Genomic DNA, 54,899 nt, shown 5'->3' with positions numbered 1-54,899 from the left:
CGTGGCGATGGTCCCGGCGACGAACGAGCCGATCGCCGCGGTGGCCAGGGCCTGCGCGGCGCGGCCGGACCGGGCCATCTTGTTGCCCTCGATGGCGGTGACCACCGAGGCGCTCTCACCCGGGGTGTTCAACAGGATCGACGTCGTGGACCCGCCGTACATGCCGCCGTAGTAGATGCCGGCGAACATGATGAGCGCGGTGGTGACGTCCAGGCCGCGGGTCAGCGGCAGCAGCAGTGCCACCGCCATGGCCGGGCCGATGCCGGGCAGGACGCCGATCGCGGTGCCCAGCAGCACACCCAGCAGCGCGAACGCCAGGTTGGTCGGCGTCAGGGCGGTGCCGAAGCCCTCCATGAGGGAGCCGAACGCGTCCATCAGAGGATCCCCCTCAGGATGCCGGGGGGCAGCACGATGCCGAGCCCGAGGGCGAACAGGTAGAACGAGCCGATCGACAGCGCGAAGGCGATCACGGCGTCGCGCACGTAGTGCCGGCTGCCGAGGGCGAACGCCGATCCCCAGAACAGGACCGCGCCCGAGAACACCCAGCCGAGGGTCTCGATCAGCAGCGCGTTGGCCAGGAACGCGGCGGCGAGCATCGCGATCGTCGTCCAGTCGGTGCCGCCGGTGAGCTCGACGTCCTCGCCGCCCTCGGGCTCCCCGCGGCCGCCGCGCTTCACGTCGATGGCCAGGACGACCCCCACGATGACCAGCAGGCCGCCCACGACGAGGGGGACGACGGCGGGCCCGACCGGCCCGCGGACGATCCGGCTCTCCGGCAGGAGGAGGGCCTGCACGATGACGAGGAGGCCGAGCGCCGCCAGGAACAGGGCCACTCCGTACTCGGAGCGGCCCTGTTCCTGGGCGCTGCCCCTGGGGGCAGAGGTCACGTCAGGCCCAGCTCGCTCAGCACGCCCTCGACGCGCTGGCTCTCCTCGTCGAGGAAGGAGCCGAACTCGTCGCCGGTGATGAAGGAGTCGGTCCAGCCCTGGTTCTCCAGCTCCTGCTGCCAGGCCTCGCTGTCGTGGACCTGGGTGATCAGGTCGACGTGCCGCTGGGCCTCCTCGGGGGTGATGTCCGGGGCCGCCACGATGCCGCGCCAGTTGGTGAAGGTCAGGTCCACGCCGGACTCGGTGAGGGTCGGCGCGTCGACGCCCTCGACCGGCGCCTCGCTGGTGACCGCGAGGATGCGGACGTCACCGGAGGCGGCGGGCTCGGTGACCTCGCCGATGCCGGTCGCGGCGAAGGCCACGTCGCCGCCGAGGATGCCGGCGAGCAGCTCGCCGCCGCCGTCGTAGGCGACGTAGTTGACCGAGGTCGGCGCCACGCCGACCTCCTGCGCCAGCAGCATCGGGGTCAGGTGGTCCGGGCCGCCGGGGTTGGACGCGCCGCCGACGGGCGTGTTGCCCGGGTCGGCCTTCCAGGCGGCGACCAGGTCGTCGATGGTCTGGAACGGCGAGTCGGCCGGGACGACGATCGCCTCGGCCTCCTCGATCAGCCGCGCGATCGGCGTCGTCTGCTCGAGGGTGGCCTCGGACTGGTTGCTGTACTGCGCGCCCACCACGCCCAGGCCCATCTGCATGAGCATGTCGGCGTTGCCGGTCTCGTTGACCAGGCGCTGCAGGCCGACGGTGCCGCCGGCGCCCTCGAGGTTGAACACCTCGATCGTCTCGGCCAGCTCCTCCTCCTCGGCGACCTGGGCCAAGGCGCGGGCGGTGGTGTCGTAGCCGCTGCCGGGCGAGTTCGGGACCAGCACCCGCAGGCCGGTGACCGGGCCCTCCTGGGTGCCGCCGCCGGAGGCGGAGCCGCCCTCGGCGGTGGTGCCGCACCCGGTCAGCAGCAGCCCGGCGGCCACGGTGCCTACGGTGAGCTTCCTCAGGGAAGCGTTGCGCATGGGTTCCTCCTGTGTGTCCGGCGGACGTCCGCCGCTCGCAAGGACGGTCGCAACACGCGTGGTGCGTGTCACGCTTGCGTGCGCATTGGGCGTTGTGGTCGTTGTGTGCACGGCGTCGTGTTGCGTCGCCGGACCCGGCCCGGGTCCGATGACGTGCCGCGTCCCCGACCAGTCAGGAGGGCTCGTGACCGAGCTCGCGAGGTCACGCGTGGGCGCAGCACCCCGGGGCACGGGGCCGACGAGCGCCGGCGAGGAGGGCCCGTGACCGAGCTCGCGAGGTCACGCGTGGGCGCAGCACCCCGGGGCACGGGGCCGACGAGCGCCGGCGAGGAGGACCCGTGACCCGGCGGCTCTCGCTCGCCGGCCAGCTGCTCGCGTTGCAGGTGGTCATCGTCTGCGTGGTCCTCGTCGGCGTCGCCGCGGTGACCGTGGCCCAGTCCACCCAGCGCGCCGAGCAGACCGAGAGCGCCCGGGCGCTGGAGGTCGCCGAGACGCTGTCCAACAGCCGCGCCACCCGCGTGGCCCTGGAGCGCAACCAGCTCGCCTTCCTGCGCATCGCGGCCGAGAACAGCCGCGGCTACTCCGGCTCGCAGGACGTCGTCGTCGCCCGGGCGGACCGGACCGTGCTGGCCAGCGCCGACCCCGGGCGGCTGGGGAAGGCCCTCGACCTGGGCGGCAGCAGCGCGCTGGAGGGGCGGTCCTGGACCGGCGACGTCGAGGTGCGCGGCGGCCAGGCCGCGATGGCGATGAGCCCGGTGTACGCCCCGGACGGAGGTGACGTGCTCGGCCTGGTCGCCGTCCAGCGGCCCTACCCGGGGATCGCCGAGGGGCTCTCGGCCGCCGCGCCGAACCTGCTCACCTACCTGGGGCTGGCCAGCGTCATCGGCTTCGGCGGCTCGCTGCTGGTGGCCCGTCGGGTCAAGCGGCAGACCCTCGGGCTGGAGCCCGCGGAGATCACCGGTCTGGTGGAGCACCGCGACGCCATGCTGCACGGCATCCGGGAGGGCGTCGTGGGGCTGGACCTGCACGGCCGCGTGACGTTGGTGAACGACGAGGCCATCCGGCTGCTGCGGATCCCCGGGGACGCGCTCGGCCGCCCGCTCGAGGAGCTGGGGGTCGCCGAGGAGGTGGCCGAGGCGCTGCTCACCACGGGCGTCGAGCGGGACCGGGCCGTGGGCACCGCCGGCCGGGTGCTCGTGGTGAACCGGCTGCCGCTGACCAGCCGCGGCCGGTCCATCGGGTCGGTGGCCACGCTGCGCGACCGCACCGAGCTGCTCGAGCTGCGCCGCGAGCTCGACCTGAACCGGCACGTCACCGACACGCTGCGGGCCCAGGCGCACGAGTTCGACAACCGGCTGCACACCATCGCGGGGCTCATCGAGCTGGGGGAGGCGGAGGAGGCGGTGCGGTTCGTGCACCGGATCAGCACCAGCCGGTCGGAGTTCAGCAGCGCGGTCACCGCCGCCGTGCACGACCCGGCGATCGCCGCGCTGCTCGTCGCCAAGGCCAGCCAGGCGGCCGAGCTGGGCGTCGACCTGCGCATCGCTCCGGACTCCGCGCTGCCCGTGCTCGCCCCCGAGCTGAGCACGGACGTCGCCACCGTGGTGGGCAACCTCGTCGACAACGCCATGGACGCCGCCTCGGATGCGGCGCAGCGCTGGGTCGAGGTGGGCCTGGGGCTCGTCGACGGTGAGGTCGACGTCGTGGTCCGCGACTCCGGTCCCGGCGTCCCGGCGGGGATGGAGGCCGAGGTGTTCCGGCGCGGCGTCTCCACGAAGGGCTCCGCCTCCCAGGACGCAGCCGTCCCGGGCGGCCGGGGGATCGGGCTGTCCCTGGTGCACCTGGTGTGCGCCCGCCGCGGCGGGAACGTGACCGCCAGCTCCGCGGACGGCTCGGTGTTCACCGCCCGGCTCCCGGCCGGCCCCGCGCTGGTGGACGCATGACCCGGGTGCTGATCGTGGACGACGACTTCATGGTCGCCAAGGTCCACGCCGGGTTCGTCGCGGCCCTCGACGGGTTCGAGGTGGCGGGCACCGCGTCCAGCGGCGCGGAGGCGCTCGCCGAGGTCGCCCGGCTGCAGCCGGACCTCGTGCTGCTGGACGTGTACCTGCCGGACATGACCGGGCTGGAGGTGCTGCGCCGGCTGCGCGCGGACGCCGTGCCGGTCGACGTCGTCGTCATCAGTGCCGCGCGGGACGCCGAGAGCATCCGCAGCGCACTGCACGGCGGCGTCCTGTACTACCTGGTCAAGCCGTTCGACCGGCAGACCTTCGAGGCCCGGCTGCGGGAGTACGCCGCGGTGCGCAGCGAGCTCGCCGTGCTGCAGGAGGCCGGGCAGGCCGACGTCGACCGGCTGTTCGCCGGCGCGCGCAGCGGATCGCGCCCGGCGGCCCCCACGCCGAAGGGGATCGCGCCGGAGACGCTCCAGCTGGTCCGCGAGGCGCTGCGGGACGCGGGGGAGGAGGGGCTGTCGGCCACCCAGTGCAGCGAGCGCACCGGCCTGGCGCGGGTCAGCGCCCGCCGGTACCTGGAGCAGCTGGTGACCCTGGAGGAGGCCGACGTCCGGCAGCGCTACGGCACCGCGGGCCGGCCGGAGCGGCGGTTCACCCTGCGCTCCCCGCAGCGTCCCGGGTGAGTCCCGGCCGGGCACACAACGACCGCAACGACCGCTACGGGCGCAACGCGGCGGTACCCGTTGCGGCTGCCTAGGCTCCGGCCATGACCATCGTCGTGGGCTACGTCCCCACCCCCGAGGGCGAGGCCGCCCTCGCCGCCGCCATCGCCGAGGCGTCGCTGCGCGACCAGCCGCTGCACGTCGTCAACAGCGCGCGCGGCGACGTCCTGGCCGACCCCCGGTTCGCCTCCGAGCGGGTGCTGGAGCAGGTCCGGGAGAAGCTCGACGCGACCGGGGTGGTCTACGAGATCGACCAGCGGGTGGCCGGCCACGACGCCGCGGACGAGGTCGTGGAGGCCGCCGAGCGCGTCAAGGCCAGCCTGATCGTCATCGGTATGCGCCGTCGCACGCCCACCGGGAAGCTCATCACCGGCAGCCAGGCGCAGCGGATCCTGCTCGACGCGCACTGCCCGGTGCTGGCGGTCAAGGCCAGCTACTGAAGGATCCCGTCCTCCCACCCTCGGGAGCCCAGAGCGGAACCCGGGACGGGGCCGCTGCGGGATCTGCAGCGGGTCCGCTCTCACCCCAGCAGGTCGACGCCCTCGCCGGGGCCGTGAGCCAGGTTGCGGAAGATCGTCTCCAGGCTCCGCGCCAGGTGCCCGACGAGGGCGGTCGCCGCACCGTCGGCGTCCCCGGCGAGCAGGGCGTCGCAGACCGCGAGGTGCTCGCCGACGGACACCTGGACCCGCTGCGGGTCCAGGTGCGAGAGGTTGCGCAGCCGCGCGGTGTGCGGCCGCAGCTCGGCGATGGTGCGGCGCAGGTGATCGTTGCGGGTCGCCCCGATGACCGCCCAGTCGAAGCGGTCGGCCAGCTCGTAGAACGACCGCGACCGCGCCGTCGACGGGTCGCGCTCCAGGACGCCGGCGATCGCCTCGCGCAACTCGGCGAAGGCCCGGTGCAGCGCGGGGTCGGTGGCCGCGGCCTCGGTCGCCTGCCGGACGGCGGCCGGCTCCAGCAGCGAGCGGAACTCGAACAGGTCGCGGACGCTGCGGGCCGACACCCGGGAGACGCGGGCGCCCTGCCGGGGGACCAGGTCGACCAGCCCCTCGGCGGCCAGCCGGCGCAGCGCCTCGCGCACCGGCGTCCGCGAGGCGCCGGTGCGCCCGACCAGCGAGAGCTCCGACAGCGGCGTCCCCGGTGCCAGCTCACCGAGCTCGATCTCGGTCCGCAGCTGCCGGTGGACCTGGTCGGCCTTGCTGAGGTCGGTGGTGGGGCCTGCGTCGTCGGACGCGGCGGCGGTCACCGGGACCCCGCTGCGGGGAACGGCACGCCGGCCTCTGCTCCGAGTGCACGGAGGTCGGTCAGCGACTGCTCGGCGAGGACGACGCCTCCGGCGGCGAGGTTCGCCGCCTCGGCTCGGTCCTCGACCTCCCCGGGGTAGAAGACCTCGTCGAAGCCCTGGGCCAGCGGGACGGTCTTCACCTCGTCGACGAGTCGCCGCACGCGGTCCTCGTATCCGGCGCGGTCGCCGAAGGCCTCAGGATCCAGCGCGAGGAAGAGATGGCCGCAGCCGCTGCGTCGATCGGCCTCGTACGGGCCGCCGACCCCTGTGCCGACGGCGCTGCCCGTCAGGGCCCCGGAGAGGACGTCCATCAGGAACGTGATCGCGTATCCCTTGTGGCCGGCCATCGGCAGGATCACGCCGAGCACTCCTTCCGCGGGGTCGGTCGTCGGCGCGCCGTCCGCGGTCAGGGCCCAGGTCGCCGGGATGGGCTCGCCCCGGTTCTTGGACAGGTAGATCTTGCCCCGGGCCACTGCCGTGTTGGCGATGTCGACGGCGACCACTCTCCCATCGGGACCGGGCGCCGCGATCGACCAGGGGTTGGTGCCCAGCCGCTTCTCCCGTCCACCCCATGGCGCCATCGCCGGACTCGCGTTGGTGGTGAGGACGGCGACGCACCCGTCCTGCGCGGCCCGGCGGGTGAACCACATCGCCGTGCCGAAGTGGTTGGAGTTCCGGACGCCGACGACGCCGACGCCGTGGGCGCGGGCCCGCTCCACGGCCAGCCGCCGGGCCCGTTCGGTGAGCACCTGGCCGATGCCGTCCCGGCCGTCGAGCAGCACCAGCGGGCCGGTGTCGGAGAGCACCGCCGGGTCGGGGACCGCGCGCATCGCCCCGGAGCGGAGGCGGGCGGCGTACCAGGGCAGCCGCAGCAGACCGTGCGACTGGTGGCCCCACAGGTCGGCCTGGACGAGGGAGTCGGCGACCAGCGCCGCGTCCTCGCCGGGCACACCGAGCGCCGTCAGGACCCCGGTGCCGAAGGCCCTGAGGGACTCCGGCTCGATCCGTTCCTCCGTCACGCTTGCCTCCCGGACGTGTTGTGTGCTGACCTGTATACAGTCTTGCACACACAACGCAGGAGGTTGAGAGTGTTCAGCCTGGTGGTCCAGATGGAGGTGCGGCCCGACCGGCGCGAGGAGTTCCTCGCCGGCATGGCCGCCAACGCCGAGGCATCGGTGCGGGACGAACCGGGGTGCCTGCGGTTCGACGTCTGCTCGGTCGACGCCGACGCGCACCGCTTCGTCCTCTACGAGCTCTACGCCGACGCGGCGGCCTTCGCCGCGCACAAGGCGTCCCCGCACTTCGCCGCCTGGCGAGCGATCGCCGAGGAGGTCCTCGTCGGCCAGGTCAACACGCCCGGCCGGCTGCTGGTCACCCACACCGCCGAGGAGTCCGCATGAGCACCCAACCCGTCCCGCCGTCGATGGTCCTGCGCCCGGAGGAGATCGAGCGCTTCGACCGCGGCAACGGTGTCGTCACCATCCCGTTCGTCGGCAAGTGGAACTGCGAGGGCAACCGGGTCACCACCGGGATGACCGTCTTCTCGCCCGGCACCGGGATCCCGCTGCACTCGCACAACGTCGAGGAGTCGGTGCTGGTCTTCGAGGGGGAGGCCACCGCGGTCGTCGGCGACGACGAGGTCGACCTGGTCCCGGGGCAGGCCACCTGGGTCCCGGCCGGCGTCCCGCACTGCTTCCGCAACCGCGGCGAGGGCACCATGACCATCTACTGGGTCTACGGCGGACGCGACGTCACCCGTACCATCACCGCCACGGGTGAGACCTTCGAGCACCTGTCCGACAGCGACCGTGGCGCTGGACCCGCGCGCCAGGGCGACAGCGCGAGCCGGGCATGAGCGCCGTCGTCACGGTCAACCCGGCGACGGGAGAGCGGCTGGCCGAGTACCCCGCCTTCTCCGACGCCGACGTCGACACCGCGCTGGACCGAGCTTCGCTCGCACAGGCCTGCTGGACGGCGTGGCCCGTCCCCGACCGGGCGGCCGTGCTCCGTCGGGCCGGCGAGGTCCTGCGCGCCGAGGCCGACGGCCTCGCCCTCCTGGTCACCCGGGAGATGGGCAAGCCGCTGGCCGAAGCGCGCGCGGAGGTCGAGAAGTGCGCCACGGCCTGCGACTACTACGCCGAGCACGCTGCGACGTTCCTCGCCGACGAGCCGGTCGACACCGCCGCCGACCGCAGCTGGATCGGCTACGAGCCGGTCGGTGTGGTGCTGGCGGTCATGCCGTGGAACTTCCCGCTCTGGCAGGTGCTCCGCTTCGCCGCACCGGCGCTCATGGCGGGCAACGCCGCGCTGCTCAAGCACTCGCCCAACACGACCGGCTGCGCGCTCGCGGTGCAGCGGGTGCTCGCGACGGCCGGTGCTCCCGAGGGGTTGTTCACCGCGCTGGTCGTCGCCGAGCCCGACGTGCCGGCGGTGACGTCGCGGCTGATCGGCGACCCGCGCATCAGCGCGGTCACCATCACCGGGAGCGAGCGGGCCGGCCGGGCGGTGGGCGCGGCCGCGGGCGACGCGATCAAGAAGTCGGTCCTGGAACTGGGCGGCTCGGACCCCTTCGTGGTCCTGGCCGACGCCGACCTGCCGCGGGTCGCCGCCCTGGCCGCCCGGGGGCGCCTGCTGAACGCCGGGCAGAGCTGCATCTCGCCGAAGCGACTGGTCGTCGACGCCTCGGTCGCCGAAGAGTTCACCCGCCTCCTGGTCGCCGAGGTGGAGCGCCTCACCGTGGGCGACCCGGAGGCGCCGGGCACCGACGTCGGCCCGATGGCGCGGGAGGACCTGCTCGAGGGCGTGCACCGCCAGGTCGAGGCATCCGTCGCGGCCGGTGCCCGGCTGCTCACCGGCGGCTCCCGGCTCGAGGGGCCGGGCACCTTCTACGCGCCCACGGTCCTGGCCGGCGTCCGGCCCGGGACACCGGCCTACGACGAGGAGGTCTTCGGCCCGGTCGCCGCGGTCGTCGCGGTGGACGGCGACGACGAGGCCGTGCGGGTCGCGAACGACACCGGGTTCGGGCTCGGTGCCAGCGTCTGGACCGCCGACCCCGAGCGCGGGGTCTCCGTCGCCCGCCGGATCCGGTCCGGCGCGGCGTTCGTCAACGCGGTCGTCGCCTCCGACGTCCGCATGCCGTTCGGCGGCACCGGCGCCAGCGGCTACGGCCGCGAGCTGGCCGCCGCCGGCATCCGTGAGTTCGTCAACGTCCGCACGTGGTGGGTGCTCGACGAGCCCGCCGCGACGGCCCCCGCATCGGAGTGACCACCATGAGGAAGACCCACTATCGCCTCGGCGTCCTGCTCGGCGACGGCATCGGTCCCGAGATCGTCCCGGCGTCGGTGCGGGTCGTCGACGCGGCGCTGGCCGCCGCCGGCGCCGATCCGGTCGAGTGGCAGGAGCTGCCGCTGGGCGCCGCGGCCATCGAGGAGCACGGCAGCGCGATCCCGTCCGCCACCCTGGCGGCGCTCACCGGGACGGACGGCTGGCTGCTCGGCCCGCACGACAGCGTCGCGTACCCGGAGCCGTTCCGGTCGCAGCTGAACCCGAGCGGCACGCTGCGCAAGCACTTCGACCTCTACGCGAACATCCGCCCGGCCCGCGCCTTCGAGGGCGGGCGCGCGATCGCCCCCGAGACCGACCTCGTCATCGTGCGGGAGAACACCGAGGGCTTCTACGCCGACCGCAACACCTTCGCCGGCACCGGGGAGTTCATGCCGTCGCCGGATGTCGCGGTGGCGATGGGCGTCTTCACCCGCCGTGCGGTCGAGCGCATCGCGCGGGCCGCGTTCGAGCTGGCCCGGCGCCGACGCCGGAAGCTCACGATCGTGCACAAGGCGAACGTGCTGCAGCTGAGCTCGGGCCTGTTCAAGCGGGTCTGCCTCGAGGTGGCCGAGCACTACCCCGACGTGGCGGTCGACGACTTCCACATCGACGCGATGACGGTGCACCTGCTGCGCCGTGCGTCCGCCTTCGACGTCGTGGTCGCGGAGAACATGTTCGGCGACATCCTCTCGGACATGGCCGGCGAACTGGCCGGCTCGCTCGGTATCGCGCCGTCGGTCAACGCCTCGGACGAGCGGGCCATGGCGCAGGCCGCGCACGGGTCCGCGCCCGACATCGCCGGGAAGGGGCTGGCCAACCCGATCGCGATGATCCTGTCCGCGGGCATGCTGCTCGACTGGCTCGGCACCCGGCACGGCAACCGCCGCCTCGCCGACGCCGCCGCCCGGGTCGAGGACGGCGTCCGGTCGGCCGTGCGCGCCGGCGTGAGCACCCGCGACCTGGGCGGCACGGCATCGACCCGCGAGTTCACCGACGCCGTCGTCGAGTCCGCGGCGACCGGGGGCGGAAGGGCGTGGTGAGCAGTCCTCGCGCTGCCTCCCCGCCTCGTCAGGCCCTAGCCTCCGCGGCATGAGCGAACCGCGGGTGCCCGCCACCACCGACCTCTGCGACGCCCACCCGGAGGCGCAGGTGTGCGAGCCGGTGTTCCAGGCCTTCGGCGGCCGCGCCGCATTCTGCGGGCCGATCACCACGCTCAAGGTGTTCGAGGACAACACCCTGGTCAAGCAGGCGGTCGAGGGGCCCGGGGAGGGCCGGGTGCTCGTCGTCGACGGCGGCGGATCGAGGCGCTGCGGGCTGGTCGGCGGGAACCTGGCCGTCTCCGCGGCGACCAACGGCTGGGCGGGGATCGTCGTGTACGGCTGCATCCGGGACGCCGACGAGCTGGCCGAGCAGCCGATCGGGGTCCGCGCGCTGGCGGCGCACCCGCGCAGGAGCGAGCGCGGGATGCACTCCGGACAGGCCGGCCGGCCGGTCGTCTTCGCGGGTGTGGTGTTCCGCGAGGGGGAGTGGCTGTGCGCCGACCGGGACGGCGTCGTCGTCCTGCCCGCCGCGCCGGAGGGCTGACGGTCAGCGGCGGCGCAGCACCCGGGCGAGCCGGTGCCCGCGCGACGCCTGCGACCGGGGCAGCTCCTGGTCCGGCGACGGCCTGGGCCGTCGCATCAGGCGTCCCGGCGCACCCGGTAGGTCGTCTGCACCATCCCGCCGGGGAAGGTCCGCGTGCGGACGTGCTCGAGCAGCACGTCGGCCGGCAACGGCCCGAACGGCGTGTGCCCCTCCCCGATGAGCACCGGCACCCGGGAGAGCGTCAGGTCGCCGATCAGCCCGGCGGCGAGGAAGTCGTGCACCGTCCGGCCCCCGTCGACGTAGACGCGGCGGTACCCGGCCGCGGTCAGCGCGGCGACGGCCTCGTCGGAGGAGCGGTGCAGGGTGATCCGGGGATCGGGCTCCAGCGTCGTGCTGATCACGTGCACCGGCTTGCCCTCGTACGGCCACTGGTCCATCGGCGCGATCACCTCGTAGGTGCCGCGGCCCATGACCAGCGCGTCGATACCGGCGACGAACTCGGCGAAGCCGAAGTCGCCGCCCTCGCCGTCGTCCGGCGCGCCGCCGGCCTCGTCCCCGCCGGTGAGCCACGCGAGGTCGCCGTCGGACCGGGCGATGAACCCGTCGACGCTCATGCCGAGGAACACCGAACCGGTGAAGGGTGCGTCCATGCCGGCAGGCTGCCCGACGGTGCCGACGAGCGGGAGGACCTCGGACCCGTATCAGCCGGAACTGTCAGTCCTCCGGTGTGGCATGGACGTCGTCCTCCCCGCGTTGTAGCAGAACGCGGGGGATCGCCAGGAGGCCACCATGTCCCAGGCCATCACGAGAAGGGCGCCGGTCGCCGACCGCTCCCCGGTACGGCAACCGGCTCCTGTCGCACACTTGCCGCACTGGACCCGGCCCGACTTCGCCGGGGACGTCCTCGCCGCCGCGTGGGCGCCTGGCACGGCACCGCCCCGCGAGATCCGGGTCCGGCCGGAACTCCACGACCGCCTGCTCGCCGAGCTGGACCCGGCCGCGCGGGCAGCGCTGGCCGAGCACGGCGTCCTCGGGGAGCCGGCCGGGGTGCCGGTCGTCGTCGACCCGGCGCTGCCCCAGTTCCCCGGCTTCGAGGTGCGGCGGGTCCGGCCGGGCGGTCCGGTCCGGGCGCGCGGCGCGGCCTGAGCAGCTCAGCTCGCGAGCGCGGGCACCGGCGTCCCCAGCCGGACGACGGTGTCGCCGCGCTGCTCGACGGTGTCGTCGTGGGTCACGCAGACCACGACCCGCCCGGCGAGCGCGGCGCGCAGGTCGTGCAGCAGCGCCGCAGCGGTGGGCGGGTCCAGGTGCGCGGTCGGCTCGTCGAGCAGCACGACGTCCCGGTCGGCCAGCAACGCCCGGGCCGCGGCCAGCCGGCGCCGCTCCCCGCCGGACAGCGCGGTGCCGCCCGCGCCGACCGGGGTGTCGAGGCCCTCGGGCAGCCCGGCGAGCAGCCCGCCCAGGCCGGCGGCCGCCGGCGCCGCGCGCATCCGGGCCTCGCCGTCCCGTCCGGCCAGCTCGCCCCGCGGCGCGGCCAGGGCCAGGTTGGCGCGGATGCTCGAGGCGAACACGTGCGCCTCCTGCGGCAGCCACGCGATCCGGGAACGGACGCCCTCCCCGGTCAGCCGCAGCGTCGGGACGCCGCCCAGCGCGTACCCGCCCGCCCGCGGCCGCAGCGCCGCGAGCAGCACCGCCAGGAACGTCGACTTGCCGGAGCCCGAGGGCCCGCGCACGACCAGCCAGCCGCCGTCCGCGTCGACGTGCGTGGTCAGGCCGGGGAGCACGTCCGGGCCGCCGGGCCAGCCGGCGACCAGGCCGTCGGTGGTGAGGTCGCGCACCGGCGCGGGGACGGGAAGCGGGTCGGCGGGGTCGGCCGGCCTGCTGCTGCTGGTCCCGACCGCGCTGCTGCTCCCCGCGTTCCAGATCGGTCACCTCGACGCCAGAGCGCCCGACGTCTCCCGCTCGGAATTGATCATGGGGTTGGTGCGGTCCCCGACGGCGTGTCGGCGCGTGTCGCCCGCAGCAATCCCATGATCAACGGCGTGCGGCGTGCGGCGTGCGGCGTGCGGCGTGCGGGTCGCCGGGGCGGCGGCGCTGGAGCAGGCTGGCGGACGTGGCCGGGACCGACGTGACCCCGTTCCGCGTCGACATCCCCCAGGCGGAGCTCGACGACCTCGCCGAGCGGTTGCGGCGCACCCGCTGGCCGGTCGGGCAGGACCTCGCCGGGAACCGCGGCATCCCGGTCGAGCGGGTCAGTGCCCTCGCCGAGCGGTGGGCGTCGGCCTGGGACTGGCGAACGCAGGAGGCGGCGCTCAACGCCTGGCCCCAGGTCACGACGACGGTCGACGGCACCCGCCTGCACGCCCTGCACGTGCGGTCCCCGGAGCCGGACGCCGTCCCGCTGGTCCTGCTGCACGGCTGGCCCGGCTCGGTGGTCGAGTTCCTCCGCGTGCTCGGGCCGCTCAGCGACCCCGGGGCGCACGGCGGCGACCCGGACGACGCCGTCCATCTCGTCGTCCCCTCGCTGCCCGGGTACGGCTTCTCCGGGCCGACGCCCGACGGCGGGTGGACGCCGGCGCGGATGGCCCGCGCGGTCGCCGAGCTGGTCGCCCGGCTCGGATACGACCGCTACGTCGTCCACGGCGGCGACTGGGGCTCGCACGTCGGGCGCGACCTCGCCGCGGCCGACGCAGCGCACGTCGCCGGGCTGCACGTGACGATGACGCCCGGGCCGGCTGCGGACGGCGACCCGGCCGCGGCGGAGAAGGTGGCGCACTACGCCCGAGAGCTGTCCGGCTACGCCAAGCTGCAGGGCACCCGGCCGCTGGCGCTGGCCCCCGCGCTCACCGACTCGCCGGCCGGGCTGCTGGCCTGGATCGCCGAGCGGTTCGCCGAGTGGACCGACCCGGCGAGCGAGGTCGACGACGACCAGCTGCTGACCAACGTCGCCGTGTACTGGTTCACCCGCACCGGCCCCTCGTCGGCGCAGCTGTACTGGGAGCGCGCGCACACGCCGGCGCCGGGGTGGTCGCGGGAGGTGCCGACCGGGGTGGCGGTGCTCCCGCACGACCTCTTCCGGCCGCCGCGGGCGGCGGTGGAGGAGGCGGTCGACCTGGTCTCGTGGACCGAGTTCGACCGCGGCGGTCACTTCGCGGCGATGGAGGTCCCCGACCTGCTGGTCGAGGAGCTCCGCCGGTTCGTCAGGGCCGTGGCGCGGTGAGCGCGATCGGGCGGCCCGGGCCTCCTCGTGCTACCGGCGTCCTGACACCTGCCGGCGCTCCGGCCGTGGCGCGACGGCCGGCGCCAGGAGCGCGTACCCCGCCGCGACCGCTCCGCTGATGACCGCCGCCCTCCGGTGTGGCGCCGAGCGCGCCAGCGGCACCATGCTCGCCGCGTGCAGCAGGTCCACCACCGAGCCGCCGCGGACCACACGCGGCGTCGGCACGGCCAGGACGGTGGCGTGCTGGACGACCAGCCGGGCGCCCAGCAGCGGCACCGCCCAGCGCCGGGACCCGGGCAGCTCGGGGCACAGGGCGTCGACGACCCGCCCCGGCGCGGCGAGCAGGGTGAGCCCCGCAGCGGCTCCGGCACCGCTGAGCAGTCGGGTGAGCCGGCGGCGCCGGTCGTCCACGATCACGCGTGCCTCCGCTCCTCCGAGGTGGTCGGGTCGAGGGGTCGGGTTCTGCCCACCAGTGTGGGCAGAACCCGACCCCCGCGGGGGAGGGGGGATCCGGTCAGGCGGCCGGGACGGCGGCGCGGCGGCCCGAGGGGACGGCGGTGGTCGCGCCGCCGTTGCCCGGCAGCGGCGCGAACCGGCGCAGCCGCAGGCTGTTGGTCACCACGAACACCGAGCTGAACGCCATCGCGGCGCCGGCGATCATCGGGTTGAGCAGCCCGGCCATGGCCAGCGGGATGGCCGCGACGTTGTAGGCGAAGGCCCAGAACAGGTTGCCCTTGATGACGGCGAGGGTCCGGCGGGCCAGCCGGATGGCGTCGGCCGCGGCCCGCAGGTCGCCGCGCACCAGGGTGAGGTCGGAGGCCTGGATCGCCACGTCGGTGCCGGTGCCCATCGCGAGCCCCAGGTCGGCCTGCGCCAGTGCCGCGGCGTCGTTGACCCCGTCGCCGACCATCGCGACGACCCGGCCCTCGGCCTGCAGCCGTCGGACGGCCTCGACCTTGTCCTGCGGCAGCACCTCGGCGACCACCTCGTCGATGCCGACCTCGGCGGCGACCGCGCGGGCCACGGTGGCGTTGTCGCCGGTGAGCAGCACCGGGTGCAGGCCGAGGTCGCGCAGCTGGCGGACCGCCTCGGCCGAGGTCTCCTTGACCGCGTCGGCGACGGCGAGCACCCCGCGGGCGACGCCGTCCGCGGCGACGAGCACGGCGGTCCGGCCGTCCGCCTCGGCGGCGGCCTGCGCGCGCTCGAGCTCGGCCGGCACCGGCACGCCCTCGCGCGCCAGCAGCCCGGCCCGGCCGACGAGCACCGCCGTCCCGTCGACGACGCCGCGCACACCCAGGCCGGCCTCGTTGGCGAAGCCCGCGACCGGCCGCAGCGGGCCGGTGCGCTCGGCGGCCGCCTCGGCGACGGCCCGGGCGATCGGGTGCTCGGAGCCGTGCTCCAGCGCGCCGGCCAGGGCGAGCAGGTGGTCGGCGTCCTCCCCGGTCACGGGGACGACGTCCTGCAGGGTCATGCGGCCGGTGGTGACCGTGCCGGTCTTGTCCAGCACCACGGTGTCGACGGCGCGGGTGGACTCCAGCACCTCGGGGCCCTTGATGAGGATGCCGAGCTGGGCGCCCCGGCCGGTGCCGACCATGAGCGCGGTCGGCGTGGCCAGCCCCAGCGCGCACGGGCAGGCGATGATCAGCACCGCGACCGCCGCGGTGAACGCCGCGGGCAGGCCGGCCGACGCGCCGATCCAGAAGCCGAGCGTCGCGACGGCGAGCGCGAGCACGACCGGCACGAAGACGCCGGAGACCCGGTCGGCCAGGCGCTGCACCTCGGCCTTGCCGTTCTGCGCCTCCTCGACCAGCCGCGCCATCTGCGCCAGCTGCGTCTCCGCGCCCACCCGCGTGGCCCGCACGACCAGCCGGCCGCCGGCGTTGACGGTGGCGCCGACGACCGCGTCGCCGGGGCCGACCTCCACCGGCACGGACTCGCCGGTGAGCATGGAGGCGTCGACGGCCGACGCGCCCTCGGTCACCACGCCGTCCGCGGCGATCTTCTCCCCGGGCCGGACGACGAACTCCTCGCCGACCGCGAGCCGGTCGACCGGCACCCGGGTCTCGGTGCCGCCGCGCAGCACCGTGACCTCCTTGGCGCCGAGCTCCAGCAGCGCCCGGAGCGCCGCCCCGGCCCGCCGCTTGGAGCGGGCCTCGACGTACCGCCCGGCCAGCAGGAACGTGGTCACGCCCGCCGCGGCCTCGAGGTAGATGTTGGCGCTGCCGTCGGTGCGGGCGATGGTGAGCTCGAACGGGTGCGTCATGCCCGGCTCGCCGGCCGCCCCCAGGAACAGCGCGTACAGCGACCAGAGGAACGCCGCGCCGGTGCCGAGCGAGACCAGGGTGTCCATGGTGGCCGCGCCGTGCCGCAGGTTGGTCCACGCGGCGCGGTGGAAGGGCAGCCCGCCCCACACGACGACCGGGGCGGCCAGGGTCAGCGAGAGCCACTGCCAGTACTGGAACTGCAGCGACGGGACCATCGCCATCGCGACCACGGGCACGGTGAGCAGGGTGGACACCACCAACCGCTGCCTCAAGGGGCGCGTCGGGTCGTCGTCCACCGGCTCGGCGTCCGGCGCGGGTGGCTCCGGTAGCGCGGCGGAGTACCCGGTCTTCTCGACGGTGGCGATCAGGTCGTCGGGCGTCACGTCCCCGGCGAAGCTGACCCGCGCCTTCTCGGTGGCGTAGTTGACCGTGGCGGTCACGCCGTCCATCCGGTTGAGCTTCTTCTCGACGCGGGCGGCGCAGGACGCGCAGGTCATGCCGCCGATCACCAGCTCGACCTCGCCGGTCCGGACGTCCGGGGTGCTCATCGTGGGCCTCCTCAGCCGCCGTGCCCGTGGCCGGCCGGCTCGTCGGGTGCCGCGCTCCCGTGAGTGGGGACGGTGAACGCGGCGGTGTGCACGGCGTCGCCGTGCCGGAAGTCGAGGAACAGCCGGTACGTGCCGGTGGACGGCGCGGTCGCGGCGAACTCCACGTGCGGCCCGGGGGCGGGGGCGACGGCGTCGTCCACGACGGGGTGCACGTGCAGGTACTCCAGGTCGCCGTCGCGCAGCGCGACCAGGTGCCCGTACGCGCCCAGGTACGGCTGCAGATCGGTCACCTGGACGCCGTCCCGGCTGACGCCGAAGGTCAACTCCGACTCCGCGCCGGGGGTCAGGTCGCCGGTCAGCACGACGGTGTAGCCGTCGACCTCGGCGACCGCGGACGGCCCGGGCAGCGGCTGGGGGTCGAAGCTGCCGGCCACCTGCAGGTCGCCGGTCAGTGCGAGGTCCGTCCCGGAGGCCGCCGGGGTCGTGTCGGCGACCAGCCGCCAGCTGCCCGGGGTGAGGGTCAGCGGCGCCCGCCACGTGCCGTCGTCCCCGCGGTCGGGGTGCACGTGCTGGTATCCGGTCAGGTCGCTGCGGACGGCGACCAAGTGCAGGTCCTCGCCGTGGTCCTCGGTGTACTCCGTCACCGGGGCGCCGTCGGGGCCCAGGACGCGGAACTCCACCGCCGCCGTCCCCGCGGCGGGCCGCTCCTCGAGGACGTCGAGGACGTACCCGGTGCCCGCCGGGGCCTCGTGCGCGCTCGCCGGCGCGGCTGCGGGCGGGTGTGCCTCGGGGGCGCCGATCGGTCCGACCGCCGCGCCGACGCCGACCGCGGCGGCGAAGACGGCACCCAGGCCTCCGGCGACCACGGCGAGCCGGGCCGGCGTCTGCATGACGGGTCCTCTCCTGTACGCCGGCTCAGCCGGCGGCGACCGAGTAGCCGGCCTCCTCGACCGCGGCGCGGACGGCGCCGTCCTCGACGGGCTCGGTGCTGGTGACGGTCAGGCCGCCGCTGGCCAGGTCGACGTCGACGGCGGTGACGCCCGGGACGGCGCTGACCTCCTCGGCCACGGCGTCGACGCAGTGGCCGCAGGTCATGCCGACGACGGTGTAGCTCGCGGTGCTCACGATCGGGTTCCTCTCGGGGTGGGTGGGTCAGGACCGGACGAGGCGGGCGATCGCCTCGGATGCCTCGCGGACCTTCTCGTCGGCCTCGCGACCGCCGGCCTGCGCCGCCTGGACGACGCAGTGCGACAGGTGCTCCTCGACCAGGCCGAGGGCGACCGACTGCAGCGCCTTCGTCATGGCCGAGACCTGGGTGAGGATGTCGATGCAGTACTGCTCGTCCTCGACCATCCGCTGCAGCCCGCGGGCCTGCCCCTCGATGCGGCGCAGCCGCTTGAGGTAGTCGTCCTTGCGGTTGATGTAGCCGTGCTGGCCGGTTCCGGTGCTCTCCAACGGGTGTCCTCCCGACGCGTCGCGGTGGGCGCTCGAGAAGAACCATACCCCCCTAGGGCATGCAGTGGGGTGCGGCGTCCGTCACTCGCGGGCGCCCAGGTCCCGCAGCCGGTCCACCGTGGCCTGCAGTCGCTCGCTGTCGGCCCGGGCGTCGGCCAGTTCGTCCTGCAGGCCGAGGATCACCTCGGCCGATGCCAGCGTGTGGCCCTCGTCCAGCAGGCCGCGCAGCCGGGCGGCCAGGGTGAGCTGGTGGCGGGAGTAGCGGCGGTGCCCGCCGGGGGAACGGTGCGGCTGGAGGACGCCGGCGGTGTCGAGGCTGCGCAGGAAGGCCGCTTGCACGCCGAGCAGCGCGGCGGCCTGGCTCATGGTCAGGACGGGGAAGTCCGGGTCGTCCATGCGCTCGACCCGCCCTCCCGCCGGGTCGCCGTCCCGGGAGCCGGATGCGGTCATGGCGGTCCTCCGGGTCACGGATGGCGCGAGGGCCGGGTCCGCATGGACCCGGCCCTCGGGGAGTTGCCGCCGATCAGCTCTCGACGGACCTGTGCTCGGACGACTCGCCCTCGATGGTGCGCCCCTCGACGGCGGTCGGCGTGTCGGCCCGGGTGACCGTGATCTTGCGGGCCCGTGCCTTCTCGGCGACCGGGATGCTCACGGTCAGCACGCCGTCGTGGTAGTGCGCCTCGAGCCGGTCGGTGTCCAGGCTCCGGCCGAGGACGAGCTGCCGGGTGTAGCTGCCGTAGGGCCGCTCGGCGATCGCCCACTCGGCGTTCTCGATCTGCGGCACCGAGCGCTCCGCGGTGACGGTGAGCGTGGTGCCCTCGACCTGCAGGTCGATGGAGCCGGGGTCGACGCCGGGCAGGTCGAAGTGGGCGACGAAGTTGTCGCCGACGCGGTAGGCGTCCATCGGCATGCCCGACAGCGGACGGGCGGTCAGCCCGCCGGACCGGCCGGCCAGCTGGTCGAGCGCCCGGAAGGCGGCGTTCGTGGCGGCGAACGGGTCGTAGGCGGTCAGCATGGCCATGGCTGTGTCAACCTCCTGTGTCGCGCGTGCTGGTGTGGTCGCTGCCCGAGGTGAACCTCTAGTGGCAGCTAGAGATTACCTCGTGCGCGCACTGGAGTAAACATGCATCGAAAAAGTTGTTCCCGCGTCCGCGGGGGCGGTCGGCGCGGCCGGTCGTCGGCCGGGGACCTCCGCCAGGACCACCGACGGCCGGCCGGGCGGGACGCGGCTGCCCACGCGTGATCTGCGGTCCCCCGGGGCAGGAGACGACCGTGGACGACACCAGCGCCTCCCCGGCACAGGGGGAACCGGAGCGGCAGCGGAACGGCGACGCGGAACCGGAGGTGACCACCGACCTGGACGGCGACGTGGCGACGCTGACCCTGGGCGGCGAGCTGACCGAGGGGGCCCGGCGGCCCCTGGTCCGGACGATGACCGACCTCATGCTCGGTCGACCGGACCTGCGGCGGGTGCGCCTGGACCTCCGCGCGGCCACCTACCTGAACTCCGCCGGCATGGCCGTGCTGGTGCAGCTCCAGAAGCTCGGCCGGCCGCGGGGTGTGGACGTCGTGCTGGTGGCGCCGCCGGTGGCGTTGATCCGGCCGCTGCAGCTGTCCGGCCTGTGGCTGCGCTTCCCGGTCGAGGAGCACCAGGCGGTGGAGGACGACCGCGTCGATCGGGAGGGCGGTCCCGGCTGAGCACCGGTGTCGCGACGGGCGCGCCGCGGGAGAACTCCTAGCCTGGCCAGGTGCCGCCGAGCCACCCCCACAGCCACGGTCCCGACCCGGACGCGCCGCCGCCGACCCCGGAGGTCCTCACCCGGCGACGGCGCGCGGTCTGGCTCATGCTCCTGCTGCTCGTGCCGGTGGGCCTGGCCACGATCGTCGGGCTGGTGGTGCTCTGGCCCGGCGACGAGCCGACCCGTGCCGAGCAGGCGGCCGAGCTGTTCCTCCCGCCGGGCACCACCTACCCCGAGGGACGGGTGTCCGCTGTCGAGCCGTTCGACTGCTCGGTGCCCGGCGGCGAGGGCCAGGTCGCGCAGCAGCTGACCTGCGCCACCGTCGTCGTGGAGGTGCTCGACGGGGACGGCGCGGGGGAGTTCCAGCAACTGACGCTGCCGGCCGAGATCTACGCCGCGGGCATCTCCGAGGGCGACGTCCTGGTGCTCACCCGGGACGCCGCCGCGGAGGGCGGTGCCGGGTACGGGTTCTACGACTACGACCGCGACTTCCCGATGATCGCGCTGACCGTCCTGTTCGCCGTCGTGACCGTGGCCGTGGCCCGGCTGCGCGGACTGGCGGCGCTGTTCGGGCTGGCGTTCGCCTTCTTCGTGATGCTGCAGTTCCTGCTGCCCGGCCTGCTCGGCGACTCCTCGCCGACGCTGATCAGCCTGGTCGGCTCGGCGGCCATCATGTTCGTCGTCCTCTACCTGGCGCACGGCTTCTCCGCGCGGACGACGACGGCGCTGGTGGGCACCCTCTTCGGTCTGGCGCTGGTCGCCGTCCTCGGCGCGGTGTCGGTGGCCACGGCGCGGCTGACCGGTCTGACCAGCGAGGAGACCACGCAGCTGCAGACCTTCGACCCGGCGCTGGACTTCTCCGGCCTGGTGCTCGCCGGCGTCGTCGTCGCGGGGCTCGGCGTGCTCAACGACGTGACGATCACCCAGGCCTCGGCGATCTGGCAGCTGCACGAGGTGGACCCGGGGATGACCTGGCGGGAGCTCTACCGCCGCGGGATGGTCGTCGGCCGCGACCACATCGCCTCGACGGTCTACACGATCGTCTTCGCCTACGCCGGCGCCTCGCTGCCGCTGCTGATGCTCTTCGAGGTCTACGCCCAGCCGTGGGACGTCGTGCTGACCACGTCCAACCTGGCGGAGGAGGTGATCCGCACGCTGGTCGGCTCGATCGCGCTGGTGCTCGCCGTCCCGGTGACGACGGCGGCCGGCGCGTTCTTCGCCAAGGCCGCCGGCACCGCGGCCGGCGCGGCCACCGAGCAGCGGATGACCGCCCTGCGGGCCCGGTTCGCCCGGTGAGCGAGGATCGGCCCCAGGAAGGACCCCCTGCCCCCCACCGCTCGCACGCTCGCGGCGGGCCCCTGCAGGGGGCCGAACGGGACGGGGTCCTTCAACTGCTCGCCGCCGCCCGCGCCGCCCCCGGCTTCATGCCCGACGAGGAGGGGACGGCGCTGTACGAGGCGGCCCGCTCGGTCGCCGTCCCCGGGCCGCTGCTGGAGGTGGGCAGCTGGATGGGCAGGTCGGCGCTGTACCTGGCCGCGGCGGCGCGCGAGACCGGCCGGCAGGTCGTCACCGTCGACCACCACCGCGGGTCCGAGGAGCACCAGCCCGGCTGGGAGTACCACGACCCCTCGCTGGTCGACCCGGCCGTCGGGCTGATCGACACGCTGCCGCGCCTGCGTCGCACCATCGCCGACGCCGGCGCCGAGGACGTCGTGATCGCCGTCGTCGCGCGCTCGGAGGCACTCGCCCCGCTGTGGACGACCCCGCTGGCGCTGCTGTTCCTCGACGGCAGCCACACCGAGGAGTCCGCCCGCCGCGACCAGGACGCCTGGGTGACCAAGCTGGCCGTCGGTGGCACGCTGGCCATCCACGACGTCTTCCCCGACCCGGCCGACGGCGGGCAGGCGCCCTACGGCGTCTACCGGCGGGTGCTGGCGTCCGGGGCGTTCACCGAGCTGCCGGGCACCGGCTCGCTGCGGCTGCTGCGCCGTGAGCGCTGAGGACGCCCTGGAGGCCGAGCGGGCCGCCGTGCTCGCCCAGATCGCCGCGCTCACGCGCGAGTTCGATCAGGTCGTCGACGCGTCGAGGCAGTCCAACGCCGACGACGAGCACGACCCCGAGGGCGCGACGATCGCCTTCGAGCGGCAGCAGGTCGCCGCGCTGCTGGCCGCGGCGCACCGCCGGTTGGCCGACGTCGACGCCGCGCTGGCCCGCCGGGCCGAGGGCGGCTACGGCGTCTGCGAGACCTGCGGCCGGCCGATCGCGGCCGAGCGGCTGGCCGCCCGCCCCGCCGCGCGCACCTGCATCTCCTGCGCGACCTGAAGGCCCGCTCCTCCCCGTCGAGATCGCGCGATCGCGTACGCCGAAAGGCGGGTCCGCGTACGAGATCCCGGGATCTCGACGGAGGGTGGGTCCGCTCAGCTGACGTAGCGGCGGGCGGTGGAGGCACGCTGGACGTGCTCGAGCGCCGCGAAACGGGCCTCCGCGTGCGCGGGCAGCACCCGCCGCTCGCGCAGCACCCACGGCAGCCCGCAGGCCGCGGCCCACAGGCCCTGGGCGGTCACCCGGTCGCGGGGGAGGGTGCGCAGCAGGTGCGCGGTGCGGCGCAGCGCCGGGCGGGCGGGGCGGCGCAGCCACGTCGTCCAGAGGGTGTTGCGGATGCCGTCGCGGCGCCGGCGGTGGGAGTCGCGCGCCGTGGACGCCTGGTGGTGCACCGTCAGCGCGGGCAGGTAGCACAGCTCCCACCCGGCGGCGGCCAGGTCGCCGGCCATCAGCTCCTCCTCGCCGCCCAGCCACAGCCGCTCGTCGAAGCCGCCCACCTCGGTGAACGCCGCCCGGCGCAGCACCGAGGCGCCGGCGAGGAAGGAGCCCAGCGCCGGCCCGGGCAACCAGTCGGCGCCGCGGACGGGGGAGTCGCGCAGCTCGGGCACGATCGGGTCCTCACGGCCGCCCGGCTCCACGAGGATGCGCGCGGTCACCACCGCCAGGCGGGGGTGCGCGTCGAGGACGTCGGCCGCGGTGCGCAGCGACCCCGGGTCCCACCAGGTGTCGTCGTCGCAGAAGGCGACGTAGGGGGTGTCGACCCGGGCCACGCCCACGTTGCGGCCGATCGCGCCGAGGTTCTCCGGGCTGGCGACCAGCTCCACCTGCGGGAACCGCTCGGTGATCGCCGCCGCCGTCCCGTCGGTCGAGCCGTTGTCGACGACGACGACGTGCGGCTGCTCGGGCAGCGCGACCAGCCGCGAGAGGGCCAGCAGCACCTCGTCGCGGCGCTGGTGGGTGATGACGACGACCGACACCCGCGGGTCATGCCGGCCCTCCCGCAGGTGGAAGGATCCCGTCCTCCCCACCCCTCGCAGGCTCGGGGCGGGACCTGGCACGGGGCCGCGGCGGTGAGGGGCAGGGGGGTCCTCTGTCACGCCGCCTCCGCCAGCACACGGAGGTCGGCGCGGACGTGCTCCGGGACCACCCATCGGCGGCGCAGCGCGGCCGGCACCTCGCGCAGCGCCCGCAGCAGCCCGCGGCGCTCGGGCGCTCCGCTGCGCAGCGCCTGCAGCACCAGGCCGGCCACCTCCGGCCACGGGCGGCGCATCACCGCGGTGAGCAGCCGGCTGCGCCAGATCGCCGTCCGCCGCCGCTCGGGCGCGTGCCGCTTGGTCGACGGGTGGTGGTGCACGGTCACCGCGTCGACGTAGGCGATGCCCCAGCCGGCCGCGGCCAGGTCCAGCGACAGCCGCTCCTCCTCGCCGGGGAAGCGGACGACGGGGTCGAACCCGCCGACGGCGAGGAACGCCTCGGTGCGCACCATCGCGCCGCAGGCGATGAACCCCAGCAGCGCCGGGCCGGGCAGGTCGTCGGGCGTGCCCAGCGGGCTGCGCGCCAGCTCGGTGCAGAAGGAGTCGAGCCGCTCCTCGGGGCCGACCAGGATCCGCGCGTTGAGCACCGCCAGCCGGGGGTGCGCGCGCATGACCCCCACGGCGCGCGCGAGGTCGCCGGGCGCCCACCACGAGTCGTCGTCGGCGAAGGCCACGAACTCCGTGCCGGCGCGCTCCACGCCGAGGCTGCGCGCGTAGCTGCCGACGTTGCGCTCCAGCGGGACGACGGTCACCTCCGGCAGGGCCGCTCGCACCGCCTCGACGGTGCCGTCGGTGGAGGCGTTGTCGACCAGCACGACCGGCGCCTCGTGGCGGGGCAGCGTGCGCAGGAGGTCCTCGCGGCGGTTCTGGCTCATGACGACGACGGCGACGTCGCCGGGGCGGGCGGAGCTGCTCACGGCCTCCCCCTGCCCGCGCCGCCGGGCAGCCAACCGGCGGACTCCCGTGGTGCCTCCGTCCCGGCTGCCGGCAGCGCACCCGGGTCGGTGAACGCCCCGGAGGCTGCGGTGGCGCCGGAGAGCGCGTCGGCGGCGAGGACGACGGCGGCCGCGGTCCACGTCGTCCGCTCGACCGGCCAGCGGGCGTCGTCGGGGTAGACGTAGCCGGTCCAGTACGACCCGTCGTCCGCCCGCAGGTGCTGCATGGCGGCCACCTGCTCCAGCGCGGCGTCCGGCCGTCCGGCGGCGGCCAGCGCGAGCGCCAGCTCGCAGGTCTCCGCGCCGGTGACCCAGGGCCGGTCGGCCACGCAGCGTGCGCCCAGCCCGGGGACGACGAAGCGGTTCCAGCCGGCGGCCAGCCGGGCGTCGGCCGCGGCACCGGTGACCGCGCCGCCGAGCACCGGGTAGTACCAGTCCATCGAGTAGCGGGACCGGTCAGCGAACGCCTCGGGCCGGGTGCGCAGCGCGTCGCCGAGGTCGGCGGCGGCGAGCTCCCAGTCCGGCTGCGGCTCGCCGGCCAGGGCGGCCAGGGCGACGCCGCAGCGCAGCGCCTGGAACAGGCTGGCGTTGCCGGTGAGCAGCGCGGTGTCGTCGGCGGTGCCGTCAGGGCGCAGCGCCCAGCCGACCGCGCCACCGGGGAGCTGCATGCGGGTGACCAGGTCCAGGCCGCGGCGCACGGCTGGCCACGCCCCGGCGACCAGCTCCTGGTCGCCGGTGAGCAGCCAGCTGTGCCAGACCCCCACCGCCAGGTAGCCGGCGTGGTTGCTCTCCGCGGCGGGGGAGACCTCCGCGCCGTCCCGGTATTCCGCGGCCCAGGACCCGTCCGGCCGCTGCCGGCGGGCCAGCCACCGGTAGGCCGCCCGCGCCCGGTCGTGCTCGCCGCCGACGTCGAGGGCCATCGCGGCCTCGACCATGTCCCAGGGGTCCAGCCGGCCGCCGCGGAACCAGGGCAGCGCGCCGTCGGACGCCTGCTCGGCGGCGACCGCCGCCACGGTGGCGCGCACCTGCTCCCCGCTCAGCACACCGGGCAGCTCGGGGAGCAGCTCAGACAGCGGTCCGCTCCAGCTCGATCTCGCCGGCCGGAGCCGTTGCCGCCGGCTTCTCCGCGTAGACGACCAGGCTCTTGCCGATCACCGGGTCCAGCAGCCGCTCGGCGGCGCGGGTCAGCAACGGCCGCTGCGTCAGGTCCCACACCAGCAGCCGGTGGTAGGCGCGGACGGCGGCCGGGTCCCGGTCGACGCCGACGGCGCACTTGAGCCACCAGAACGGTGCGTGCAGCGCGTGCGCGTGGTGCTGTGCGCCGGGGACCAGGCCGGCGGCGGACAGCCGCGTGCGCAGCACGTCGCCGCGGTAGATCCGGACGTGGCCGCCCTCGTTGGCGTGGTAGGCGTCCGACAGCGCCCAGCAGACCCGCTCCGGCCCGTACCGGGGCACGGTCACCGCCACCGTGCCGCCGGGTTTGAGCACGCGGACGATCTCGGCCATCGCGGTGGCGTCGTCGGGGATGTGCTCGAGCACCTCCGACGCGATGACCCGGTCGGCGCTCGCGTCGGGGAAGGGCAGCGCCAGCAGGTCGCCGCGCACCACCTCGTACGCCGCACCTGCCGGGGCCTCGCCGGCCTCGGCGATCGCGCCCAGCCAGCGCTTCGTCGTCTCCACCTCGGACGCACCCCGGTCGACGGCGACCACCCGGGCGCCGCGGCGGTAGGCCTCGAACGCGTGCCGGCCCTCGCCGCAGCCCAGGTCCAGCACGGTCATCCCCGGCCGCAGGTCCAGCCGGTCGTAGTCCACGGTCAGCAACGGGAGCGCTCCCGGCCGCGTCGCGGGCTCGTCGTCCTCACCGGCGCCCCTTCCGCTCCAGCACCTCGCGGTACCACTCGACCGTCCGCTCGGCGGTCGACCGCCAGGTGTAGGAGGCCAGCACCCGGCGCCGGCCGGCCCGGCCCAGCTGGTCGGCGAAGGACGGCGAGTCCAGGACCAGCTGCAGCGCCGCGGTCAGCTCGCCGACGTCCCCGGCGCGCACCCGCAGGCCGGCCTTGCTGCCCACGACCTCCGGCAGCGCCCCGGCGTCGGTGGTGACCAGCGCGGTGCCGCAGGCCATCGCCTCGATCGCCGGCAGCGAGAAGCCCTCGTACAGCGAGGGGATGGCGACGACGGCGGCACCCTGCAGCAGTCGCACCAGCTCTGCCTCGGGGAGCGGGCCGGTGAAGCGGACGGCGTCGCGCAGCGCCAGCCGGTCGAGAGCGGCCTCCGCCGGGCCGCCCGGGCGCGCGGTGCCGACGACGGTCAGCCGCACCAGCCGCTCGGTGCGCAGCTTCGCGACCGCCTCGAGCAGGTGCACCAGCCCCTTGAGCGGGACGTCGGCGCTGGTGGTGACCACGATCGAGTCGGGGTCGCGAGGGCGGTCGGCCGGCGGCGGGGTGAAGACCTCGGGGTCGATGCCCACCGGGACCACCCGGATGGCATCCGCCGGGACTCCGAGGTGGGTCTCGATGTCGCGGCGGGAGTTCTCCGAGACGGTGGTGACGCCGTCCAGCTGCGGGGCCACCCGGGCCTGCATGCGGGTGAAGCCGTACCAGCGGCGCAGCGTCAGCCGGCGGCGCAGCGAGGGTGCGGCGGCGAGCTCCAGGTCGCGGTCGATGGCGACCGGGTGGTGCACGGTGGCCACGGTCGGCACGCCGGCGCGGATCAGCTGCAGCAGTCCCGAGCCCAGGCTCTGGTTGTCGTGCACGAGGTCGAAGAGGGGGGCCTGGGGGAGCAGCAGCCGGGCCGCCCGCAGGCTGAAGGTCAGCGGCTCGGGGAAGCCGGCCGTGCACATCGTGGCGTACTCGAGGACGTCGATCCGGTCGCGGAACTCCGACGGCCACGGCGTGCGGAACGGGTCGGGCTCCCGGTACAGGTCCAGGCTCGGCACGCGGGTGAGCGGCACGCCGTCGTCGAGTTCCGGGTACGGCTGGCCGCTGACCACGGTGACCCCGTGACCGAGGGCGGTGAGCTCGCGGGAGAGCGCCCGGACGTAGACGCCCTGTCCACCGCTGTGCGGCTTGCTGCGGTAGGACAACAGTGCGATGCGCAGCGGCCGTCCCATGGGCGGCGACTCTAGCCAGCCCTCGTTCCCCACCGGTTCGCCGGTGCCCGGTCTGCGCGTCCCCGCAGCGCCTGACAGGATCGCCTCCGTGCTGCGCCACGTCGTCCTGTTCACCTGGTCCGACGACGCCGACGAGGAGCGCCGGGAGCAGACCCTGGCCGCGCTGCGCCGGCTGCCCGAGGAGGTCGGCGGGATGACCTCCTTCGCCGTCGGCCCCGACGCCGGGCTGCGCGAGGGCAACGCGCACACCGCGCTGGTCGCCGACTTCCCCGACGTCGAGGCCTGGCGGCGCTACGCCGACCACCCGGTGCACCTGCAGGTGATCGCCGACCACGTCAAGCCGATCCTCGCCGCGCGCAGCGCGGTCCAGTACGAGGTCTGAAGAAGGACCCTCCTGCTCCCCGCCACTCGCGAGCTCGCGGCGGGACCCGGCAGGAGGGCCGTTCCATCACCCCACCTGGCCGGCGGGGTTACCGTCGCGGTGTGAAAGAGGACCCTCCTGCCCCCCGCCACTCGCCAGCTCGCGGCGGGACCCGGCAGGAGGGCCGCCGCATCCGCCGCACCTCCTGGCTCGCCACGGGCCTCGTCGCCGGTGCGGTCGTGACCGGCTGCGCGTCCGACACCGGGGTCCAGGAGGCCGCGGCCACCGGCGCGCCGTCCCCGTCCGCCGAGGCGGCCGCGGCGACCTCCGCTGCTGCGGACCTCGCCGCCGGCCTGCTGCCCGCCGAGGCGTTCGGTCCCGGCGCGCGGGTCCTCCCGGTGTCGGGGCAGCAGCTGTCCGAGGGCGCGCCGGCCGGGATGGGCTCGCCGGCCGGCGTCGAGGTCACGCCCGGGTCGTGCACGGCGGTCCTGCAGGCGCTGCCGGTGCACCAGCCGCCGGCCGCCGAGGACCTCGCCGCGCAGGTCGCCGTCCAGGGGACGACGTACACCGCCGAACTGCTGGCCGTGGCCGGACCCGCCGCCGAGCTCGTCGGCCGGGTGCACGAGCTGGTCGGCCAGTGCCCGCAGCTGACGGTCAGCTCGCCCGAGCACGGCAGCGCCACCGTCGACCTGGCGACGTTCGACGTGCCCGACCTGGGCGACGCCGCGGTGGCGGTGTCGGTGGAGGTCGTGGCCACGGAGCCCGGCGGCGCCCAGCGGGAGGCCTCCGGGCTGGTCGGGCTGGTGCGGGACGGCGACCGGGTGGTCGCACTGGCCACCGGCGACCGCGCGGGCGCCGAGCCCGACCGCGCGGCGTTCACCGCGCTGCTCGAGCAGGCGTACGACGTGCAGGCCGAGGCCCTGGACTGAGCAGGGACCACCCTGCCCCCACGCCTCGTAGAAGGACCCCGTCCTGCTCACCCCTCGCAGGCTCGGGGCGGGACCCGGGACGGGGCCGGCGGGGCCCTGGGAGGGTGGCCGTTCTCGCACGTCAGCAGGCCCGCGGCGGGCCTCTGCGGGGGGCCGACGGCCGGGCGTCCACAGTCGTCCGGCCGGTCCACAGATGTCCCCGCGCGGCTCGTCCGGGTGGGTGCGGCGGCGAAGGTCGCCGGCATGGACGACCTCACCCGCCCCCTGGTGTCCCTCACCGACTCCGCCGAGATCGCGGCCGCGCTGCCGTACCTGGTCGGGTTCCACCCGCACGAGTCGGTCGTCCTGGTCGCCCTCGGCGGGCCGACCGGGAACCGGGTGGGCCTCACGGTGCGCGCCGACCTGCCGGCCCGGGCCGCCTCCGCCGCGGTCGCCACGGCGCTGACGCGCAGCGTCGCCACCGACGACCCGGCCGGTGTCGTCGTCGCGGTCGTGTCCGAGGCGCCCGACGACCGCGGGTCGCTGCCCGGTGGGGACGACGTCCCGGGCCTGCCGCACCGCGACGTCGTGCACGACGCCGTCGTCGCGCTGGCCGCGCTGGACATCCCGGTGCGGGACACCCTGCTCGTGCGCGGTGGCCGGTGGTGGTCCTACGACTGCACCGAGGCCTGCTGTGCCCCCGGGGCCGGCGAGCCGCTGCCGCGTGAGGTGTCCGTGCTGGCGGCCGCCTCGGCGGCTGCCGGGCAGGTGGTCGCCCGTGACCGCGCGGTCCTGGAGGCGCGGATCGCGCCGCTCGACGGCCCGGCCCGGGCCGCGATGGAGGAGGTCACCTGGCGACTGGTGGACCACCGTGCCCGGCCGGCGCGCGAGGACCCGGACGCGGAGGCCCGCCGCTCGTGGGACGCGGTGCTGCGGGCCGTGCGGCACTGCCGGCCGCGCGCGGTCGGCCGGCTCCCCGACCGCGAGGTGGCCGGTGTGCTGTGGGCGCTGGCCGACGTCCGGGTGCGCGACCGGGCGCTCACCCTGGCGCTGGGGGACGACGCCGCGGCGGCCGAGCTGCTGTGGACCGAGTGCACCCGCCGTGCCCCGGCCCCCATGGACGCCGCCCCGGCCACCCTGCTGGCGGTCAGCGCGTGGCTGCGCGGGGACGGCGCGATGGCGAACGTCGCGCTGCAGCGGGCGCTCGACAGCCGCCCCACCTACACGCTGGCGAGGCTGCTGGCCGACGGGCTCGCTGCCTGCCTGCCCCCGGCCGAGCTGCGGGCCATGCTCGTCACCGTGACCGCCGACCCCGACGAGGTGTGGGCCGCGGGATGAGTGCGCCTCAGAGGAGCTCGGGCCGCTGCCAGTCCTGGCCGTGGACCTGCTCGGCCAGGAAGGACAGCACCGTCTCGTACCAGACCTGCGCGTTGCCGGGTGTGAGCACCCAGTGGTTCTCGTTCGGGAAGTAGAGGAACCGGGAGGGGACGCCGCGCTTCTGCAGGTCGTACCACAGCCGCAGCGCCTCGCCGATCGGCACCCGGTAGTCGCGGTCGCCGTGGATCACGAGCACCGGGGTGCGGATGGCGTCGGCGTAGCGGTGCGGCGAGTTCTGCTCGTAGCGCTTGGGCTGGCGCAGCGGGTCGCCCCACTCCTTCTCCCAGAAGTAGGCGGCATCGGTCGTGCCGATGAAGGAGTCCATGTCCCACAAGCTGGCGTGGGTGACGATCGCCCGGAACCGGTCGGTCTGGGTGGCGATCCAGTTGGCCATGTATCCGCCGAAGGAGCCGCCCATCGCGGCGGTGCGCGACTCGTCGAGCTCCGGCCGCTGCTCCACGGCGTCGACCGCCGCCATCAGGTCGGTGTACGGCGTCTCGCCCCACGCGCCCCAGCCGCGGCGGACGAACTCCTGCCCGTACCCCTGCGACAGCGCCGGGTCGGGCAGCAGGACGGCGTAGCCGCGGGCGGCCAGCACCCACGGGCACCAGCGCCAGGACCACGAGTTCCAGCTCATCAACGGCCCGCCGTGGACCCACAGCACCAGCGGCGCCGGGCGTTCCGCCGACGCGCCCTCGGGCAGCACCAGCCAGCAGTGCACCGGCGTCCCGTCGGCGGCGGTGGTCTCGACCTCCTGCAGGGTGCCGGGCAACCCGGCGAGGGTGCCCGGATTCGGCAGCGGGTCGGGGTGCTGGCCGGTCGCCTCCGGGTCGAGTCGCACCGGGGCCGGCGGCTCGTCGTAGGCCGAGCGCAACGCGTAGAGGGCGCTGCCGTCGCGGGCCACCTGCAGGTCGCTGTAGGCGCCGTCGGTGGTCATGCGCACCGGCTCCCCGCCGTCCGCCGGCACCCGGAACAGGGCGTGCCGTCCGTCGTCGTCGGCCAGGAAGTACACCGTCGTCCCGTCGGCGCTGAACTGCGGCGCGGACGGCCAGCGGTCGAAGCCGGGGGTGAGCTCCCGCGCCGCGCCGGTGGCGACGTCGACGTGCAGCAGCGTGTAGTCCGGCGGCTCGTCGTGGCTGGACATCGACTCCCGCACGCAGACGACGGCGCTGCCGTCCGGCGAGAAGCGTGGCGCGCCCAGATCGGCGAGCGGGTCGTCGACCAGTGCCCGGGCCTGCCCGGTCCCGGTCTCGAGCAGGACCAGCCGGTCGCGCCGGCCCGCCGGGCCGTCGGGCACGGTCTCCACGCGCACGAGGAGCCGGCCGTCGGGGGAGAGGGCCAGGTCGCCGCCGGCGCCGGACGGCGGGACGGCGTCCGGGGTGAGGTCGCGCAGCTCGACCGGCGGGCGCTCGGCGCCCGCGTCCGGCTCGGCGGGGAGTTCGCCGGCCCAGAACAGGTGCGGGGTGGCGGGCCCGAGGTCGCTGTCCCAGTACCGCACCGGGTAGGCCTCGTGCAGGATCGCGGTGACCCCGGCCTCCTTGCGCCGCTTCCGGCGCTCCGCGTCGGCCTCGGCGTCGCCCGCCCCCGGCATGGCCGACGCGGTGACGACCACCTCGCCGGAGCCCGCGGCGAGGGCGACACCCGAGATCCCGCCCGGGTGGGTCAGCACCGGCCGCGCCTCACCGCCGTCGGCGGGCAGGCTCCACAGCGCCGGCTTCGGGTCCTCCGCTCCGTCGCCGGCTGCCGGGTCGGGGCGGGCAGACGTGAACAGCAGCGAGCCGTCGGGCGCCCACACCGGCGAGGACTCGCCCGGCGCGCTGCGGGTGAGCCGGCGGGCCGGCCGCCGTCCTCCGGGGTCGACCTCCCAGAGGGCCGACTGCCACGCGGTCTTCTCCCGGTCCAGGGTCTGCACCGCGATGGCCAGCCGCCGGCCGTCGGCCGACAGGGCCAGGCCGCCGACCCGCGGCAGGGCGACGAAGGCCGCCAGGTCGGCGAAGGGAGAACCGGAGGGGGAGGAGGTGGCGGGGGCGTCGGAGGGCTCGCTCACCCGGCCCACCGTAGGAGCCGGGGGAGCGTGGCCCCCCTGCAGGGTCGGCCCCGCGTCGGGCGGGCCCGTCCGGAGGCTCGGTGCGGCCCTGTCCGGGAGGCCCGCCCTGAGCTCGCGACGGGTGGGGAGGACGGGGTCCTGCCTCAGAGGCGGGGAGCAGCCTCGACCGGGGTGAGCTCCTCGTCGAGGGCGCTGACGAAGACGTGCTGGGCGACGCCCATCGGCAGCACGTCGCCGTCGAGACTGACCGAACCGGCCATCAGCTGGGCGACGGCGGTCATGCCCGGCCGCAGGCCCTGAGCGGCCAGCTGGCGCATGAGCTCGCTGTCCTCCTGCAGCTGCTCGCTGATCCGCTTGATCTCCACCCGGCGCCCCTCGGGCGTGGCCGTGGTCGACAGCAGGGTCAGCGAGTCCAGCACCGCGGAGGTCTCGCCGCCCAGGGCGTCGAGGCCGGGGATCGGATTGCCGAACGGCGACACCGTCGGGTTGCCGAGGAGGGTCAGCAGCTTGCGCTCCACGGCCTCGCTCATGACGTGCTCCCAGCGGCACGCCTCTTCGTGGACGTCGGCGTAGTCCAGGCCGATGACGTCGACCAGCAGGCACTCCGCGAGCCGGTGCTTGCGCATCACCGCGGTGGCCAGCTGCCGCCCGGACTCGGACAGCTGCAGGTGCCGGTCGCCCTCGACGGTCAGCAGACCGTCGCGCTCCATCCGGGCGACCGTCTGGCTCACCGTCGGACCGCTCTGGTGCAGCCGCTCGGCGATCCGGGCTCGGAGGGGGACGATCCCCTCCTCCTCCAGCTCGAAGATCGTCCGGAGGTACATCTCGGTGGTGTCGATGAGGTCGTTCACAGGTCTCCTCCGTGTCATCCGTGATGGTACGGGGGAGAGCGCGTGCACCCGCTCACGCGACGGCACCGTTCGCGGCACGCCGCGGGGGTACCGACGGTAGCGTCGCCCGCGACATCGTCGTCGACGTCGAGGAGGGTCTGCGTGAGTGACTCGGTCGCGGTCGTCTGGGACGACGCGCTGCTCGGCTACACGATGGGCGGGGACCACCCGATGCACCCGGTCCGGCTGGACCTGACGATGCGGCTGGCCGACGGCCTCGGCGTGCTGGCCACCGACCGGCTGCGGGTGCTGCGGCCCACGCCGGCCGACGTCGACCTGCTGACCCGGGTGCACGACCCCGCCTACCTGGACGCGGTCAAGCGCGCGCCGTCCGACCCGAACGTCGGCCACGGCCTCGGCACGGCGGACAACCCGATCTTCGACGGCATGTACGACGCCACCGCCCTGATCACCGGCGGCAGCGTGCTCGCCGCCGAGCAGGTGCACAGCGGCCGGGCGCAGCACGCGGTCAACATCTCCGGCGGCCTGCACCACGCGATGCGCGACCGCGCGTCGGGCTTCTGCGTCTTCAACGACGCCGCGGTCGCCATCCAGTGGCTGCTGGACCAGGGACACGAGCGCATCGCCTACGTCGACCTCGACGTCCACCACGGCGACGGCGTGCAGGCCGTCTTCTACGACGACCCGCGGGTGCTGACCGTGAGCATCCACCAGACGCCGCTGACGCTGTTCCCCGGCACCGGCTTCCCCGAGGAGACCGGCGACCCGGAGAAGGCGTCGGGCAGCGCGGTCAACCTGGCGCTGCCCAACGGCACCGACGACTCCGGCTGGCTGCGGGCCTTCCACGCCGTCGTGCCCAGCGTCCTCAAGGCGTTCCAGCCGGAGATCCTGGTGAGCCAGTGCGGCTGCGACGCCCACCACGAGGACCCGCTCGCCGACCTCGCGCTCACCATCGACGGGCAGCGGGCCAGCTACCGCGCGGTCCACGACCTCGCCCACGAGATCTGCGACGGCCGCTGGATCGCGCTCGGCGGCGGCGGCTACGGGCTGGTCCGGTGCGTGCCACGAGCCTGGACGCACCTCATCGCCGAGGCCGCCGGTGCCCGGCTCGACCCGGTGACCGAGATCCCCGAGTCCTGGCGGGAGGACGTCGTCCGCCGCGGGCTGCGCGCCCGGCCACCGACGCACATGACCGAGGGCGGCTACACCGGCTTCACGCACTGGGACCCGTTCACCGAGTCCCGCGTCGACCGGGCCATCGGCCGCACCCGCAACGCCGTGTTCCCCTACTTCGGCCTGGACCCGGACGACCCCCGTGACTGAGCAGAGCACCGAGACCCCTCCGGCGCAGGACGCCCCGCCGCAGCCGCCCGCACACTGGGAGGCCGACATCATCGCCGCCGACGGCGGCACGGTGCACCTGCGCCCGATCTGTCCGGAGGACGCCGAGGGGCTGGTCGGCCTGATGGACCGCAGCTCCGACCAGACCCGCTACTACCGGTTCTTCGGGCCGATGAAGCGGCTGTCGGACAGGGACCTGCACCGCTTCACCCACGTCGACCACGACGCCCGGGCTGCGTTCGTGCTGGTGCTGGGCGACCAGATCATCGGCGTCGGCCGCTACGACCGCTATCCGGGCACGGACGACGCCGAGGTCGCCTTCCTCGTCGAGGACGCCCACCAGGGACGCGGGCTCGGCTCGGTGCTGCTCGAGCACCTGGCCGCCGCGGCACGGGAGCGGGGCATCCAGAACTTCGTCGCCGAGGTGCTGGCGCAGAACAACCGGATGGTGCGGGTCTTCCTCGACGCCGGGTACACCCCGACCCGGTCCTACGAGGAGGGCGTCGTCCACCTCACCTTCCCGATCGCGCCGACCGAGACCGCGCTGCAGGTCGCCTACGAGCGCGAGCAGCGCAGCGAGTCGCGGTCGATCGCGCGGCTGCTCACCCCGTCGTCGGTCGCCGTGGTGGGCGCCAGCAACGACGAGGGCAAGCTCGGCCACGCCGTCCTGCGGCACCTGCTCGACCACGGCTTCGAAGGGCCCATCTACCCGGTGAACCCGGGCACCCGGCACGTGCGCGGGGTGCCGGCCTACGCGGGCATCGAGGACGTCCCCGACGACGTCGACCTCGCCGTCCTGGCGGTGCCCGCCGAGGAGGTGGCGGGCGTCGTCGAGGCGTGCCGGCGCAAGAAGGTGCGCGGCCTGGTGGTGATCACCGGCGGGTTCGGCGAGTCCGGCCCGGAGGGACGGGCCCGCGAGCGCGCGCTGGTGGCCGCCGCCCGTGCCTCGGGCATGCGGGTCGTCGGCCCCAACTGCCTCGGCATCGTCAACACCGACCCGGCGGTGCGGCTGAACGCCAGCCTGGCGCCCCGGGTCCCCGGTCGCGGGCGGGTGGGCTTCTTCGCGCAGTCCGGCGCCCTGGGCTCGGCGCTGCTGGAGCAGGCGCGCACCCGCAACATCGGCCTGTCCAGCTTCGTGTCGGCCGGCAACCGCGCGGACGTCAGCGGCAACGACCTGCTCCAGTACTGGGCCACCGACCCCGCCACCGAGGTGGTGCTGCTGCACCTGGAGAGCTTCGGCAACCCGCGCAAGTTCGCCCGGCTGGCCCGCCGCGTCGGCCGCACCAAGCCGGTGGTCGCGGTCAAGAGCGGCCGGCACGTGCGGACGACCGAGGGCCTGGCCGGCACCTCGGTCGCCGTCCCCGAGGAGTCGGTGGCCGCACTGTTCGCCTCCGCCGGCGTCATCCGGGTCGACACGCTGGCGCAGCTGTTCGACGTCGGCACGCTGCTGGCCCACCAGCCGCTGCCGGCCGGCGACCGGGTCGCGGTCGTCGGCAACTCCACCGCGATGGGCTGGTTGGTCAGCGACGCGGTCCTCGAGCAGGGGCTCGCGCTGGCCCACGAGGCACCGACCGACGTCGGCGCCGGCGGGACGGCGGCGGAGTTCCAGGCCGCCCTGCAGGGGGCGGTGGACGACGAGGGCGTGGACGCCGTGGTCGCGGTGTTCCTCCCGCCGCTGTCCCGCGGCTCGGCGGAGTTCGGCCGGGCGCTGCGGGAGGTGGCCGCCGGGGCGGAGAAGCCGATCGTCGCCACGTTCCTCTCCAACGAGGGCGTCCCGGCCGAGCTCGCCCGCATCGGGGAGGACGGGACGCCGGCCCGCGGCTCGGTGCCGTCGTTCTCCACGCCCGAGCGGGCGGTGATCGCCCTGGCCAAGGTGGCGCGGTACGCCGCCTGGCGGCGCCGTCCGGTCGGCGAGGTGCCCGAGCTGGCGGGGGTCGACGAGCAGGCCGGGCGGGACGTCGTCCGGTCGGCGCTGGCGTCGGCCCGGGAGGGGCGGGCGCTGACCGACGACGAGCTCATCCGGCTGCTGGCCGCCTACGGCATCCCGCTGCTGGGCACCCGCACGGTCCCCGACGTCGAGGCCGCGGTCGCCGCGGCCGAGGAGGTCGGCTACCCGGTGGTGCTCAAGTCGACGGCTCCCTGGCTGCGGCACCGCTCCGACCTCGGCGGGGTGCGCCTGGACCTCCCCGACGCCGACGCGGTGCGCGCGGCGTTCGCCGCCATCCCGTCGGGCGACCCGGTGATCGTGCAGGAGATGGCCGCGCCCGGGGTGGCCACCGTCGTCGAGATCGTCGACGACCCGTCGTTCGGCGCGCTCGTCAGCTTCGGCCTGGGCGGCGTCGCGACAGACCTGCTCGGCGACCGCGCCTACCGCACCCTGCCGCTGACCGACCTGGACGCCGCCGAGCTGGTGCGGGCGCCCCGGGCGTGGCCGCTGCTGAACGGCTACCGCGGTTCCGAACCGGTCGACGTCGCCGCGCTGGAGGACCTGCTGCTGCGCGTCGCCCGGCTCGCCGACGACCTGCCCGAGGTGCTGCGGCTGGTGCTGGAGCCGGTCCTCGTCGGCCCGCCCCACCCCTGGCACGGCGGCCGGTCGCTGGTCGTGGCCGGTGCCGTCGTCCGGGTCGGTCCGCCGACCGGGCGGGTCGACCCCGGCCCCCGCAGGATGCGCACCCCCGGCGTCTGAGCCGGGTTCACCCCTGCCGTGGGCGCGCGGCGAGGAGGTGGCCGCGGAAGGGGGCGGCGACGGTGCCGTCGGGGCCGGTGAAGGGAGCGAGCGCCTTCCGCGCGCCCGTGCGGATGCGGTCGTACACGTCCCGGGTGATCCGCTGCGCCAGCGGTGACCCCTCGACCTCGGTGGCGACGAAGGCCTCCACCGAGTCGAAGGACGCCGTTCCCAGGTGGGTACGGGCGTCGACCACCGCCAGCCCCGCGGCGGCTGCGGTCTCGAGCAGTCGGTCGAGGTCGCCGCAGGCCCAGTAGGTGCCCAGGAGCATCCGTGCCTCCGCACCGGCGTGCTGCGCGGCCACCTCGACGAACGGCCCGTAGGCCGGCTGGTCGGCGAGCGCGGCGGGCACGCACAGCGCCACGGTCCCGCCGGGTCGGGTGACCCGCGCCATCTCGCGCAGGGCCGCCGTCCGGTCGGGGACGAACATCAGTGCCATCTGGCAGAGCACGACGTCGAAGGAGCGGTCGGGGAACGGGAGAGCCGCGACGTCCCCCTGCCGCCACTCCAGGTCCGGCCGTACCCGCCGGGCGACGGCGAGCATCGCGGCGTTGAGATCGAGCCCGACGACCCGCCCGTCCCCCGCCAGCCGGTCGGCGACCGTGCGGGCGACGATGCCGGTGCCGCACGCGGCGTCGAGCACCTCCTGACCGGGACGCACCCCGGCCAGGTCGGCCAGCAGGGGCGCCCACTCGGCGAAGATCGCCGGCACGAACCGGGCCTCGTACAGCTCGGCGGCCTCGGCGGTGATCTGGAAGGTGTCGGTGTCCGGAGGCTCGGTGGTCACGGCGTCCCCTCGGGCGAGCGGTGCCGTTCCAGGGTCCCGCGGCCGGTCGTCCCGGTCACGGGGGTGGCGCACGGGAACCTCGGGGATCACGCGGAGACGGCGGGAGCCGGCCACCTGTGGGTGACCGGCTCCCGGTGCGGCCCCGTCCCGGGTCCCGCCTTCGAGCTCGCGGAGGACGGGCGGCCCCTCTGCAGGGCCCCACCGCGAGGGTGGGGGAGCAGCGGGGCCCTTGCTCAGGCCAGGTAGTCGCGCAGGGCGTCGGCGCGCTGCGGATCGCGCAGCTTGGCCATCGTCTCGCGCTCGATCTGGCGCACCCGCTCGCGGGACAGACCGAACTGCTTGCCGATCTGCTCCAGCGTGCGCGGCTGGCCGCCGTCCAGGCCGAAGCGCAGCACGACGACGTCGCGCTCCCGGTCCTCCAGCGTGGACAGCACGTTGCGCACGTCGCCCTTCATCATCTGGAAGGCAACGGCGTCCTCGGCGACCGCGGCGTCGGCGTCCTCGATGAAGTCACCGAGCCGGGACTCCTCGTCGGCGCCGACGGTCTGGTCCAGCGACACCAGGTCGCGGGAGTACTCCAGCAGCTCGGTGATCCGCTCCGGGGTCATGTCGAGCTCGAGGCCCAGCTCCTCGGCGGTGGGCTCGCGCTCCAGCTCCTGGTGGATCCGGCGCCGGGTGCGCACCACCTTGTTGACCTGCTCGGCGAGGTGCACGGGCAGCCGGATGGTGCGGCCGGAGTCGGCCATCGCGCGGGTGATCGCCTGGCGGATCCACCACGTCGCGTAGGTCGAGAACTTGAAGCCCTTGGTGTAGTCGAACTTCTCGACCGCCCGGATGAGGCCGACGTTGCCCTCCTGGATGAGGTCCAGGAACGTCATGCCGTGGCCGGTGTAGCGCTTGGCCACCGAGACGACCAGGCGCAGGTTGGCCTCCAGCAGGTGCCGCTTGGCGGCCTTGCCGTCGGCGGCCAGCGCCTTGTAGTCCCGCTGCAGAGCGGGGGTCAGCTGCCGCTCGGTCAGCAGGCGCTCGGCGTACAGACCGGCCTCGATGCGCTTGGAGAGCTCGACCTCCTGCTCGGCGGTGAGCAGCGCCGTCTTGCCGATGGTGTTGAGGTACACCCGGACGAGGTCGGTCGAGACCAGCCCGCTGGTGTCCGGCTCGCGGCGCGACGAGCGGACCTCGAGGGTGTCAGTGGTGGAAGACTGCAGCAGCGTCACGATCTGTCTTCGTCCTTGCCTTCGGGTCGGATGCACGACCGTCGGTCGTCGATGGGCGACGGTGCACCCGGGCGTCGGGGGTGGGGCCGCTCGGCCGGCCTGGTCAGCCGGTGAGCCCCTGCTCTGTGTCCGTGTGGTACGCCCTGTCCAACGGCCCCGATGGGGTCTGGTGTTCCACGGATGCCCGTTTCACAGCCAAAGCACAGGACGTGTGTCGTGTCACGCCTGGGTACCCGGCTCGGCCGGCGCTCAGACTTCCAGGAGCAAGGTCATCGGCCCCTCGTTCACCGACGAGACCAGCATGCGCGCCCCGAACACCCCCGTGGCGACCTCGCTGCCGCGGCGGCGCAGCTCGGCGACCACCTCCTCGACCAGCGGCTCGGCCACCTCGCCGGGGGCGGCGTCGGCCCAGGAGGGACGGCGGCCCTTGCGGGTGTCGGCGTAGAGCGTGAACTGGCTGACGACGAGCACCGGCAGGCCGAGGTCGCCCACCGACCGGGCGCCGTCCTCGGTGGGGAAGATCCGCAGCTCGTGCACCTTGCGCGCCAGCGTCCGGGCCCGCTCCGCGTCGTCCCCACGGCCCACCCCGACCAGCGCCAGCAGCCCGCGGCCGATCTCGCCGACGACCGCGCCGTCCACGGTCACCGCCGCTGTACCGACCCTGCTCACCACCGCGCGCACCCGGTCATCCTCCGGCCGGGCGGGTACGGCGGCGGACCGACCCCGCTCGTCCCGGGAGCGTGGCCGGCGAGCTGCCGAGCAGCCGCAGCGTCCCGTCGGCGAACAGCAGCGGCTCGAACGGCAGCTCGGGACGGTCGTGCCGGCTGGCGTAGGTGGCGATCACCCCGCCGACGGCGAGCGCCTGCCCGTCCAGGTCCGGGTTGCCGGACAGCGAGACCTCGACGACGCGGTCGACCCCCTCGGGCGCGTGGGCCCGGATCCGGGCGACGGCGTGCGCGACCGCCCGGTCGACGCGGTCCGGGTCGGCGGTGCGGCGGACCGTCCCGATCACCGTCCCCGCCCCGGCGGGCCAACGGCGCGGCGAGCGACCCGACCCCGCCGAGCACGCCGTGCACGAGCACCGCCGAGCCGGTGACCGGGCCGTCCCCGGACACCGCACGGTGCGCGGTGGTGCCCGGGATGCCCGGGCAGGCACCGACCTCGTCGCCGACCCCGTCCGGGAGGTCGACCGCCTGGCCGGCCGGGACGACGGTGTACTCCGCGTCCGTGCCGGACGGCCGGTGGGGGCTGCGCGCCCCGGACCCACGCCCGCCGGCCGACGCGGCCGGGACTGACGTCCTCGCCCGGCCGCTGCGGCCGGCCCTGCCGGCCCCGGCAGGACGCGCGGGGCCAGCGGGCCCGTGGAGCGGTGCTGACGTCCGTGCCCCGGGACACGGACGGGTGGCCTCAGCGCCGGGCGGCCACGGGCTCCGGCTCGGCGTCGGTGGCCGACTCCGGTGCCCGGCGCCAGCTCGCGCGGTCCAGCCCCAGCACGGCCGCCACGGCGACGACGAGGACGCCGAAGTAGACGTAGGCCGCGCGGTCCGCGTAGGCGCCGGTGGAGCCGAGCATGCCGAAGGTCAGCGCGCCCTGACTGGCGTGGAACAGCATGGTCATGAGCAGGCTGCCGCCGGTGCGGTTGAACAGCCAGACGTAGAGGAACGCGATCAGCACGGTGGAGGGCAGCCCGATCCAGCCGAGGTTGCCGAGCGCGACCAGCGGGATGTGCCACCCCGCGGTCAGGACACCGAGCACCCCGGCCGCCGCCAGCGGGGACAGCCGGTCCTGCAGGTGCGGCAGGGCGTAGCCGCGGAACCCGGGCTCCTCACCCAGCGCGCTGTCCGCCGGGTTGACCATGCGGAACGCGAGCACCAGGGCCACGTCAGCCCAGACGATCGCCGAGAGGTCGGGTGCCGGAGCGCCGAGCACCCACATGAGGACACCGGTCGTGAGCACCAACAGCACCGGGAGGCCGAGGGCGACGGCGTACCAGATCCAGCCGACCCGCCAGCGGACCAGCCGCGCGCCGAGTTCCCGGAAGCCCCGCCGGCCGTCGGCGAACGCGATGACGACGAGGGCTGCGACGAGTGGACCGCCGGGGAAGAAGGGTGTTCCGAGGGAGAGCCCGGCCGCGTCGAACGCCCACGGGAGCCACGACACCAGGTAGGCGAGGACGAAGAAGCTGGTCAGCCGGTGCTGACGCACCCACTGCGCGGTGCTGGACATGAGGGCCTCCGTCAGGTGGAGAGGAACGGGACCGAGGGTTCGCCCGGCGACCGGGCCGGACCAGCGGGCAGGCCCTCGACCGTCCTCAGGGCTGACCCTGTGGTCGCCGGCCGCGACCGGTGCCACGCTCGCGGTGTGGCAGCACGGGTGCTGATCGTCGATGATCACGCCCCCTTCCGGTCGCTGGCCCGGCGGTTGCTCGTCGCCGGTGGCTTCCAGGTGGTGGGGGAGGCCGCCGACGGTGCCGACGCCCTCCGCGCCGCTCGCGAGCTCGCCCCCGACGTCGTGCTGCTCGACGTCCAGCTCCCCGACAGCGACGGCTTCGCCGTGGCGGAGCGGATCGCCGGTCGGCAGGGGGCGCCGATCATCGTCCTGGTGTCGAGCCGGGCGCGGCTGGACTACGGCTCCCGGGTCGACGCCAGCCGCGCGCGGGGGTTCATCGCCAAGGCGGAGCTGGGCGGGGAGGCCCTCCTGCGGGTCATCTCCGGGCCGGCGGGAGCCGCGACGTGCAGCGGTTGAGCCCCCAGGGCCGCAAGGTCATCGGCGCCGCCGGTCTGCTCGCCGGGGTCGGGGCGGGATGCGCGCTGGTGTGGGGCGGCTACGAGGTGCCGGCCGACCTGCTCGCCCCCACGCTCGTCCTGGAGGTCGCCGTCGGCTGGTCGTTCGTCACGGTCGGGCTGGTGGCGTGGACCCGACGTCCGGACAGCCGGACCGGGGCCCTGATGGTGGTCCTGGGGTTCGCCTGGTTCGCCCGGTTCGCGGTCGCCGTCGCCGTGCGCCCCGCGTTCGTCATCGGCGTCCTGCTCAGCTCCGTCTACCTGAGCGTGCTCGTCCACCTGCTCGCCACCTTCCCCGGCGGCCGGGTGCAGAACCGGGCGGAGCGGGTCGTCGTGACCGTCGGCTACCTGCTCTCGGCGCCGCTGGACGCCGTGTTCCTCCTGCTGGGCGCCCAGCGCGGGCTGGGGGAGGGGCCCCCTCCCGGCGGCCTGGTCATCGCGGCGCGGAGCGGCGCGTTCACCCCGTCCGGGGTGGACCTGGCCGTGCAGGCGGTCGTCGTGGCGCTGTTCCTGTCCCTGCTGGCGATCGTGTTCACCCGGTGGCGCACGGCCGGTCCGGCGCAACGCCGCAGCCTCACGCCGGGCGTCCTCGGCGGCGCGGTCATCGTCGGCACGATCCTCGTCGAGCGCACGGCCATCCTGCTGCTCATCCCGCCCTCGGTGGGAGTGGTCTTCGCGTGGTCGGCGCAGGTCGTCCTCGTCGTGTGGCCGGTGGCCCTGCTGCTCGGGCTGCTGCGCAGCCAGCTGGACCGGTCCGCGGTGGGCCGTCTCATCGTGGAGCTGGGCGCCGGGCTACCGGTCCCCGAGCGACTGCGCAGCGTCCTCGCCCGCACGCTGCACGACCCGACCCTGGAGCTGGCCTACTGGCTGCCCGAGCGGCGCGCCTTCGTCGACGCCAGCGGCGTTCCGGTGGCGGTCGAGGCGAACGGCGGCCGCGGGCTGACCCGCCTGGAACGGGACGGCGAGCCGATCGCGGTGCTGGTGCACGACCCGGTGCTCTCGGCGGAGCCGGAACTCGTGGCGGCGGTGGCCGCCGGGGCCGGCATGGCGGTGCAGAACGAACGGTTGCACGCCGAGGTCCGCAGCCAGCTGCGGGAGGTGCGCGCGTCGCGCGCACGGATCGTGGAGGCAGCCGACGGCGCCCGCCGCCGGGTGGAGCGCGACCTGCACGACGGCGCCCAGCAGCGGCTCGTCACCGTGGCCCTCGCGCTGCGGCTGGCGCGGACGCAGCTGGGCAGCGCCAGCCGCGCGGAGATCGGCGCGCTGCTCGACGAGGCGGGAGCCGAGCTGGCCGGCGCGCTGGAGGAGCTCCGGGAGCTCGCCCGGGGGATCTACCCGGTGCTCCTCACCGACGCCGGTCTGGGCCCTGCGCTCACCTCGCTCGCGGAACGGTCCCCGGTGCCCGCCGTCGTCGGCGACGTGCCGGCCCGGCGGTGGCCGGACGCGGTCGAGCGGACCTGCTACTTCGTGGTGTCCGAGGCACTGGCCAACGCGGCCAAGCACGCGGGCGCCGGACAGGTCGTGATCGACGTCCGGGCCGACGGGGGCGGGCTGTGCGTCCAGGTGGCGGACGACGGCCGAGGCGGAGCGGAGGCGGCCGGATCCGGTCTCCGCGGGCTGGCGGACCGGGTGGCGGCGCTCGGCGGCGAGCTGTCGGTGCACAGTCCCCGGGGCGGCGGCACGCGGGTGATCGCGACGGTGCCGTGCGGGTGATCGTCGCCGACGACGCGGCGCTGTTCCGGGCCGGCATCGGGCGGCTCCTCGCCGACGCCGGCTTCGACGTCACGGCGGAGGTGGGCGACGCCGCCGCACTCCTCGACGCGGTCGAGCGGGACCCGCCGGACGCCGTCGTCGTCGACATCCGGATGCCACCCACGCGCACCACCGAGGGCCTCGACGCCGCGCGGTCGCTGGCCGAGCGACACCCGGACGTGGGCGTCCTCGTGCTGTCGGCGTACGTCGAGCCGCACTACGCCATGCAGCTCGTCGAGTCCGGCACCTCCGGCACCGGGTACCTGCTCAAGGAGCGCGTCGCGGATCCCGGGGAACTCACCGACGCCGTCCGCCGCGTCGCGGCCGGGGGCGTGGTGATCGACCCCGGGGTCGTCGCCCGGCTCGTCGGCCGGGCACGGGCACGCAACCCGCTGGACGCCCTCTCCGAGCGGGAGCGCGAAGTGCTCGCGATGATGGCGGAGGGCCGCTCCAACCAGGCGATCTGCGAGCGGCTGTTCCTCAGCCCGAAGACGGTCGAGGCCTACGTCCACAACGTCTTCACCAAACTGGACCTGCACCAGGCCGCGGACACCAACCGGCGGGTGCTGGCCGTGCTCGCCTACCTCCGCGCCTGACCGCCGGGCGGGCGGCGGCGGCCGACGAGCCGTCCTCCGGCGGGGGGAGCGATCAGGAGACGTGCAGGCAGGTCGCGGTGAGGAACAGCCCGAGCGCCAGCCAGGTGAGGGCAGCACGGAGCCAGTTGAGGCGGAAGTACCGGGCCCGGGCCACCTGCCAGTCGTCCGGGACGGATGCCGGGTCCCATCCCAGGATCACCGCGTAGTTCGGTTCCGCGAGGAACCGGGACGTGAGGCCGGGACCGATCACCGTGGCGGCCAGGCCGGCGGCGGTGAGGACGAAGGGCGCACTGCCGACCTGCGGCCACAGCCCGACGAGGGCGATGACGGGGCTGGCGACCAGGGCGACGACGAGGACGTAGTTCGTCGGCGAGCGACGGGCGATCGGCAGGAACCGGCGCATGTCCTCGAGGAAGCCGGCAGGCCCACGGGCGGCGAACATGGGGTGCAGGATCGTGGTCACGGTCAGCAGGAGTCCCGACCAGAGAGCGGTCGCGATCACGCTCAGGCCGAGTCCGATGTCAGCGGTCATCGTCGGTCGTTCCTCTCGTGGCCGGTGCGGCGCCGGGTCGAGGTGGACAGCCGTCCTCGTGGGCGGGGGCGCGGGCGCCCGGTGCTCGTCGCGGCAGGAGGAGGACGAGCAGGGGGACGGCGATGCTCACGGCGACGAGCAGCAGCGAGAACGAGGTCGTGGCGCCGGCGGGGATCTCGACGAGCTTGAAGCTGTCGATGGCGGCGTGCACCAGGGCCGGCGCCCACAGGGTGTGCCCGCCGTCCTCGTAGAGACGGCTCAGCGAGACGGTGGTGACGGCCGCGACGGCCATGGCGCCCAGCCCCACCGCCGGACCGGAGGTCACCAGGATGGGTACGTGCGCCGCGACCACCAGCGGCATCGTCAGCCACACCGCGGTCCGGAAGGAGCGACCCTCCCGGAGCCTGCGGAAGGCGTACCCCCGCCAGACGAACTCCTCCGCCAGTCCGTGCAGGGCGAACACCCCGAGCAGCAGCCACCACCAGTCCGGACGCGGGCGCACCGCTGTCCCCGTCACCATCCAGCTCAGCGGATACACCAGCAGGACCAGACCCGCGACGACGGTGGCAGCGGCGAGGGCACGGCCGCCGGGACGTCCCAGACCGAGCAGCCTGCGCGCCGCGGTCCACGAGCACCCGAACAGCACCCGTTCCACCAGCACCCCGGTCGCCAGGACGGCGGCCAGGACCGCGAGCCCGGAACGCGCCGTGGGGTCGAGTCGGCCCCCGACCGCGAGGACGCCGTAGACGAGCACGAACCCGCAGAGGAAGCGCGGCCACGTCGTGGCGCCGGGACGACGTCGCCGGGTGTCGGTGCTCATGCGCGGACGTCGGCAACGCGGACGGGCAGTGGCAGCAGGCCGGCGCCGGTGCCCCGGATCAGCTCGAGCAGGGCGCGCAGCGCGGCCTGGTGGGCGACCGTGCCGGTGAGCACGGTGGTCCGGCGCTCGCCGCGCACGCCCGGGTCGACGGAGCGCGACCGCATGGAGCCGACCGCCGACTGCGGCAGCCGCCCGCAGAGCCGCACCTCGTACGGCATCGCCGTGCCGTGGGGGTCGCCGCGGGCGGGGTGGGGACGGACGACCCCGGCGCGGGACCACCCCGGCGGGAACCCGGGGGATGATGGCGCCGCGACGGTGGTCCGCCCGGCCGGTGCGGGCCTGCGCCCGTACAGCGCACGAGCACCGGTGGAGGTGTGCCTGTGGCCCCCCTCCGTCGAGGCCCCAGCGCGCCCCCTCCCGCTGCCGGCCGGCCGGCTCACCATCCCACCGCGTCGTCCCGGCCGGGTGGTGCGGTTCCGCCTGCACGACCTGCTGCCTGCACACGTTGCGGCGCTGGTGTCGGAGTGGGCGCACGACCCGGCCGAGCAGCGGATCGTCGTCCGGGTGTCCCTCGACGGGACCGACGACGACGAGCCGTCCCGGTCGGGCTGTACGTCCTGACCGCGCCGCGAGGTGCGGATCGGGACCGCTGCCGTCAGCAGGGCCGGGATGGGGATCCGCGTGTAGGCGCTCCACGGGTCGGGGTGCCGCTGCCAGCCGCGGTCCTCGGGGCCGAAGGCCTTCGCCATCGACGTTGCCACTGCCATGTCCGCACCCCTCGCCGGTCGATCTGCCTCACGGGGAGAGCCTGGCGGCGACCGGGGTGGGCCCGGACCACCCGGCCGCTGATCCACCCGGGTGGGGGCCCGACGCGTGCGCGGCTTCCCGTTGGTCGGCCGGACGCCGGGCCTCGCGGACGCCCGGAGGGGCCGGCTCGCGTGGGCCACGGTCCGCACGGCCCGGCGGGCCGCGGGCTCGGTTCTGCCCGCGGTACGCCGCTGCCGAACGGTGTCCGGACGCTGCAGCCGTTCGTGCCGGGGATCGAGGTCCACGTGGACCTCGATCCCCGGCTGCGAGCTCAGGGTTCGATCAGGCCTGCGCGGATCGCGTACCGGGTGAGCTGGGTGCGGTCCCGCATCTCCAGCTTGGCGAGGATGTTGGCCCGGTGCCGCTCCACGGTTTTCACGCTGATCACCAGCAGGTCCGCGATCTCCTGCGAGGAGCGCCCTTCGGCGATGAGCTTGACCACCTCCTCCTCGCGGGCCGACAGGATGCTGCCGGGCAGGCGTTCGCCGCGGGCGACCCGCTGGAGGTACTCGCGCATGAGCGCGGTCAGCGCCTCGGGGTAGATGAACGGTTCCTCCCGCATGACCGCCCGGCAGGCCTCCACGAGGTCCCGGTCGGCGACCGACTTGAGCACGTACCCGGAGGCGCCGGCGCGGAGGGCCTCGAAGAAGTACTGGTCGTTGTCGTACATCGACAGCAGCAGGATGCGCGTGGCCGGGGAGCGCCGCGACAGCTCCCGGGCGGCCTGCAGCCCGGTCAGCCGGGGCATCGCGACGTCGAGGACGGCGAGGTCGATGGCGTGCACGCGGGCCAGCGCCAGCGCCTCCGCGCCGTCGCCGGCCTCCGCGACGACGGTCAGGTCCGGCTCGCTGTCCAGGATCAGGCGGACGCCGCGACGGACGAGGGCGTGGTCGTCGGCGAGCAGGATCCGGGTGCTCGGAGGGCGGGTCACCGGCGCTCCCCGGTCCGGGGCACCGGGACGAGCAGCCGCAGCTCGGTGCCGCCCTCCGGGTGGGGCCCGACGGTGAGCGTCGCGGCGATGAGCATGGCCCGCTCCCGCATGCCGCGGATCCCCGCTCCCTCGTGGCTGTCGCCGAGACCGCGGCCGTCGTCGACCACCCTCAGCTGCACCGCGTCGCCGGTGAACGTGGGCGTCAGGTCGACGCAGACGCGTCCGGCGGCGGCGTGCCGGGCGACGTTGGTCAGCGCCTCCTGCGCCACCCGGTAGACGACCAGTTCGGCGTCCGGCCCGAGCGCAGGGAGGTCGGAGGACAGCCGACGGCACACGTCCGCGCCGGTGAGCCGGGTGTGCTCGGTCACCAGCGACGTCAGGGCGCTGACCAGGCCCAGGTCGTCGAGCACGCCGGGCCGCAGCCGCCGGACCACCTGCCGCACCTCGTCCAGGCTCGCCCGCGCGGTCTCCTGGACCAGGAGCACCTCCTGCTGGAGGTCGGCCGGTGCCCGGTCGGCCACTCGCCGCAGACCCAGCAGGACGGCGGTCAGGCTCTGCCCGACCTCGTCGTGCAGTTCCTGGGCCACCCGGCGGCGCTCGGCCTCCTGGGCGGCCAGCGCCTGCCCGCTGGAGGCGGCGCGCTCGGCCTCGAGGCGCTCCAGCATCGCGTTGAAGCTGGTGATGAGCTCAGCGGCCGGTCCGCTGCCCTGCTCCGGGAGGCGCTGGCCGGGGCGGAGCAGGTCGACGTCCTCCATGAGGCGCCGCAACCGGTCGAGCGGCCCGAGCATCGCGCGCAGCAGCAGCCCGTTCGCGACCAGGATCACGGTCAGGCCGACGGCCAGGACCAGCGCCTCGCGGGCGAGCACGGGCGTGGAGACGGTGGCCGGGGAGGCCGCCAGGACCGCGGTGCCGACCGCGAGGACGGCGCCGTTGACCAGGCACACGCGCCAGAACAGCGGCAGGCCGCGACCGGCCCTCAGCCGCGCCTCCTGCCCCATCCGCCGCCTCCACCGCCCTGTTGCTGTCCGTGGACGCTGTCGAGCCTCGGCCACCGGAGCCTCCCGGCCAAGGACGCGCGCACAAGATGGGGCCCAGCACCCATGGCCGGTCCGCTCCGGGATGGGTGCTGCCACGGATTCCGCCCCGGCCACCCGCCGTGAGGATCGTCGGCGGGCCGGCGGTCGGCAGGCGAGGAGGACGTCCACGAGGAGGGCCGGGTGCACCACGTCGCTGAGGCGCTCCTCGCCCTCGGCGGCGCCTTCCTCGTCCGTGGCCTGGTCGCCCGGGCCGGTGTGCCCATCGGGCTGCCCACGATCCCGCTGTTCATGCTGGCCGGTGTGCTGCTGGGGCCGCACACCCCGGGTTCGTCCTGGTCGGCAACCCTGCGGCCTCGAGCTGGTCGCCCGCCTCGGCCTGCTGTTCCACCTGGGCCTGGAGTTCTCCCTCCCGCAGCTCACCTCCCGCGGACGGCGACTCACGGCAGCCGCCGGCGTCCGCCTGTGCATCAACGTCGGCGGCGGGCTGGCGGGGCTTCTCGCTGGGCTGGGGGACGTCGGAGGCACTCGTGCTGGGCGGCGCCTCCGGCGTGGCCGAGGCCGCGACCGGCATCGGCGTCGCCTTCGCGTTCATGATGGTGCTGTCCGTCGTGGCGCGGCACGGCACCCGGTGGGTCAGCGCGCTCCTGAGGACGAGGGACGGAGGGATCGTCGTCGTCCTGGCCCTGGCCCTGGGGCTGGGCGTGGTGGTGCTGGGCGCCGGGTGGGGGCGGGAGCTCGCAGTGGTGCACCGCCGTCCGCGCCCCGTGTCGCCTCCGCGTCGATGAGCGCCCTCCGCGCCACCCGGGCGGCGTGGGTACCCGACCCCGATCCCCGCGGGTACCGCCGCGCCAGCGGCTGCCTGCTCCCGCACCCTGGAGACACCCCGTGAACTCCCCATCCCGGCGCACCGAGAGGTGGCCGGCGACGCGCCCCCTGCTGGCGCGCGTCATCGTGTCGCTGGCCCTGCTCGTGGCGGCGACCGCCGCGGTGCTCACGTCGACACCCACCCTCGGTCTCGACCTGCGCGGCGGCACCCAGATCGTGCTCGAAGCGCAGGACGCCCCGACGGTGACCGCCGACGCCGAGGCCACCGCCCGGGCGCTGGAGGTCCTGCGACGGCGCATCGACGCCCTCGGCGTCGCCGAGCCCACCCTGGTCCGCTCGGGAGAGGACCGCATCGTCGTGGAGCTGCCTGGGCTCACCGAGCCGCGCGAGGCGGTCGAGGTGATCGGCCGGACCGCCCAGCTCACCTTCCACCCGGTCCTGGGCGCGGCGCCGGCAGGCGAGGAGGCGGCGGACCCGGAGGTGGCCGCCGCCGGCGCCACGACGGTGCTGCCCGACGAGGGTGGCGCCCTCCTGCAGCTCGGACCGGCGGCGCTGACCGGCGAGGCGGTGGACGGAGCCGCGGCCGGCGTCGACACGCAGACCTCCGGCGCCCGGTTCGTCACCGTGGACTTCACCGGGCCCGGCCGACGAGCGTGGGAGGAGCTCACCGGGCAGGCCGCCTGCGCAGCACCCGGTGACCCGACCCGCCGCGTGGCGATCGTGCTGGACGGCGAGGTCATCTCCTCGCCGTCGGTGGGCGCGCAGGTGCCGTGCGGCGTGGGCATCACCGGCGGCAGCACCCAGGACACCGGCCGGTTCACGCAGGACGAGGCGCAGGACCTGGCCGCGCTGATCCAGGGCGGCGCCCTCCCGGTGCCGGTCGAGGTGATCGAGCAGCGCACCGTCGGCCCGACGCTCGGTGCGGCCGCCATCGACGCCAGCGTGAACGCGGTGCTCCTCGGCATCGCGGCCACCGCGGTGTTCATCGTGGCGGTCTACCGCCTCATGGGCCTGCTCGCGGTGGCGGCGCTGCTCTGCTACGCGCTGATCACCTATGCGGCCCTGCTGACGCTGGGCGCCACCATCACCCTGCCCGGCCTCGCCGGGTTCGTCCTCGCCGTCGGCATGGCCGTCGATGCCAACGTCCTGGTCTACGAGCGGACGCGGGAGGAGTACGCCGAGCGGGGGCGGTCGCTGCGCAGCGCGCTCACCACCGGGTTCCGGCGGGCGCTGTCGGCCATCGCCGACTCCAACATCACCACCCTGCTCGCCGCCGGGCTGCTGTTCTTCCTCGCCTCCGGCGCGGTCCGCGGCTTCGGGGTCACCCTCACCGTCGGCGTGCTCGCCTCGATGGTCTCCGCCCTGGTGATCACCCGGGCGCTGGCCGAGCTGGCCGCCACCCGCCGGGTGCTCGCCCGCCGGCCCCAGCTGACCGGCGTGCACACCCTCGGCCGGGTGCGGACCTGGCTGGCCGGACGGAACTGGCGGCTCTACGCCCGACCCCGCCGCTGGCTGGCCGTCTCCGTGCTGGTCGCGCTGGTGGCCGCCGCTGGGATCGCCGTGCGCGGCCTGCAGCTCGGCGTGGAGTTCACCGGCGGGCGCAGCACCCAGTACGCCACCAGCGCGCCGCTGGACCCGGAGACGGCCCGCCAGGCCGTCAGCGACGCGGGCTTCCCCGACGCGGTGGTGCAGGAGGCCGGGGAGGCGGACGTGCGGGTGCGCACCGGACCGATCGACGACGCCGAGCAGGAGGCGATCCGTGACGCCCTCGCCGCGGAGGCCGGGGCCGCCGAGGTGGTCAGCGACGAGCTGATCGGTCCGACGCTGGGCACCGAGCTGCGGCGCAACGCGCTCATCGCGCTCGGCGTGGCGCTGGCCGCGCAGCTGGCCTACCTCGCGCTCCGGTTCCGCTGGACGTACAGCGCCGGTGCCGTCGGGGCGCTGCTCGCCAACGCCGTCGTGGTGGTCGGTGTGTTCGCCTGGACCGGCCGCGCCGCCGATGGGGTGTTCCTCGCCGCCGTGCTCACCGTCATCGGCTACACGGTCAACGACTCCGTCGTCGTCTTCGACCGGATCCGGGAGACCCGGTCGGCTCCTCCCAGGGGGCGCCCGTTTCCCGCTGTCGCTGGCGAGGCGGTCCTGCAGACCCTGCCGCGCACGGTCAACACCGGGGCCTCCACGCTGCTGGTCCTCACCGCGTTGCTGCTCCTCGGCGGCGACTCGCTGACCGGGTTCGCCTTCGCCCTGATCCTGGGCATCGTCGCCGGCACCGTCTCCACGGTGTCGGTCGCCGTTCCGCTCACCGTGGCACTGGACAGCCGCTGGCCCCCGGGCCCCGGGGCCCCCGTCGCCGCCGGGCGGCGGGCCTCCGGTCCGCGTCGTGAGGACGGCGCGGTGGTCTGAGGCGGTCGTGGCGGCGGTGCGACCTCCCCGACGCGCGCCGCCACGGGCTCAGGGGCCCCGCTCGCGCTGCTCATCGGATGGTGCTGGACCAGCACATGCGTCGACGAAGCAACTGAGCGCAGGAACAACGACGCCCTCATCCACCGCATGCGGCGTCCCCTCGTGGGCTCTCGCGTCACCTGCGCCAGAACAGGTGGTGCGTCACGCCGCTCGGGCTGGGCACGACGTCGAGGTGGAAGCGGTCGAGCAGCTCGTCGGGTGAGGTCCAGAGCCGTACGCCGGAGCCGAGCTCCACCGGTGGAACCGCTACGTGCATGGTGTCGACGAGGTCGGCGTCGAGGAACTGCCGGATGACGGTGGCCCCGCCGCCGAGTCGGACGTCCCGGCCCTGGGCCGCCTCCCGCGCCTGGTCGAGGACCGTTGCCGGGTCGGCGTCGACGAAGTGGAACGTGGTGTCGGAGAGCGTCAACGACGGGCGTGGATGGTGGGTCATCACGAACACAGGGGTGTGGAACGGCGGCTCGGCACCCCACCAGCCCTGCCACTCGTGGTGCTCCCAGGGGCCACGCTGGGGACCGAACTTGTTGCGGCCCATGATCTCGGCGCCGATGTTGCGGGCGAAGTCCCGGGTGAAGTAGTCGTCGAGCCCGCGGCTGCCGCCGGGATCGGTGCGGTTGGGCCAGCTCGCCGTGGCGCCGGCCCAGGCGAACAGCTCCCCGGGGTCGGCGTGGCCGAACGGTCGCTCCAGGCTCTGGTGCTCACCCGCTCCGAATCCGTCACTCGAGACGGTGAAGTTCTGGACTCTGAGCAGCTGGTCCACGTGGCTCCTCCTCGCGCGGTCGATGACAGGTGGACCGTCGGTCAGCGGGGAACTCATCGTCGCGCGGAAATGCGGTATGGAGGGGGTACCGGGCTGCGGCCGGCGATGCGCGAGCTGAGAGCTCAGGGTGCGGTCTGCGCGGCGGGAGACGCCGTGTCGGCCGCTGGAACGGTCCAGCCGTCCGGCCTGCACCTCGGCCGGACCGCGTGGCATCGGTGGCCGTCGTCCGCGGCCGGAGTCGTTCCGCGGCAGCCTGGTCGGACCCGCCCTGCCCCCGCGCGGTCGAGCCGACTGCTCAGCACCGGGTGCGCCGGACCTCTCACAGCCGAGCGGCTCCATCAGGGCTGGCGGTAGCCGCCACAGCGGCCAGACGTCATCCTCCGGGCGGGTGCGGCAGGATCGCGAGCGCGCCGACCCTGCGTCTGACCCAGGACATCGCCGCCGACGAGCTGCTGAGCCGCGACCCGCTGGCGCTGCTGCTGGGGATGCTCTTCGACCAGCACAGGCGCGAACGAAGCAGCTGAGGTGGTCAGTCGCACCGGTGCGAGCACCGGGTAGGGCGCCGCAGTGCCCGGCTCAGAGGCCGAGGTACCTGGCGACGGCGATCTGGACCTCCTCGAGCTCGCCGCGATGGAGGAAGAACGCCGGCTCGTCGTGGACGAAGCGGACGTCGATGCTGCGCAGCTGATCGGCGAGGAATCGTGTGGGAACTCCGCCCAACTCGATCTCGGGCCGGAACACCGCCGGCTGCGCCCGCGTCGACGTGGGGACGATCGTGGCGACGTTCCAGGCCATGTCGGTCGGGCTCAGGACCAGGCCGTACCGCCGGCCGCGTTGCTCATGGCCGCGACCGGCCTCACCGAGGTCGACCCGGTAGACGGCGCCGCGGATCACCAGGCGTCGGCCTCGTCGGACAGGTCCTCGTCCACCAGCCGCTCGGCATCGGCACGCGCGCGGGCGAGCCAGGCCTCACGGTCGAGCAGGCGGAGTGCACGCCGGATGACGTCGGCCGTGCGCTCGTCGTCCCGCATTGCTTCACGGATGATCCGCTCGTCGTCCTCGGTCGCACGGAACCCGATCGTCTTGCTCACAGGAGCTATGTTAGACATCGGCTTGACGCGTGTACAACAGCCTTGGAGGTCTGTGATCTCGTCGAGCACCCACCTCGGCGGTCAGCACGGTCCCGGTGAGGTCGACAGCGGTGATCGCGCTGGTGCCGACATGCGGCACCATCTCCGTGTGCCGACCCTCCGCATCACCCAGGACCCCGCCGCCGACGAGCTGCTCGGCCGCGACCCGCTGGCGCTGCTGCTGGGGATGCTCTTCGACCAGCAGTTCCCCATGGAGCGTGCCTTCGCCGGCCCGCGCCTGCTGGCCGACCGGCTCGGCGTCGACACCCTCTCCGCCGCCGACCTCGCCGAGGCCGACCCCGAACGGCTCGCGAAGGCCTTCCAGGGCCCGCCGGCGGTCCACCGCTATCCGGGCTCGATGGCCGCCCGCACCCAGGATCTGTGCCGGCTGCTGGTGGACCGCTACGACGGCCGCGCGGAGCGGTTGTGGGCCGACGTCCCGGACGGCGCCACCCTGCTCGAGCGCGTGGGCCGGCTGCCCGGCTTCGGCGCGCAGAAGTCGAAGATCCTCGTCGCGTTGCTCGGCAAGCAGTACGGGGTCACGCCACCCGGCTGGCGCGAGGCCGCCGGCGACTACGGCCAGGAGGGCTCGCGACGGTCGGTCGCCGACGTCACCGGCCCCGAGTCGCTGGCGCAGGTGCGGGCGTTCAAGCAGGAGGCCAAGCGGGCGGCAAAGGCGGCTGTGACCTCCTGAGATGCAACGCCGGGGTGCCTGCATCGCGCGCGATCCGGTGGCACCATGGGCGGCGAACCCCGGGCTGTGCGGGGACCCGGACGCCGTCGGGACGTCGGGCACCGCAGCTCATGAGGGGATCCGCCGGGCCCTGCAGGGACGGCGGGGGGAGGAAGCCCGTGGCCTCGAGCCAGCAGCCCGCGCGAACCCGCCGGCCGGAGCCGGTGCTCATCACCGAGGCCGAACCGAGCCTGGCCGAGCAGCACGCCGCCCGGAAGCGGCGCTACGTGATCACCATGGCCGTCCGTGGCGTCAGCCTGGTGCTGGCGGCGGTCTTCTACCAGACCCTGTGGCTGGCGCTCATCTTCGCCGTGCTGGGCACCGTGCTGCCCTGGATCGCGGTGATGATGGCCAACGACCGGCCACCGAAGAAGAAGCTCGACATCAACCGCTACTCCCCGCCGCGACCGGACCGGATCCTGGAGAACCCGGCGCGCCCGGGACGGGTCATCGACCACTAGACGAGTAAGTCCGAAGTCGATCAGTGGTCGTAGGCGATCAGGGATCGGGTGATCGGCTGACCGGTGGCGCGGTTGTGCCAGATGGCAGCAGTGAGGGCGAGCAGGCGTTGCGCGACGCGGACGGTGACCCCAGGCAGGGTCCGTGCACCGTGCAGTTCCAGGTCGAGTTGGCCCTTGAGGGTGTCGTTGACCGATTCGATGAGCTGGCGGATCGGGCCGAGCAGCGCCTGGCCGGGGCGGGGTGCGCGGTTGCGGTAGGCCGGGCGCAGCAGCTCCA

The 54,899-nt window shown here is 75.1% G+C and carries 61 protein-coding genes and 2 pseudogenes (1 of these 63 running past the window's edge); 27 read left to right on the top strand and 36 right to left on the bottom strand.

Going from position 1 to position 54,899, the window contains the following annotated elements; translation table 11 throughout:
* The 3 genes in view from BUB17_RS17695 to BUB17_RS17685 are tightly spaced (each overlapping or abutting the next) and all read right to left on the bottom strand, a layout consistent with a single transcriptional unit that may run on beyond the window.
* A protein-coding gene (locus BUB17_RS17695; RefSeq protein ID WP_072919999.1) for a tripartite tricarboxylate transporter permease crosses the window boundary here: on the bottom strand, nt 1-375 show its 5' end (the start). 1,224 nt of this gene lie to the left of the window's left edge; 375 of the gene's 1,599 nt are visible here — the first part of the coding sequence; its start codon is at nt 373-375; its stop codon lies beyond the left edge, outside the window.
* Nucleotides 375-887 carry a tripartite tricarboxylate transporter TctB family protein gene (locus tag BUB17_RS17690; RefSeq protein ID WP_072919998.1) on the bottom strand — a complete coding sequence of 171 codons (513 nt, stop codon included), beginning with the start codon at nt 885-887 and terminating at the stop codon, nt 375-377. Before BUB17_RS17690 ends, BUB17_RS17695 begins: the two co-directional genes overlap by 1 nt.
* Entirely contained in the window at nt 884-1,891 is a 1,008-nt protein-coding gene (locus tag BUB17_RS17685; protein ID WP_072919997.1) for a Bug family tripartite tricarboxylate transporter substrate binding protein, read from the bottom strand. Before BUB17_RS17685 ends, BUB17_RS17690 begins: the two co-directional genes overlap by 4 nt.
* A gap of 338 nt (nt 1,892-2,229) precedes the next feature.
* Between BUB17_RS17685 and BUB17_RS17680 the strand changes: the two genes are divergently transcribed.
* The 3 genes from BUB17_RS17680 (at nt 2,230) to BUB17_RS17670 (ending at nt 5,005) form a co-directional block, all read left to right on the top strand.
* Nucleotides 2,230-3,834: a sensor histidine kinase gene (locus tag BUB17_RS17680; RefSeq protein ID WP_072919996.1), complete on the top strand. Its 1,605-nt coding sequence runs from the start codon at nt 2,230-2,232 to the stop codon at nt 3,832-3,834.
* On the top strand, nt 3,831-4,526 hold the full coding sequence (locus BUB17_RS17675; RefSeq protein ID WP_072919995.1) for a response regulator: 696 nt from the start codon (nt 3,831-3,833) through the stop codon (nt 4,524-4,526). The genes BUB17_RS17680 and BUB17_RS17675 overlap by 4 nt, the downstream gene beginning before the upstream one ends.
* A gap of 83 nt (nt 4,527-4,609) precedes the next feature.
* Nucleotides 4,610-5,005 (top strand): universal stress protein, encoded by a 396-nt coding sequence (locus BUB17_RS17670; RefSeq protein ID WP_072919994.1) that lies wholly within the window; start codon nt 4,610-4,612, stop codon nt 5,003-5,005.
* A gap of 80 nt (nt 5,006-5,085) precedes the next feature.
* Here BUB17_RS17670 and BUB17_RS17665 read toward each other — a convergent pair whose 3' ends face one another.
* Both BUB17_RS17665 and BUB17_RS17660 read right to left on the bottom strand, forming a co-directional pair.
* Complete coding sequence (locus BUB17_RS17665) at nt 5,086-5,808, bottom strand: GntR family transcriptional regulator (RefSeq protein ID WP_072919993.1); 723 nt, start codon at nt 5,806-5,808, stop codon at nt 5,086-5,088.
* Entirely contained in the window at nt 5,805-6,866 is a 1,062-nt protein-coding gene (locus BUB17_RS17660) for an Ldh family oxidoreductase (protein ID WP_072919992.1), read from the bottom strand. The genes BUB17_RS17665 and BUB17_RS17660 overlap by 4 nt, the downstream gene beginning before the upstream one ends.
* 69 nt (nt 6,867-6,935) lie before the next feature.
* On the opposite strand from BUB17_RS17660, the gene BUB17_RS17655 reads away from it, so the two are divergent.
* The 5 genes from BUB17_RS17655 to rraA are packed head-to-tail and all read left to right on the top strand — an operon-like array spanning nt 6,936 to nt 10,755.
* The gene (locus BUB17_RS17655) at nt 6,936-7,247 is read left to right on the top strand and encodes a putative quinol monooxygenase (RefSeq protein ID WP_072919991.1); all 312 of its coding nucleotides are present in this window, start codon (nt 6,936-6,938) and stop codon (nt 7,245-7,247) included.
* On the top strand, nt 7,244-7,702 hold the full coding sequence (locus tag BUB17_RS17650) for a cupin domain-containing protein (protein ID WP_072919990.1): 459 nt from the start codon (nt 7,244-7,246) through the stop codon (nt 7,700-7,702). Before BUB17_RS17655 ends, BUB17_RS17650 begins: the two co-directional genes overlap by 4 nt.
* Nucleotides 7,699-9,111, top strand: coding sequence for an NAD-dependent succinate-semialdehyde dehydrogenase (locus tag BUB17_RS17645; protein ID WP_072919989.1), 1,413 nt, complete (start codon nt 7,699-7,701; stop codon nt 9,109-9,111). Before BUB17_RS17650 ends, BUB17_RS17645 begins: the two co-directional genes overlap by 4 nt.
* Nucleotides 9,112-9,116: 5 nt before the next feature.
* Nucleotides 9,117-10,211 carry an isocitrate/isopropylmalate dehydrogenase family protein gene (locus BUB17_RS17640; RefSeq protein ID WP_072920023.1) on the top strand — a complete coding sequence of 365 codons (1,095 nt, stop codon included), beginning with the start codon at nt 9,117-9,119 and terminating at the stop codon, nt 10,209-10,211.
* 49 nt (nt 10,212-10,260) lie between these two features.
* Nucleotides 10,261-10,755, top strand: coding sequence for a ribonuclease E activity regulator RraA (gene rraA / locus BUB17_RS17635; protein WP_072919988.1), 495 nt, complete (start codon nt 10,261-10,263; stop codon nt 10,753-10,755).
* Between the two features lie 95 nt (nt 10,756-10,850).
* On the opposite strand, the gene BUB17_RS17630 is transcribed toward rraA, so the two are convergent.
* Nucleotides 10,851-11,405, bottom strand: a complete 555-nt coding sequence (locus BUB17_RS17630) for a dihydrofolate reductase family protein (protein ID WP_072919987.1) — start codon at nt 11,403-11,405, stop codon at nt 10,851-10,853.
* Nucleotides 11,406-11,544: 139 nt separating this feature from the next.
* Between BUB17_RS17630 and BUB17_RS17625 the strand changes: the two genes are divergently transcribed.
* Nucleotides 11,545-11,901 (top strand): hypothetical protein, encoded by a 357-nt coding sequence (locus BUB17_RS17625; protein WP_141243075.1) that lies wholly within the window; start codon nt 11,545-11,547, stop codon nt 11,899-11,901.
* Between the two features lie 5 nt (nt 11,902-11,906).
* Here BUB17_RS17625 and BUB17_RS17620 read toward each other — a convergent pair whose 3' ends face one another.
* The gene (locus tag BUB17_RS17620; RefSeq protein ID WP_244277325.1) at nt 11,907-12,590 is read right to left on the bottom strand and encodes an ATP-binding cassette domain-containing protein; all 684 of its coding nucleotides are present in this window, start codon (nt 12,588-12,590) and stop codon (nt 11,907-11,909) included.
* A 275-nt stretch (nt 12,591-12,865) separates the two neighbouring features.
* Here BUB17_RS17620 and BUB17_RS17610 point away from each other — a divergent pair, with 275 nt between their 5' ends.
* Entirely contained in the window at nt 12,866-13,972 is a 1,107-nt protein-coding gene (locus BUB17_RS17610; protein WP_083606403.1) for an epoxide hydrolase family protein, read from the top strand.
* Nucleotides 13,973-14,002: 30 nt separating this feature from the next.
* Here BUB17_RS17610 and BUB17_RS17605 read toward each other — a convergent pair whose 3' ends face one another.
* The 7 genes from BUB17_RS17605 to BUB17_RS17575 all read right to left on the bottom strand — a co-directional run bounded on the left by BUB17_RS17605 (nt 14,003) and on the right by BUB17_RS17575 (nt 19,260).
* Nucleotides 14,003-14,389 carry a hypothetical protein gene (locus BUB17_RS17605; protein ID WP_072919984.1) on the bottom strand — a complete coding sequence of 129 codons (387 nt, stop codon included), beginning with the start codon at nt 14,387-14,389 and terminating at the stop codon, nt 14,003-14,005.
* Between the two features lie 97 nt (nt 14,390-14,486).
* Complete coding sequence (locus tag BUB17_RS17600) at nt 14,487-16,784, bottom strand: heavy metal translocating P-type ATPase (protein WP_072919983.1); 2,298 nt, start codon at nt 16,782-16,784, stop codon at nt 14,487-14,489.
* Nucleotides 16,785-16,795: 11 nt separating this feature from the next.
* Nucleotides 16,796-17,674: a hypothetical protein gene (locus BUB17_RS17595; RefSeq protein WP_072919982.1), complete on the bottom strand. Its 879-nt coding sequence runs from the start codon at nt 17,672-17,674 to the stop codon at nt 16,796-16,798.
* 25 nt (nt 17,675-17,699) lie between these two features.
* Nucleotides 17,700-17,909 carry a heavy-metal-associated domain-containing protein gene (locus tag BUB17_RS17590; RefSeq protein WP_072919981.1) on the bottom strand — a complete coding sequence of 70 codons (210 nt, stop codon included), beginning with the start codon at nt 17,907-17,909 and terminating at the stop codon, nt 17,700-17,702.
* Nucleotides 17,910-17,936: 27 nt separating this feature from the next.
* A complete protein-coding gene (locus tag BUB17_RS17585; protein ID WP_072919980.1) occupies nt 17,937-18,239 on the bottom strand; it encodes a metal-sensitive transcriptional regulator in 303 nt (100 codons plus the stop codon).
* A gap of 81 nt (nt 18,240-18,320) precedes the next feature.
* On the bottom strand, nt 18,321-18,689 hold the full coding sequence (locus BUB17_RS17580) for a helix-turn-helix domain-containing protein (RefSeq protein WP_072919979.1): 369 nt from the start codon (nt 18,687-18,689) through the stop codon (nt 18,321-18,323).
* A gap of 73 nt (nt 18,690-18,762) precedes the next feature.
* Entirely contained in the window at nt 18,763-19,260 is a 498-nt protein-coding gene (locus BUB17_RS17575; protein ID WP_141243074.1) for an Hsp20/alpha crystallin family protein, read from the bottom strand.
* A gap of 251 nt (nt 19,261-19,511) precedes the next feature.
* Between BUB17_RS17575 and BUB17_RS17570 the strand changes: the two genes are divergently transcribed.
* The 4 genes from BUB17_RS17570 to BUB17_RS17555 are packed head-to-tail and all read left to right on the top strand — an operon-like array spanning nt 19,512 to nt 22,300.
* Nucleotides 19,512-19,937 (top strand): STAS domain-containing protein, encoded by a 426-nt coding sequence (locus BUB17_RS17570; protein ID WP_072919978.1) that lies wholly within the window; start codon nt 19,512-19,514, stop codon nt 19,935-19,937.
* Nucleotides 19,938-19,987: 50 nt separating this feature from the next.
* Nucleotides 19,988-21,274, top strand: a complete 1,287-nt coding sequence (locus BUB17_RS17565; RefSeq protein ID WP_072919977.1) for a YibE/F family protein — start codon at nt 19,988-19,990, stop codon at nt 21,272-21,274.
* Nucleotides 21,271-21,978 (top strand): class I SAM-dependent methyltransferase, encoded by a 708-nt coding sequence (locus tag BUB17_RS17560; protein WP_208983455.1) that lies wholly within the window; start codon nt 21,271-21,273, stop codon nt 21,976-21,978. Before BUB17_RS17565 ends, BUB17_RS17560 begins: the two co-directional genes overlap by 4 nt.
* Nucleotides 21,968-22,300: a TraR/DksA family transcriptional regulator gene (locus BUB17_RS17555; protein WP_072919976.1), complete on the top strand. Its 333-nt coding sequence runs from the start codon at nt 21,968-21,970 to the stop codon at nt 22,298-22,300. Before BUB17_RS17560 ends, BUB17_RS17555 begins: the two co-directional genes overlap by 11 nt.
* A gap of 95 nt (nt 22,301-22,395) precedes the next feature.
* Here the strand turns inward: BUB17_RS17555 and BUB17_RS17550 are convergent, their stop codons facing one another.
* The 5 genes from BUB17_RS17550 to BUB17_RS17530 all read right to left on the bottom strand — a co-directional run bounded on the left by BUB17_RS17550 (nt 22,396) and on the right by BUB17_RS17530 (nt 27,378).
* On the bottom strand, nt 22,396-23,328 hold the full coding sequence (locus tag BUB17_RS17550; RefSeq protein WP_141243073.1) for a glycosyltransferase family 2 protein: 933 nt from the start codon (nt 23,326-23,328) through the stop codon (nt 22,396-22,398).
* 65 nt (nt 23,329-23,393) lie between these two features.
* On the bottom strand, nt 23,394-24,251 hold the full coding sequence (locus tag BUB17_RS17545) for a glycosyltransferase family 2 protein (protein WP_072920018.1): 858 nt from the start codon (nt 24,249-24,251) through the stop codon (nt 23,394-23,396).
* Nucleotides 24,248-25,294: a prenyltransferase/squalene oxidase repeat-containing protein gene (locus tag BUB17_RS17540; protein ID WP_244277323.1), complete on the bottom strand. Its 1,047-nt coding sequence runs from the start codon at nt 25,292-25,294 to the stop codon at nt 24,248-24,250. Before BUB17_RS17540 ends, BUB17_RS17545 begins: the two co-directional genes overlap by 4 nt.
* A gap of 40 nt (nt 25,295-25,334) precedes the next feature.
* Complete coding sequence (locus BUB17_RS17535; RefSeq protein WP_244277332.1) at nt 25,335-26,081, bottom strand: class I SAM-dependent methyltransferase; 747 nt, start codon at nt 26,079-26,081, stop codon at nt 25,335-25,337.
* Nucleotides 26,082-26,127: 46 nt separating this feature from the next.
* Nucleotides 26,128-27,378 carry a glycosyltransferase family 4 protein gene (locus BUB17_RS17530; RefSeq protein WP_175561402.1) on the bottom strand — a complete coding sequence of 417 codons (1,251 nt, stop codon included), beginning with the start codon at nt 27,376-27,378 and terminating at the stop codon, nt 26,128-26,130.
* Between the two features lie 88 nt (nt 27,379-27,466).
* Between BUB17_RS17530 and BUB17_RS17525 the strand changes: the two genes are divergently transcribed.
* The 3 genes from BUB17_RS17525 to BUB17_RS17515 all read left to right on the top strand — a co-directional run bounded on the left by BUB17_RS17525 (nt 27,467) and on the right by BUB17_RS17515 (nt 29,985).
* On the top strand, nt 27,467-27,760 hold the full coding sequence (locus BUB17_RS17525) for a Dabb family protein (protein WP_012949601.1): 294 nt from the start codon (nt 27,467-27,469) through the stop codon (nt 27,758-27,760).
* 101 nt (nt 27,761-27,861) lie between these two features.
* On the top strand, nt 27,862-28,668 hold the full coding sequence (locus tag BUB17_RS17520; protein WP_141243072.1) for a hypothetical protein: 807 nt from the start codon (nt 27,862-27,864) through the stop codon (nt 28,666-28,668).
* Nucleotides 28,669-28,911: 243 nt separating this feature from the next.
* Complete coding sequence (locus tag BUB17_RS17515; protein ID WP_072920016.1) at nt 28,912-29,985, top strand: DUF4192 domain-containing protein; 1,074 nt, start codon at nt 28,912-28,914, stop codon at nt 29,983-29,985.
* A 7-nt stretch (nt 29,986-29,992) separates the two neighbouring features.
* On the opposite strand, the gene BUB17_RS17510 is transcribed toward BUB17_RS17515, so the two are convergent.
* Nucleotides 29,993-32,071 (bottom strand): S9 family peptidase, encoded by a 2,079-nt coding sequence (locus tag BUB17_RS17510; protein ID WP_072919972.1) that lies wholly within the window; start codon nt 32,069-32,071, stop codon nt 29,993-29,995.
* A 143-nt stretch (nt 32,072-32,214) separates the two neighbouring features.
* The gene (locus tag BUB17_RS17505; RefSeq protein ID WP_072919971.1) at nt 32,215-32,922 is read right to left on the bottom strand and encodes an iron-dependent transcriptional repressor DtxR; all 708 of its coding nucleotides are present in this window, start codon (nt 32,920-32,922) and stop codon (nt 32,215-32,217) included.
* A 141-nt stretch (nt 32,923-33,063) separates the two neighbouring features.
* Between BUB17_RS17505 and BUB17_RS17500 the strand changes: the two genes are divergently transcribed.
* Complete coding sequence (locus tag BUB17_RS17500) at nt 33,064-34,245, top strand: acetoin utilization protein AcuC (protein ID WP_072919970.1); 1,182 nt, start codon at nt 33,064-33,066, stop codon at nt 34,243-34,245.
* On the top strand, nt 34,238-36,949 hold the full coding sequence (locus BUB17_RS17495) for a bifunctional acetate--CoA ligase family protein/GNAT family N-acetyltransferase (RefSeq protein WP_072919969.1): 2,712 nt from the start codon (nt 34,238-34,240) through the stop codon (nt 36,947-36,949). Before BUB17_RS17500 ends, BUB17_RS17495 begins: the two co-directional genes overlap by 8 nt.
* A 7-nt stretch (nt 36,950-36,956) precedes the next feature.
* Here the strand turns inward: BUB17_RS17495 and BUB17_RS17490 are convergent, their stop codons facing one another.
* From BUB17_RS17490 to BUB17_RS17465, 5 genes are all read right to left on the bottom strand, one after another.
* Entirely contained in the window at nt 36,957-37,775 is an 819-nt protein-coding gene (locus tag BUB17_RS17490; protein ID WP_072919968.1) for a class I SAM-dependent methyltransferase, read from the bottom strand.
* A gap of 233 nt (nt 37,776-38,008) precedes the next feature.
* The gene (gene sigB / locus BUB17_RS17485) at nt 38,009-38,992 is read right to left on the bottom strand and encodes an RNA polymerase sigma factor SigB (protein WP_141243071.1); all 984 of its coding nucleotides are present in this window, start codon (nt 38,990-38,992) and stop codon (nt 38,009-38,011) included.
* 249 nt (nt 38,993-39,241) lie between these two features.
* A complete protein-coding gene (dtd, locus tag BUB17_RS17480; RefSeq protein ID WP_072919967.1) occupies nt 39,242-39,673 on the bottom strand; it encodes a D-aminoacyl-tRNA deacylase in 432 nt (143 codons plus the stop codon).
* Between the two features lie 4 nt (nt 39,674-39,677).
* Nucleotides 39,678-40,004 carry an MDR/zinc-dependent alcohol dehydrogenase-like family protein gene (locus BUB17_RS17475; protein ID WP_072919966.1) on the bottom strand — a complete coding sequence of 109 codons (327 nt, stop codon included), beginning with the start codon at nt 40,002-40,004 and terminating at the stop codon, nt 39,678-39,680.
* A 395-nt stretch (nt 40,005-40,399) separates the two neighbouring features.
* Entirely contained in the window at nt 40,400-41,218 is an 819-nt protein-coding gene (locus BUB17_RS17465) for a CPBP family intramembrane glutamic endopeptidase (RefSeq protein ID WP_072919964.1), read from the bottom strand.
* Nucleotides 41,219-41,353: 135 nt separating this feature from the next.
* Here BUB17_RS17465 and BUB17_RS17460 point away from each other — a divergent pair, with 135 nt between their 5' ends.
* From BUB17_RS17460 to BUB17_RS17450, 3 genes are read left to right on the top strand one after another with little or no spacing between them, the layout of a single operon-like run.
* Entirely contained in the window at nt 41,354-41,737 is a 384-nt protein-coding gene (locus BUB17_RS17460; RefSeq protein WP_072920014.1) for a response regulator, read from the top strand.
* Nucleotides 41,725-43,488: a sensor histidine kinase gene (locus BUB17_RS17455; RefSeq protein ID WP_083606400.1), complete on the top strand. Its 1,764-nt coding sequence runs from the start codon at nt 41,725-41,727 to the stop codon at nt 43,486-43,488. The genes BUB17_RS17460 and BUB17_RS17455 overlap by 13 nt, the downstream gene beginning before the upstream one ends.
* Entirely contained in the window at nt 43,485-44,123 is a 639-nt protein-coding gene (locus BUB17_RS17450) for a LuxR C-terminal-related transcriptional regulator (RefSeq protein ID WP_244277319.1), read from the top strand. Before BUB17_RS17455 ends, BUB17_RS17450 begins: the two co-directional genes overlap by 4 nt.
* Before the next feature lie 52 nt (nt 44,124-44,175).
* Here BUB17_RS17450 and BUB17_RS17445 read toward each other — a convergent pair whose 3' ends face one another.
* From BUB17_RS17445 to BUB17_RS26930, 3 genes are read right to left on the bottom strand one after another with little or no spacing between them, the layout of a single operon-like run.
* Nucleotides 44,176-44,655 (bottom strand): hypothetical protein, encoded by a 480-nt coding sequence (locus BUB17_RS17445; protein ID WP_072919962.1) that lies wholly within the window; start codon nt 44,653-44,655, stop codon nt 44,176-44,178.
* On the bottom strand, nt 44,645-45,475 hold the full coding sequence (locus BUB17_RS17440; protein ID WP_072919961.1) for a CPBP family intramembrane glutamic endopeptidase: 831 nt from the start codon (nt 45,473-45,475) through the stop codon (nt 44,645-44,647). Before BUB17_RS17440 ends, BUB17_RS17445 begins: the two co-directional genes overlap by 11 nt.
* Entirely contained in the window at nt 45,472-45,639 is a 168-nt protein-coding gene (locus BUB17_RS26930; RefSeq protein ID WP_175561401.1) for a hypothetical protein, read from the bottom strand. The genes BUB17_RS17440 and BUB17_RS26930 overlap by 4 nt, the downstream gene beginning before the upstream one ends.
* Here BUB17_RS26930 and BUB17_RS26230 point away from each other — a divergent pair.
* A complete protein-coding gene (locus tag BUB17_RS26230; protein WP_141243070.1) occupies nt 45,638-46,096 on the top strand; it encodes a hypothetical protein in 459 nt (152 codons plus the stop codon). The two genes, BUB17_RS26930 and BUB17_RS26230, sit on opposite strands and share 2 nt — an antisense overlap.
* Nucleotides 46,097-46,122: 26 nt before the next feature.
* On the opposite strand, the pseudogene BUB17_RS28430 reads toward BUB17_RS26230, so the two are convergent.
* From BUB17_RS28430 to BUB17_RS17420, 3 genes and pseudogenes are all read right to left on the bottom strand, one after another.
* Nucleotides 46,123-46,224: pseudogene (locus BUB17_RS28430) on the bottom strand (DUF6653 family protein); the annotation flags it as partial.
* Between the two features lie 329 nt (nt 46,225-46,553).
* Nucleotides 46,554-47,213 carry a response regulator gene (locus BUB17_RS17425; protein WP_072919958.1) on the bottom strand — a complete coding sequence of 220 codons (660 nt, stop codon included), beginning with the start codon at nt 47,211-47,213 and terminating at the stop codon, nt 46,554-46,556.
* Entirely contained in the window at nt 47,210-48,211 is a 1,002-nt protein-coding gene (locus tag BUB17_RS17420) for a HAMP domain-containing sensor histidine kinase (protein WP_208983449.1), read from the bottom strand. Before BUB17_RS17420 ends, BUB17_RS17425 begins: the two co-directional genes overlap by 4 nt.
* Before the next feature lie 566 nt (nt 48,212-48,777).
* Between BUB17_RS17420 and BUB17_RS17415 the strand changes: the two genes are divergently transcribed.
* The gene (locus BUB17_RS17415) at nt 48,778-49,035 is read left to right on the top strand and encodes a hypothetical protein (protein WP_072919957.1); all 258 of its coding nucleotides are present in this window, start codon (nt 48,778-48,780) and stop codon (nt 49,033-49,035) included.
* Nucleotides 49,036-49,135: 100 nt separating this feature from the next.
* Nucleotides 49,136-51,478: a protein translocase subunit SecD gene (gene secD / locus BUB17_RS17410; RefSeq protein ID WP_072919956.1), complete on the top strand. Its 2,343-nt coding sequence runs from the start codon at nt 49,136-49,138 to the stop codon at nt 51,476-51,478.
* A gap of 175 nt (nt 51,479-51,653) precedes the next feature.
* Here the strand turns inward: secD and BUB17_RS17405 are convergent, their stop codons facing one another.
* The 3 genes from BUB17_RS17405 to BUB17_RS17395 form a co-directional block, all read right to left on the bottom strand.
* Nucleotides 51,654-52,298: a dihydrofolate reductase family protein gene (locus BUB17_RS17405; RefSeq protein ID WP_072919955.1), complete on the bottom strand. Its 645-nt coding sequence runs from the start codon at nt 52,296-52,298 to the stop codon at nt 51,654-51,656.
* Nucleotides 52,299-52,874: 576 nt separating this feature from the next.
* Complete coding sequence (locus BUB17_RS17400; RefSeq protein WP_141243069.1) at nt 52,875-53,192, bottom strand: type II toxin-antitoxin system PemK/MazF family toxin; 318 nt, start codon at nt 53,190-53,192, stop codon at nt 52,875-52,877.
* The gene (locus tag BUB17_RS17395) at nt 53,189-53,389 is read right to left on the bottom strand and encodes a hypothetical protein (protein ID WP_072919953.1); all 201 of its coding nucleotides are present in this window, start codon (nt 53,387-53,389) and stop codon (nt 53,189-53,191) included. The genes BUB17_RS17400 and BUB17_RS17395 overlap by 4 nt, the downstream gene beginning before the upstream one ends.
* A 148-nt stretch (nt 53,390-53,537) precedes the next feature.
* Here BUB17_RS17395 and BUB17_RS17390 point away from each other — a divergent pair, with 148 nt between their 5' ends.
* Nucleotides 53,538-54,122, top strand: coding sequence for an HhH-GPD-type base excision DNA repair protein (locus tag BUB17_RS17390; protein ID WP_244277317.1), 585 nt, complete (start codon nt 53,538-53,540; stop codon nt 54,120-54,122).
* A 158-nt stretch (nt 54,123-54,280) separates the two neighbouring features.
* Entirely contained in the window at nt 54,281-54,622 is a 342-nt protein-coding gene (locus BUB17_RS17385) for a DUF3099 domain-containing protein (protein WP_072919952.1), read from the top strand.
* A 20-nt stretch (nt 54,623-54,642) separates the two neighbouring features.
* On the opposite strand, the pseudogene BUB17_RS17380 reads toward BUB17_RS17385, so the two are convergent.
* Nucleotides 54,643-54,899: pseudogene (locus tag BUB17_RS17380) on the bottom strand (IS982 family transposase); the annotation flags it as partial.

Origin of the sequence: Geodermatophilus obscurus (assembly GCF_900143215.1) — a bacterium.
Lineage (GTDB): Bacteria > Actinomycetota > Actinomycetes > Mycobacteriales > Geodermatophilaceae > Geodermatophilus > Geodermatophilus obscurus_A.
This window is presented reverse-complemented; position numbering and strand designations above follow the sequence as displayed.

What these genes read in the sequence shown, in the direction of transcription:
- BUB17_RS17575 (WP_141243074.1), bottom strand. Translation starts at nt 19,260, where the DNA reads ATGGCCATGCTGACCGCCTACGACCCGTTCGCCGCCACGAACGCCGCC.
- BUB17_RS17440 (WP_072919961.1), bottom strand. Translation starts at nt 45,475, where the DNA reads ATGAGCACCGACACCCGGCGACGTCGTCCCGGCGCCACGACGTGGCCG.
- BUB17_RS17600 (WP_072919983.1), bottom strand. Translation starts at nt 16,784, where the DNA reads ATGAGCACCCCGGACGTCCGGACCGGCGAGGTCGAGCTGGTGATCGGC.
- rraA (WP_072919988.1), top strand. Translation starts at nt 10,261, where the DNA reads ATGAGCGAACCGCGGGTGCCCGCCACCACCGACCTCTGCGACGCCCAC.
- BUB17_RS17420 (WP_208983449.1), bottom strand. Translation starts at nt 48,211, where the DNA reads ATGGGGCAGGAGGCGCGGCTGAGGGCCGGTCGCGGCCTGCCGCTGTTC.
- BUB17_RS26930 (WP_175561401.1), bottom strand. Translation starts at nt 45,639, where the DNA reads ATGCGGTCGCGCTCCGTCGACCCGGGCGTGCGCGGCGAGCGCCGGACC.
- BUB17_RS17675 (WP_072919995.1), top strand. Translation starts at nt 3,831, where the DNA reads ATGACCCGGGTGCTGATCGTGGACGACGACTTCATGGTCGCCAAGGTC.
- BUB17_RS17670 (WP_072919994.1), top strand. Translation starts at nt 4,610, where the DNA reads ATGACCATCGTCGTGGGCTACGTCCCCACCCCCGAGGGCGAGGCCGCC.
- BUB17_RS17685 (WP_072919997.1), bottom strand. Translation starts at nt 1,891, where the DNA reads ATGCGCAACGCTTCCCTGAGGAAGCTCACCGTAGGCACCGTGGCCGCC.
- BUB17_RS17650 (WP_072919990.1), top strand. Translation starts at nt 7,244, where the DNA reads ATGAGCACCCAACCCGTCCCGCCGTCGATGGTCCTGCGCCCGGAGGAG.
- BUB17_RS17625 (WP_141243075.1), top strand. Translation starts at nt 11,545, where the DNA reads ATGTCCCAGGCCATCACGAGAAGGGCGCCGGTCGCCGACCGCTCCCCG.
- BUB17_RS17640 (WP_072920023.1), top strand. Translation starts at nt 9,117, where the DNA reads ATGAGGAAGACCCACTATCGCCTCGGCGTCCTGCTCGGCGACGGCATC.
- BUB17_RS17515 (WP_072920016.1), top strand. Translation starts at nt 28,912, where the DNA reads ATGGACGACCTCACCCGCCCCCTGGTGTCCCTCACCGACTCCGCCGAG.
- BUB17_RS17595 (WP_072919982.1), bottom strand. Translation starts at nt 17,674, where the DNA reads ATGCAGACGCCGGCCCGGCTCGCCGTGGTCGCCGGAGGCCTGGGTGCC.
- BUB17_RS17530 (WP_175561402.1), bottom strand. Translation starts at nt 27,378, where the DNA reads ATGGGACGGCCGCTGCGCATCGCACTGTTGTCCTACCGCAGCAAGCCG.
- BUB17_RS17645 (WP_072919989.1), top strand. Translation starts at nt 7,699, where the DNA reads ATGAGCGCCGTCGTCACGGTCAACCCGGCGACGGGAGAGCGGCTGGCC.
- BUB17_RS17630 (WP_072919987.1), bottom strand. Translation starts at nt 11,405, where the DNA reads ATGGACGCACCCTTCACCGGTTCGGTGTTCCTCGGCATGAGCGTCGAC.
- BUB17_RS17580 (WP_072919979.1), bottom strand. Translation starts at nt 18,689, where the DNA reads ATGACCGCATCCGGCTCCCGGGACGGCGACCCGGCGGGAGGGCGGGTC.
- BUB17_RS26230 (WP_141243070.1), top strand. Translation starts at nt 45,638, where the DNA reads ATGGAGCCGACCGCCGACTGCGGCAGCCGCCCGCAGAGCCGCACCTCG.
- BUB17_RS17445 (WP_072919962.1), bottom strand. Translation starts at nt 44,655, where the DNA reads ATGACCGCTGACATCGGACTCGGCCTGAGCGTGATCGCGACCGCTCTC.
- BUB17_RS17465 (WP_072919964.1), bottom strand. Translation starts at nt 41,218, where the DNA reads ATGTCCAGCACCGCGCAGTGGGTGCGTCAGCACCGGCTGACCAGCTTC.